Source organism: Pseudonocardia alaniniphila (assembly GCF_022524485.1).
Classification (GTDB): domain Bacteria; phylum Actinomycetota; class Actinomycetes; order Mycobacteriales; family Pseudonocardiaceae; genus Pseudonocardia; species Pseudonocardia alaniniphila.
This window is the reverse complement of the sequence record NZ_JAKXMK010000009.1, coordinates 230,687-288,357: the sequence shown is the minus strand read 5'-3', so window position 1 is coordinate 288,357 and position 57,671 is coordinate 230,687. Positions and strand designations below refer to the sequence as shown.

Below are 57,671 nucleotides of genomic sequence, written 5' to 3'. Positions count from 1 at the left end.
CAGATGTTCGCGATCCCCGGCACAGGGCAGTTGGTCTACACCGCGGTACTCGACCGCGACTACCCGGTCGTCGTCGCCTGCACGATCTTCTACGCGGCTCTCTTCGTCGTGACCATCATCGTGATCGACCTCCTCTACGCGCTCGTCGACCCACGGATCCGGACCGGAAGGGCGCTCTCATGAGGCTCGCGGGGCTGCGCGAATTCGCCAGGGCCCAGCCGCTCGGCGCCATCGCGCTCGCACTCATCACGGTGTTCGTGCTGGTGGCGCTGCTGGCGCCGTGGATCGCCCCGCACGACCCGCTGGAACAGTTCCGCCGCGACATGCTGGAACCCCCGTCGTCGGCGTATCTGCTCGGCACCGACGACCTGGGCCGCGACGTCCTGAGCCGGGCGATCCACGGGGCGCGCACGTCGCTGCTGGTCGGGGTGACCACCACCGGGATCAGTCTCGTGATCGGCACCGTGCTCGGCGTCGTCTCCGGCTACTTCGGCCGAGCGGTCGACGTGGTGCTCCAGCGGATCATGGACGCCGTACAGGCCGTACCCGGCATCGTGCTGCTGCTGTTCATCGCTGTCGTGCTGGGGCCGTCGGTGCGCAACACGATCATCGCGCTCACCGTGGTGATCACTCCGTCGTTCAACCGGATCGCGCGCGGCGAGACGTTGCGCGTGCGGCAGGAGCGCTACATCGAGTCGGCCCGGGCGACCGGGGCGGGAACCCTGCGGATCCTCGGCCGGCATGTGCTGCCGAACATGTTCGCCCAGGTCCTCACCCTCGCGAGCCTGATCTTCGCCGGAGTGATCATCGCGGAGTCGGCGCTGAGCTTCCTCGGGATCGGCGCACCGCCTCCGACGCCGTCGTGGGGCGGAATGCTGTCCGAAGGCGTCCGGTACGTCGAACGCGCGCCGTGGATCATCGTGGTTCCGGCCGTGTTGCTCTCGCTCGGTGTGTTCAGCTTCAACCTGCTCGGCGACGCGCTGCGCGACCACCTCGACCCGCGACTCGCCCGGCCGGTGCCCCGCGCGGCCGCCCGCTGGTGGGGCGTGCGCCGCCCGCCCGCCCGGCTCGCCCCCTCACTCGCCGCTGCGGCCGACCGCGACGAGGGCGAGCGAGGGCCTTCCTCCTGACCGACGTCCGACACCGCACGAGACGGGAGCACACGTGGAGATCTCGCTGGAGGGCAAGGTCGCCCTCGTCACCGGGGCAGGCCCCAACATCGGCAGCGGAATCGCATTGGCCCTCGCCCGCTACGGCGCGACGGTGGCCTGCAACGACATCGATCCCGCCGCGGCGAAGGCCTGTGTGGACCGGATCGAGCGCAACGGCGGCCGGGCGATCGCGGTGCCGGGCGACGTCACCGACGAGCAACAGGTGATCGGTTACGTGCAGCGGGTGATCGACGAGCTCGGACAGATCGACATCCTGGTCAACAACGCCGCTCTGCTCGGCGGCAAGGGCGTGCTCGACGAGAGCGCGGAGTTCTTCTCCCGCGCCGTGCAGGTGGCGGCGATGGGCAACTTCCTCAACACCAAGTACGTCGGGCGGCACATGGCCGAGCGCGGCATCCGCGGCTCGATCGTCGCGATCTCCTCGTCGAACGGCTGGTCCGGGTCGGCCGGGGTGATCGCCTACGCCTTCCACAAGGGCGGGGTGAACAACTTCGTCCGGGCCGCGGCGATGGACCTCGCGCCGTACGGGATCCGCGTGAACAGCTACACGCCCACCGCTCCGACCCCGGACAACCCCACTCTGATCGCCGAGCGCGGCGCAGGCGGGGTCCTCGACCGGCCCCGGACCGGCATCGGCGGCGCAACGGGCGACGAGGAGTGGCGCAGGCCCGCACGGTGGACGGGCGAGCGGCCGCCGATGGCTCCGATGGGCAGCACCGGCACTCCCACGGATATCGGCCACTGTGTGGCGTGGCTGTCCTCGGACTACGCGCGGCTCATCACCGGCTGCGACCTCGTGGTCGACGGCGGCGCGCGGGCGAAGAACTTCGCCTACTTCCCCGGTCCCGCCGCCGACCTCGCCGGGCCGGCTCCGCTGATCCCGCTCGACGTGACAGGCGAGCTGGACCGGGAGCAGACGTGAGGCGCAGCAACCTCATTGCTGCAGCGCTGGCCGCGGTGCTCCTGCTGGCCGGGTGCGGTGGCGGCTCGGGCGGCGGCACAGCACGGCCGGCCGGGGATCCCCGACCGGGCGGCACGCTGGTGATGCAGCTGCCAGCCGAGATCACCGACGGCCTCAACCCGCTGGAGGGAAGCGACCCGACGGTGATGGGGATCATCTCGGGCACCGTGTACAGCAAGCTCGTCGAGTTCGAGTCCGGGCCGGACGCGGAGGGCCTGAAGATCGTGCCCGACCTGGCCGAGTCCTGGGAGATATCTCCGGACGGGCTGACCTACACCTTCCGCCTCCGCGACGACGTGCGCTGGCAGAACATCCCGCCGGTGAACGGGCGCCCGTTCACCTCCGACGACGTGGTGGCGACCTTCCAGGCGCTCAAGCAGGCCACCCAGGTACACCAGTGGATGATCGCCCCGGTCACCGACATCAGCGCCCCGGACGCCCACACAGTGGTGTTCACCCTCGACCAGCCCTACGCGCCGCTGCTCGAGTACCTGGCCTATCACTTCAACATGATCCTTCCGCGGGAAGGCCTCGACGGGCGGTTCGACCTGGCCACGCAGGCGATCGGCACCGGCCCGTTCATCCTCGACTCGCACACTCCGGACGTCGAATGGGTCCTGCGGCGCAACCCCGACTACTACATCCCCGGAAGGCCCTACCTCGACGAGATCCGCAGGCCGATCCTCACCGACACGGCCGCCGTCACCGCGGCTCTGCGCAGCGGACGGCTCGACATCGGCACGACCAGCGACGTGAACGTGGCCGACGAACTGCGGGCGCGCGACTTCGTGATCACCGAGCAAGCAGGCGCGCCCATCAGCTTCTACCTCAACCCGACCGTCGAGCCGTTCGACGACATCCGGGTGCGGCAGGCCGTGGTGACCGCGATCGACTGGGACGGGATGGGAGAGAGCATCAGGGGGCACTACAACCTGACCTCCCTGCTCCGCCCCGACACGAGCAGCGGTGCTCTGACGCCGGACGAGGTCCGAAAGCTGCGCCCGTTCGACCCGGAACGCGCCCGCAGGCTGCTCGCCGAGGCCGGGCTGCCGAACGGGTTCGACACCACGCTCATGGTGCAGCGGGTCGACGACGAGGACGTCCGTGAGGCGCAGTGGATGCAGGCCGACCTCGACGACGTCGGCATCCGCGCCGAGATCCAGATCGTCGACCCCGGCACCGGGATCGAGCGCCGTCGCTCCCACGACTTCGCCATGACGAAGGCCCTGCGCGGGGTGCACCTGCCCGACCAGGTGTGGCGCGACTTCGCGCCGGACTCCATCGAGAACTATGCGCTCGTGGCCGACCCGGCGCTCGACGAGTTGGTCGCCCACACCCGCACCGAGCTCGATCCCGCCAAGCGCGACGACCTCTACCGACAGCTCCAGGAACGAATGGAGACCCAGATCGTGCAGGCGCTCTACCCGATCCAGAAGTTCGACTACGCAATCAGGAACCCGCGGGTGCAGGACCTGTGGCCGAGCCCGATCTACCAGGGCAAGCGGCTGGCCGACGTGTGGCTCAGCGAGTAGCCGATATCGGCGACCGCTCGGCGGTTCTCACAGTGCGGGGAGGGGTGGCTCCGCACCGAAGTACAGCCCGCCCGCCCATTCCCACACTCGCGTCTGACCCAGAATGTGCTGGACCAGGGTGTTCAGATCGCGCAGCTGGCGTTCCAACGGGCAGCTCTTCTGAATCGCCGCGGTGCCGACCGTGTCCACCAGCAGCTGCACCGCAGAACGGCATGTCGTCACCGTGTGCACGAAGCAGCCGGCGAGCTGAGCTCGCAGCTCGAAGGACGGTTCGTCGCCTGCTTCGAGCGTGGCCCACAAGGTGGCGGCGGTGTCGTACGCGTAGCTGCGAGCCGCGCCGACCATGGCTCGGGCCCGGGCAATCCCGGCACGGACGCGGGGTTCGTCCCTGGCCGGGATCATCTCGGGCATCGACACCTTGCCCGCGAGGATGCCGGTGGCCACGTCGCAGGCTTCGAGGGCGACACCCAACGGCACGCCCACGATGTTGACCACGAACATCCCGCGCCAGGCGTAGAGGGTGCCGGACCGATGGTTCTGGCCGTATACCCAGGTGTTCTCGACGGGCACGAACGCGTCGGTGATCGTGTAGTCGTGGCTGCCGCTTCCGGCCAGGCCACCCGGATTCCAGGTGTCCAGCACCTGCCATTGCGCAGCCGGCAGCATCGCGATCCGCTGTTCCGGCACGCCGTCGGCCGAGGTTCGAGGTGACCCCTTCTCGGTGACGCGAGCACCGCCCAGGATGACGTCGGCATGCGTCGAGCCGCTGCCGAACGACCATCGGCCCGACAGCCGGTAGCCGCCGTCGCACACCTCGAGAGTGCCTGCCGGAACGACCCAGCCTGCCGTGACGGCATCCAGCTCGGGGTAGAGCGACCGGGCGGTGGCATCGTCGAGGAAGCCGCTGTAGTAGCCGCTGTCGGAGCCGATCATCGCGCACCAGCCGACCGACGCATCCGCTCGCGACAGCGTCTCGATGATCTCGATCTGGGTGCAGATGTCCAGCTCGGGCCCACCCCACGCCTCAGGCATCGTCATCCGGAACACCCCGGTGGACCGAAGTGCGTCGACGACCGGTGCAGTCAGGCGGCGAGCGGCTTCCACCTCGGACGCGGACTCCCGCAGCAATGGCCCGATCTCGCCGGCTTTCGCACGGATGGCGGCACCGTCCAACGCCGCTCGGCTGTCAGCTTTTGTCACTGCGCCATCCCCGATTGTGTCGAGTCGTTTACTGTCGCTGGCAGGCCGGGCCGAATGCGAGGAATGCGCGATTTCTGTGGTTGACCCGAGCCGATCGGACGGGAGTCAACGATCGACCTCCGGTGTCCATCTGCCCAAGGTAGCACTCTCGATACCACCTCGATGGCGCACAAGAAGCGAGCGGAATGCGAACAATGGTCGGTCTACCGCTTGATCCATACGGCCTCGAACCAGGTGCCCGCCGTCATGTAGCGGTAGACGCCGTTGACCGCGGCTCGGGTGATGTTGGACGAATAGTTCCGGCTGTACCACCCGACGGCGAGGTCGCGGGCGGACAACAGCTCCACCTGCTGGTAGTCCTTCGTGCGCTGCGCCTCGTCGGTCGTGAGCATCGCGTCGTCGAGCAGCTGGTCCACCTCGGGGTTCGAGTACTTGCCGTAGTTGCCGCTACCGCCGCTGCGCAGCAGGTTGGCGACCGCCGGGTAGGGCGTGTCGATCGAGCCGAGGTACGTCGTGAGCTGGAAGTTGCCGCTCTGCATGACGGCCGAGGAGAACTGCGCAAGATCGTAGAGCTGGATGTCCACCTTCACGCCTATCGCCGCCATCTGCGCCTGGACGAACTCGGCGAACGAGGTGCGGCTGTTGGAGGTCTTGAACGTGAAGTCGGGATTCCCCCCGTCGGCCCGGTAGGCCTCGACGAGCTGCTTGGCCTTCTCCAGGTCGTACGCCGGCCAGGCATCCGAGGCCGCCTGCGTGTGGTACTGGCTGCCGGTATCGAAAAGACTGTCCGCAGGGATCATCTGATTGCCGTACTGGCTGGCCGAGAGCGCCCTCAGATCGATGGCCCGGATGATGGCCTCGCGCATCCGGCGATCGTCGAACGGCGCCCTGACGTGGTTGAACTGGAGGCGCTCCCCACCGGAACCCGGCCCGTAGTACACCTTGAGGTCCGGATCCGCGAGTGCGCGGCTCAGCTCCTGGTAGTAGCCGCCGTAGATGAAGTCGACATCGCCGTTCTTCATCGACGCGAACCTGGTCTCCGTGTCGGGGAGCGGCCGGAACTCGATGCCGTCGAGATACGGCAGCCCGTCCTGCCAGTAGTTCTCGTTGCGGGTGAACGTGATGCGGGAGTCCCTGACCCAGTCGACGAGCGTGAACGGACCGACGCCGACCGGATGGGTGCCGATCGCGTCGCCGTACTTCTGCAGGGCGGCGGGAGACACGATCATCCCGAGCGTTCCGGCCGAGTAGCTCAGCGCGAATACGGTCGGGAACTCGCCCATCGGCGCTCCGAGGACGAATTCGACGGTCAGCGGATCGATCACCCGCATCGAACTGATCCGCTCGGCGAACCGGTGCGCGGGCGACGCCACGGTGTCGATGTGCCGCTGCACGTTGAGCACCACGGCGTCGGCATCGAGATCGGTGCCGTCCTGGAACTTCACGCCGGGACGCAGTCCCATCCGCCAGGTGAGGCCGTTGTCGGGGCTCTCCATGGACTTCGCGACGAAGGGCTCGGTCCTGCCGTCCGGTGTCAGCCTCAGCAACGAGTCGTAGACCACGGACGCGGCCTGGTTGGCGTTCTGGACCACGGGGTCGAAACTGACCGCATCACGGTCCATCCCGACCCGCAGCGTCCCGCCGCGCTGCGGGTCGCCCTCGGCCGCGCGGTCGCCACCGTAGGGGCTCACCGCTCTGAGTGTCCGGACACCGGAAGCGTTGCCCTGGGCCTGCATCGCACCGCAGGAGGCCGTCAGCGCGGCCAGGCCGATGGCCGTCATGAACGCGACCAGCGCGCGCCGGTACCGCCGTGGAATTCGAATCACTGAGTGCTCCTCCGGATCGACGCCCGCCCTCACCGGTATTTCTCGCGGCGGATCGTTCCTCGCCGGCGCCGGCCTCGAACGGTGTCGTGGCCGGCGCCGGTGGGGGCGAGATTCTGCAGTTCAGGCCGGTTCGCTCAGCGATCCAGCCACGTCGTCGCGTAGAACATGTCGCGCGAGACGTATCGGACGACCCCCTTGACGTCCGGTTTCGCGATCGTCGACAGGTATCCGCGGCTGTACCAGCCCACGATCAGATCCTGGTTGGCCAGCAGTTCGATCTGTTGGTAGAGCCGCGTTCGCTCTGCCTTGTCGCTGGTGCTCAGCGCCTGGTTCAGCAGCTTGTCCATCTCAGGGTTGGAGTACCGGCCGTAGTTGCCGGGGCCGTCGGAACTGAACAGCCGCATCGTCGACGGATACGGCGACTCCCAGGGCCCGCCCACCCAGCTGGTCAGCTGGAAGTCGTTGCTCTGGACGACCGCCGAGGAGAACTGGGCCAGGTCGTAGAACTTCAGATCGACGGTGATGCCGATCGCCGCCATCTGGGCCTGGATGAACTCGCCGAACGCGACCCGGTTGGGAGCGTTCGACGTCTTGAACGTGAAATTGGGGTTGCCGCCCGACGCGCGGTACTCCTCGACGAGCGCCTTCGCCTTCTCCAGGTCGAACGCGGGCCACGCGTCCGAGGCAGCTTGGCTGTGGTACTCGCTGCTCTCGCCGAACACGCTCTTCGCCGGCTGCAACTGGTTGTCGTACTGGCTCACGCTCAGCGCGTTGACGTTGATCGCCCGAACGATCGCCTCGCGCATCCGGCGGTCGTCGAACGGAGCTCGGGCGAAGTTGAAGTACACCCACTCGGCCCCGTTGGCCGAGCCGTAGTAGGTCGTGAGATTCGGGTCGGCCATTCCGCGCGAGAGCTCGGTGATGTAGCCGCCGAAGATCAGGTCGACGTCACCGTTGACGATCGACGCCCACCGCGACTCGGTGTCCGGCAGCGGGCGGAACTCCATCCCGTCGAGATACGGCATGCCCTGTTGCCAGTAGTTCGGGTTGCGCGCCATCACCAGCCTGCTGTCACGCACCCAGCTGACGAACGTGAAGGGGCCCGCCCCCACCGGGTTGTTGCCGATCTGGTCCCCGTACTTCTCGAGCGCTGCGGGCGAGACCACGAAGGCGAGGCTGCCGGTACCGAACGGCTGCGCGAACCCGCTGGCGAAATCGCCCGTCGGCTCGGTGAGGTCGAACTCCACCGTCGTGGCGTCGACGGCCCGCATGGCCTTGATCCGCTCGGTGAGCTGATGGCCGGGCGAGGACACCTTGTCGATGTGGCGCTGCGTGTTGATGATCACCGCGTTCGCGTCGAACGGGGTGCCGTCGGAGAAGGTGACGCCGGGGGTGAGCGTCATCGTCCAGGTGAGCCCGTTGTCGGGCGACTCCATCGACTTGGCGAGGTAGGGCTCGATCGTGCCTTCCGGGCCGAGCTTCAAGAGATAGTCGTAGATGGCGGACGCCGCCTGGTTCGCGTTCTGGACGGTCGGATCGAAGCTGACGATCTCCCGGTCCATTCCCAGAAGTAGTGTGCCGCCCCTCTTCGGGGTGCCCTCCGTGGCCGGATCACCACCGTACGGGTTGACCGTCCGGACCGAGGAACCCGTGGTCGGCGGCCCACTTTCCGCCGTGCCGCAAGAAACCATCAGTGCGCCGAACATGACCGTCGCGAGAACGGCGACGATTCTCGAGGTGAAATTCTGCAACCGCATCGTACTCAACTCCCCATTGAGTTCGAGCGACCGGTCGCCGTGCCGTCCGTTCCGAGAATTCGGACGCGAGCAGACACGGCGACGGCCGCCCGGGACCGCGGCCCGGACCTGCCCACAGCCCGGGGAACGGGTGCGCGCAGGCCGGGCCCGGCCGAGTGATCATCGGTGGACGCGGGGCGTCCGTGCATTGCAGATTGCTGCCGGGACCCGCACTGGTCCCGACGTGACGAATGCGATCAGGAGCCCGCGACAGGATGGCGGTCGGCCGCCCAGTCGGTGTCCATCTCCTTCACCAGAGGGTCGTCGTTGGAGCCGAGAATCCGCCAGTCCTCGCCCGGCTCGAGAATCTTCTCCGCCGAACGGACCTCGCGGTAGTCGTGGTCGCCGGAGGTGGCCGGCGCCTCGCCGCCCTCCTGCAGTCCCTTCGCAGCGGCGATCAGCAGCCGGCGCATCCGGATGATCGCCTTGTCGGAGGTGCCCAGGCGCTCCTGGGTGCGGTCGTAGATCGCGCCCATCGACTCGGTGACCATGAGGTCCTGGCTGGCGAACTCGGCGACGCCGGAGTACGTGAGGTTGCGCTGCTCGTCGCGGTCGATGCCGTAGTCGTTCTCGGCGGTGTACTCACGCGGCACGATGCCGTTGCCGCTGACCTCCGCGCGGGCCAGCTTGAACGGGGCCACTGCGAACAGGTTCGCCCCGCCCACGCCGCGGGAGTTGTCGATCACGCGGGTGGTGAAGCTGTAGCGCCAGCAGTTCTCGTCGTCGATCGGCACGAACATGCCCAGCCGAACGCCGAACGGAACGGTCGCGACAGCGGTGTGGTAGGGGTAGCAGAACGCCGTCATCCGGACGTGGGTGAACCCGTTGGGGGTGGTGCGGATGCCAGCGTACTTGAAGCCGTACCAGGTGTCCTCGACCTCGAGGCGCGGCGCCCGGTCATGGCGCCAGAACTTCCAGGACATCGCATTGGACGGGTAACCGGGCTTGTCGCTGCCGTCGTCGGGGATCTGGTCGACGCCGTTGAACTGGTGCAGCCAGGAGACGTGCGAGGTGTCGATGTTGCCCTCCATCGCCTGCACCCAGTTGCACGTGGTGTGCATCTTCGAGGCCGCGACGTGCTCCGGAGCGAGGCTCTCGGTGCCGAAATCCCGGAACGGAGTGATCTTGTCCGGTGGGCCCATGTAGGTCCACACGATTCCGCCCGACTCGTGCGTCGGATAGGACTTGAGCGTCACCTTGTCCTTGAACACGCTGTTCGGCGGCTCGCTGGGCATGTCGACACACGCGCCGTCGGCATCGAACTTCCACCCGTGGTACGGGCAGCGCAGCCCGCACTCCTCATTGCGTCCGAAGTAGAGCGACGCGCCACGGTGCGGGCAGTTCTCCCCCACCAGGCCGACCCGGCCGTTGGTGTCGCGGAACGCCACGAGGTTCTCGCCCAGCAGCCGGACCCGTACCGGGTCACCGTCGGGTGTGGGCGCCTCGCTGACGAGGAGCGCCGGCGTCCAGTAGCGGCGCAGCAGATCGCCCATCGGGGTTCCGGGCCCCACCCTGGTCAACAGCTCATTGTCCTCGGTCGACAGCATTGTCCTCCTCTTTCCGGCTTCTCAGGCTGCTCGATCGAACCGCAGCAACGAGGTTGCGACCCGGTCTCGATGGAGCTCGTCGCAGCCGTCGGGGGAAATATCGATACAGCAGCAACGCACCGGTCCCGGTCGTTGCTCATCCCCCGGCATCACGAATCAGTCACCCCGACATCGTCGTGTTTTCGGTCCCGCCCCATGCCTACGAGGCAATACGCACCCGGGACCCTCGCGGTCGACCCCTCTCGCCGCGAGACCCATTCGTGCGCCGCCCAGGCCACCCGAATGTGTGATCAGCACCATAACTCTCGGCGCCCGGAGTGGCAACCAGATTGTTAACAATCTCGTCAGCGAGATGATCAACTGGATGGGATCATCAGCCGGGACGACCGGACGCCGGGGCCACCGCAAGCCTGGTCAAGATCCGTGGCTCCGTGTGACGAGGCGCAGCAGTGGTCGACACGGCTCAGCGGATGGGCCGTCGGGGCCGCCGGACCGCCGGCGATCTCACCCGGGGCGGGTGGTGAAGATCGCCGCGAGATCCGGCTACACGCCCTCCCCGGGGCGTCCGCGCACATCTCGCGCCGATCTTGCCGCCGGAGGCCGGCGCCGCGGGTGATCAGCCGATCCGCTCGATCGCCCTACGCCGGTTCCCGTCGATCGTCACCGGGACCGCACCGATCGTCAGGGAGCCGGTGTCTGCGCGAGGGTCGGAGCCTCCGGCTGCGCCGCCGCCTTGCGGAAGTGGGGAATCACCTCGCCGGCGAAGATCTCGGTGTTGCGCCGGGTGAGCTCGGGGGACATGTCTCCGATGGCCAGCAGGACCATCATCTGGCCGAATCCGAGTTCCTCGCGGAACTCCTCGATGCGGTTGCGGACGGACTCGGGTCCGCCCACGATGACGAGCCCCTGCTCCACGAGTTCCTCGAAGCTCGTGTCGCCGTAGGAGCCCGTGCGCGACCTCAGCAGGCCACGAAGGGCCTGCGGGGACATGTACCCGGGCGGGAAGACCAGCGGGCTGCTCTGCCGGAGCCCGCGCTTGAACAGCCATTCGACGTGCTGCTTCGCCTCCCGGTGAGCGGAGGCATCGTTCTCGCCCACGAACACCGGGATGGCCAAGGCGATGTTCTCGGGGTCGGGCTCGTAGCCGAGATCGGCGGCAGCCTTGCGGTAGCCGTCGAACCACGTCTTGACCACGCTTGTCGGGGCGTAGACGGAGACGTACATGTACCGGTTCTCGGCGACCCAGCGCATCGTCTCCGGGCTCCCCGCACCCGGAACCGCGATCGGCGGGTGCGGGGACTGCAGGGGCCGCGGCCACACGTTCACATAGCGGTACTCGTAGTGCTCGCCGATCCACTCGAAGGGGCCCTCCGTGGTCCACGCCTTCTTGATCAGGTCGTGTGCCTCGTTGAACCGCGACCGGGACTCGGCCGGGCTGACGCTGTGCGCGAAGTGCTCCCACCCGATGCCGCGAACGAACCCGGACACCAGCCGGCCGTTGGTGAGGTGGTCGAGCATCGCGATCTCCTCGGCCACCCGAAGGGGGTTTCCCCGGATCGGGAGTGCGTTGCCGAGCACCAAGATCCTCGATCGGCTCGTTCTGCGCGAAAGGGCTGCTGCCATGATGTTCGGGGAGGGCATCATGCCGTAGGCGGACTGGTGGTGCTCGTTCACCACGACGCCGTCATAGCCGAGTTGGTCGGCGTACTCCAACTCGTCGAGGTAACGGTGGTAGAGCTCCACACCCTTTGCCGGATCGAAGTGCCCGTTGGAGAACGTCAGTGACGGCGACGGGTACTTCTCGACATCGTCGAAGTCGTCCGGTAGGTAGGGATAGGGCATGAGGTGGAAGAAGTTGAATTTCATGTCACAATCCTTGAAATTGGATATCAGTCGGCAATGAAGGTGGTCACGGCCGCGGCGATCTCTGCCGGCCGTTCACCGTGGAGCGCGTGCCCACAGTCGGGGATCACCACCAGCTCGGCGTCCGGGATCGCAGCCGCGTAGCGCTCGCAGTGCAGGCGCGGAACGATCCTGTCCTCCGCGGCGGCGATGATCCGGGTCGGTGCGCTCACGCGCTTCAGACGGCGTTCCAGCTTCGGATTGTTGAGAAACGGCCTCCAGCCGAACCGGGCGAGCGCGCCGAGGTCGCGGTAGCTCTGCATGACCTGCTCGACCGTCGGCTCGGCCGCAAGGGCGCCGGCGACGAGTACCGGATCATGGAAGAGCGCCGGCACGAGTTGTTCTGGCGTCATGATGAACAGATCGGCGACCGGCGCTTGCGGAACGCGCAGACCAACTGGCCCCAGGAGCACCAGTCGACGGACACGCTCGGGCGAATGCACGGCGAGCTCTGCCGCGAGCCACCCGCCGAAGGACGCACCGACCAGGTCGACCTGGTCGAGGCCGAGGAGATCGAGCAGGTCGAGGTAGTGGTAGACGAGGTCGTCGACCGTCGTGAGCTCGGCGAGATCATCCGACGCACCGAACCCGGGATGATCCGGAGCGATGACGTCCGCGCGCTCGCTGAGGTGTTGGTGGAAGGGCGCCCACTCCCCTGCTCCGCCCGCAGCGTGCAGGAACAGAGTCGGCCGGCCCTCGCCTGCTCGGAAGAGACTGATCGAGCCGCTGCCCATCGTCACGCGTTGGGCCGCGACCGCGGCGGGCTGGAGGGCTCTGGACATGCATCCTCCTGGTGGGGATGAACTGTGTGCCCACGCCGCCACGGCGGAAGCTCCCGCCGTGCTGGTCGTCGGTTCCCGGCACTTCGCAGGCTATGGAGGCCGCGTGGTCGTCGGCGATCCCATTCCCGCGCGAGTTGTAGCCAGTTCTTGCAGCGAGCGCGCCTGACGGCCCCTTGACTTCCCCCCACCCGCCAGCCATGCTGGGAATAAGCGGACAATCGTCCGCCAGGCGGTTCCATAGCGGACCAGTTCCGGAGTCGATGATGACAACGGCGCAATTCCCCGACGAAACCGACTATCAGATCGGCACTGCCCAGGGTTTCTGCTCCTCCAACCCGGGCGAGGTTGAAATTCGCACCGAGGAACTTCTCCGGTGCGATCACCAGATGACCGTGCTCGCCGGGCAGGCACCCTTTCGCGCCCGCGTGGCGTATTCGGCCCTGGACGGCTTCAGCCTGATGGCCACGAGCTACGGCCCGCCGATCGAGATCGTCTGTGTTCCGCCGATCCCCTGGGTGACGATCAGCTTCCACTCCGGCGGCGAGTCGGTCTTCACCCACGGCGACGGGCGCAGCACCCGGGTAGGCGGCTCCCGCGCCGCGATCCTCACCTACGAGCACGGCGTGCGGATGAGCAGGCCCGCCGGTGTCCGCGCCCTGATGGTCGCGGTGCCGAAGGCGCGAGTGGAGCGATACCTCGAGCGGGTTCTGCAGCGCCCGCTGGACGAGCCGTTGCGCTTCGAGTCGTCCGTGGACCTCGACGGAGACGGGCGGGGCATCGCCGGCGCCGTCGCAACCGCCCGCCGGGTGCTCGCGAGGTACGCACCCGACGTGCCGCCGCCGATCGTGGCCGCTGAGCTCGAACACAGCATCCTGTCGTCGCTGCTGTTCGGGCAGCAGCACAACTACACGGACGCGATGCTCCGCCCGTCGCCGCTGCCGTCGTCGCGGGTGGTCGAACGGGTTCTCGAACTGGTCCACTCCGCGTGGGAGACGCCGCTCACGGTGGCCGACCTGGCCGATGTCGCGGGAGTGAGCGAACGCTCGCTGTACACGGCGTTCCAGCAGCAGCTCGGAGCCTCACCGATGGCGTACGTCCGACGCCACCGGCTGGAGCGCACGCATGACGAACTGCTCGATGCGGCACCGAACGGGCGGACGACCGTCACCGGTGTCGCACTGCGCAATGGATTCACTCACGCGGGCCGCTTCGCCGCCGCCTACCGACGCCGATTCGGGGAGTCTCCGTCGGAGACGCTTCGACGCTGACCTGTCTCACATTGTGCGTTCCGATGCGACGGACGGATGTCCGACGACCGGACGGCTGTGCGCCCGACCTCGACGAGGAGTTGCGATGTTGCGGTGGCCATCGGCTCTGCGGTGGTGTGGTGCCCTGCTGGCCGTGGCCGCACTCGTGCTCACCGCCTGCGGCGCGCCGCAGGCGGACGAGGCCACCCGCCCCACCATCACGTCCATCAACCCCTACGGCGGTGACCCGGCCACCGAGGGCACCCCGAAGAGGGGCGGCACCGCCCGCATCGGCATGGACCGCGAGGCGGTCAGCTTCGACACGACGGTCCAGAACACCAACTCCGCCGCCTTCGCCGTCTACGACACCCTGCTGAAGGTCAACCCGCAGGGTGTCGCCGAGCCGTACATGGCCACGTCCATGGACACCCCGGACGGCGGTCTCACGTGGCGGCTCGGGCTGCGCGAGGGCGTGATGTTCACCGACGGTACCCCGCTCGACGCCGAGGCCGTGCGCATCAACATCCAGCGCCACATCGACAAGGTCACCTCGCCCGCGCACGCCCTGGCCGTCCGCATCGCGGCGATGCGTGTCCTCGACCCGCTCACCCTGGAGATCGCGCTCACCGAACCCTTCGGGGTGTTCCCGCTGATGTTCGCCCAGCCCATCAGCACCGGGTCCCTCGGTGTGATCATCTCCCCCGCCGCGTTGCAGAAGTACGGGGCGGACATCGGCTCCCATCCCGTCGGTGCCGGACCGTTCATGTTCGTCGAGTGGATCCGCGACTCGCGCATCGTGCTCGAGCGCAACCCGAACTACTGGCAGAAGGGCCTGCCGTATCTCGACAAGCTCGAGTTCCGTCCGCTGTCCGACACGGAGAGCCGCTACGCCTCCATCCAGAACGGCGACGTCGACATCATCTACGGCGCGTTCAACGAGGAGCTCGTGCGCGCTGTGCAGGACGAGAACCTGACCGTCTACTACGGCGAGCAGAACGGCGGCGAGCTCCTCTACTTCAACTTCGACCGCCCGCCGTTCGACGACAGGCGCATGCGCGAGGCCGTGGTCCGCGCGATCGATCTCCAAGCGCTCTCCGCAGTCCACTACGGCAACCAGATCGTCCCGGCCGACAGCCTGTTCACCGCGGCCAGCCCCTACCACGACGACGCGGCGTCGACGCTGTGGCCGACGCACGACCCCGCGCGTGCGAAACAGCTCGTCGACGAGTACCGGGCGTCCGGGGGCAACCCCGACTTCGTCCTGAAGACGGTCAACACCTGGCTCGACTTCGCCGCGTTCATCCAGGCGCAGATGGCCGCCGTCGGGATCGCCGTGAAGGTCGAGGTCTACGACCTGGCGCAGTACGCCTCGCAGGTGGTGCAGAGCGGGGACTTCGATCTGTCGACCACGGTCGGGTCGTTCGACAACCCGTACCCGGGCGCGGTGCGGCTGCTGAGCTCCACCGGCAACCAGAACTACGGAAGGTACAACAACCCGAGGGTCGACGACCTGCTCGACCAGGCCGCCGGCACCGTCGACGAGACGCAGCGGCAGGCCGACTACCGCGAGGTCGAGAAGATCGTCAACGAGGACCTGGTGTTCTGCTGGCTCAGCCGCGGCTTCGTCTCGACGATCACCCGCAACGACGTGAAGGGCGTCGTCCGCTACCTGTTCCGCGACATGTACTTCGCCACGCTGTGGCTCGACCGGTGACCGCGGTCGGCCCGGGCGGGCGCCGACACGGGAGTTCGACGATGACCCACACACTTGTGCCCGCCACGGAAGCGGACGGCCGGACCGCCGCGCTGCTGGCCGCCGTCCGCCTGCAGCGTCCGGCCTTCGAGGGAGCGGCCCTGCGCGCCGAGGAGGAGCGCACGCTCCCCGAGGACATCGTCACGATGATGCGCGACCTCGGCCTGTTCTGGCTCAAGACCCCGACCGAGCTCGGGGGGAGCGAACTCGACCCGATCTCGTTCTGCGACGTCCTGGAGGAGATCGCCTACTACGATGCCTCGGCGGGCTGGGCGGCGATGATCGGGAACGGCACCACCGGCTGCATCGCGGCCTGGCTGGCCGACGAGGGGATCGCCGAGATCTTCACCGACGACCCGCTGCCGATCATGGCGGGCCAGTTCACGCCGCGCGGGTCGGCGATAGCGGACGGCGACGGCTTCCGCGTGTCCGGCCGCTGGAGCTTCTCCAGCGGCATCCTCCACTCGTCGTGGCTGGTCGGTGGCTGCCGCATCGACGGCACCGACGAGCTCGTGCTCGCCGTGGTGCCCAAGAGCGAGGCCACGGTGCACGACACCTGGCACGTCGCCGGCCTGCAGGGCACGGGAAGCCACGACTTCTCGCTCACCGACGTCCACGTCCCGGCGGCGCGCATCTGCCGCTGGTTCGGAGCTGCACCGAAGCGGGGCGGGTTGCTCTTCCGGCAGCCGCAGCTGCTCTTCCTCGCCAACGAGCTGAGCCCCGTCGCGGTCGGCATCGCCCGCCGCGCGGTCGACGACATGTACGAGATGGCCGCGGCCACCGCGCGCGGGCCCCGCGGGTCGGTTCTCGCCGATCGCCTCGCGTTCCAGAAGGACATCAGCGTGGCGGAGAGCCGGGTCCGCGCGATGCAGCTGCTCTACCGCGACGCCGTGGCACAGGGCTGGGAGATCGCGCGCACCGGCGCGGACGCCTCGGACGTGCTGGTCTCGCGGCTGCGGGCCCAGCACACGCTCATCGTCGAGGAGTGTCTGGATGTGGTCTCGCGGATCTTCCGGTACGGGGGCGGGCGCGCCCTCTCGCTGAAGAACCCGATGCAGCGCCACCTGCGCAACCTGACCGCCGCGATGCAGCACGTCTACATCTCCGACGAGAACTACGAGGTCGCCGGCCGGGCCCGGATCGCCGAGGTCGCGGCGGGGCGCCCGTGAGCACGGCGAGCTGCGACACCAGCGCCGTCCCGTTCGGTGGCGATCACGGGGACCTCGACTTCTCCCCCATGTTCACGCCGATCACGGTCCGCGGAATGACGCTGGCCAACCGCTTCGTCCTGCCCGCGATGCAACGCAAGTGGTGCGCGAACGGTGAGCCGATGCCCCAGCTCATCGAGTACTACCGGCGCCGGGTCCTCGGCGGCAGCGCGCTCGTGATCACCGAGGCGTGTGCCGTCGACCACCCGACGGCCACGCAGGTGCCGCATTACGGGTGGATCTCCGAGGCCACCCGCGACGCCTGGGCCGACGGCGTGCGGCGGGTCCGCTCGGCGGGCGGGCACATGTTCGTCCAGCTCTTCCACGAGGGTGCGTGCCGCTCGGAGGGCGGGGACGGACCGCTGTCCGCGTACCCGACGCTCAGCCCGTCCGGGCTGGAGCACCCGGACGTGCCGAGGGGGCGCGCCGCGACGGGCCGGGAGCTCAAGGAGATCAAGGACGCGTTCGTGCGCGGCGCCCGCATCACGAAGGAGGTCGGCGCGTCCGGGGTCGAGGTGCACGCCTGCCACGGCTACCTGCTCGACCAGTTCCTCTGGGCAGGCACCAACCGGCGCACCGATGGATACGGCGGACCGGACATCCGCGACCGCGTGCGGTTCCCCGCCGAGATCGTCGCGGCGATCCGTGACGCCGTCGGGCCCGACTTCCCGATCTCCCTGCGGTTCTCGCAGTGGAAGGAGATCGACTACGGCGCGCGCATCGCCGAGACGCCCGGTGAGCTGGAGCTGATGCTCGCGATCCTGCGCGACGCCGGCGTGGACATGTTCCACGCCTCGGCCCGCCGGTTCTGGATCCCCGAATGGCCCGGCTCCGGGCTCGGCATCGCGGGCTGGACGAAGAAGCTCACCGACGCCGTGGTGATCGGGGTCGGCAGCGTGGGCTACGACCTCGACGTCATGGAGAGCCTGCGCACGCAGAAGGAGGCGAACTCCACCGGGCGGGCGGGGCTCGCCGAACTGCTGCGCCGCTTCACCGGAGGCGAGTTCGACCTCATGTCCGTCGGACGCGGGCAGATCGCCGACGCCGAGTGGGTGCACAAGGTCCGCGAGGGCCGGTTCTCCGACATCCGCCCGTTCGTCCGTGCCGACGTCCGGTCTCAGGCCGAGCCCTGACCAGCCCTTCGGCGCCCCGTTGACGCAACCCATGAGTTGCTATAATGTCGCAACCGTTCAGTTGCTACTCGCTGGAGGTTGCCATGGGTTTTCCCGATCGCATCGAGCGGACCGTGGAGGTCGCGCACCCGCCGGCCACGGTGTGGGCCGCGCTCACCACGGCCGAGGGGCTGGGCACCTGGTTCGGCAACGAGGCGACGATCGACCTGCGCCCGGGTGGATCGGCCCGGATGACATGGACCGACGGTCACGCCGCCGACATGCGGGTCGAACGGGTCGAGGAGCCAGCGGTGTTCGGCTTCACCTGGCACATCTTCGGCCTGCCCGATGAGGATCCGCGCCGCACGTACGTCGAGTTCACGCTCGAACCGGTCGGTACGGGCACACGGCTGACCGTGGTCGAGTCCGGCTTCGCCCAGCTGCCGGAAGACACCTTCCGCACGGCCTTCGACGGCAACACCAAGGGCTGGGCGAGCGAGCTGGGCGAACTGGTCGACTACCTCGATGCCGCCTGACGTCGAGGCGATCGCCGAGCAGGTCTTCATCGCCCTGGCCGACCCGAGCCGGCGCGCCATCCTGGCCGCTCTGGCGTCGGGAGGTCCGGCCACGGCCACGGACCTGGCCGATCGCCTCCCGATCACGCGACAGGCGATCGCCAAACACCTGGCCCTGCTCACCGAGGTCGGCCTGGTGACGGCCGAACCGGGCGAGCGACGCCGGGTGCGCTACCGGCTGCGCTCCGCGCCGATGCAGGTGGCACAGCAGTTCCTGGCCGCGCTGGCCCGCGACTGGGACGGCCCGCTCGACGCGTTGAAGGACCACCTCGACCGGTCCACGCCCGGGCCCGCTCCACGAGAACCGAGGTGAATCGTGAGTGACCATGCATTCACGGCGGTACAAAACGGTAATACCGGTCAGCGCACGAGCGCGCCCATGATCCGAAAGGTGGACTCGCGATGAAGACGCCCCCGATCGTCACGCCTCAGGAGTGGGAGGCGGCGCGCGAGCGGTTGCTCGTGAAGGAGAAGGAGATCACCCGCGCCCGCGACGCGCTGGCCGCGGAGCGCAGGCGGATGCCGTGGCTGGCGGTGGAGAAGCGCTACGAGTTCATCGGACCCGAGGGCAGGGCAAGCCTGCTCGACCTGTTCGAGGGCCGTCGCCAGCTGATCGTCTACCGCGCATTCTTCGAGCCCGGGGTGCACGGCTGGCCCGACCATGCGTGCGACGGCTGTTCTCTCGTGGCCGATCAGGTCGCTCACGTCGCCCACCTGAACGCCCGTGACACCACGCTCGCCTTCGCCTCGCGAGCGCCACAGCCGGACATCGCGCGCGTGAAGGCGCGGATGGGCTGGTCGATGCCCTGGTACACGATGACCGACGAGTTCGACGTCGACTTCGGCGTGGACGAATGGCACGGCACCAACGCGTTCATCCGCGATGGCGACAGCGTGTTCCGCACCTACTTCATCAACAACCGCGGCGACGAGGCCATGGGCGGAACCTGGAGCTATCTCGACATCACCGCACTCGGACGCCAGGAGGAGTGGGAGGACTCACCCGAGGGCTATCCCCAGACTCCGCCGTACGAGTGGTGGAACTGGCACGACGCCTACGGCGATGCCGAACTGTCGCAGGAGCGGCTGGCCGAGGTCGCCGCGGCCGGCACCGTCACCGACCGCCCCTCGGGAGGCCGAGGGACGGCCGGCTGCTGCTGACCGGGTGGAGCTACAAGGACATCAGGGCGTCGAGGACTTCCAGGTGCCCGCCCAGAAGAGCTCGCTGGACAGGTAGCGGGAGACACCCTTCACGTCCGGCTGCGCGATCGCAGCCTTCGCCGCGCGGGAGAGCCACAACACGGGCAGGTCGGCGTTGATGAGCTCCTGCGCCTTCTGGTAGGCGGCGACCTGCACCGCCGGATCGGTCGAGCTCTTGGCCTCGTCGAGCGCGGCGTCGACCTGCGGGTTGGAGTACTTGCCGTAGTTGTTGATGCCGCCGGTATAGAACTGGTTGAACATGAACGGGAACGGGTTCTCGTAGGGCCCGCTGATCCAGGTCGCGGTGCCGAACTGAGTGCCCTGGACGACCGGTCCGATGAACGTCGAGATGTCGTCGAACTGCAGGGTGACGTTCACCCCGATCGCCGCCCACTGCGCCTGCAGGAACTGGGCCATCTGGTGGTCGTCCGGCGAGTTGCCGGTGTTGAAGGTGAAGTCCGGGTTCCCACCGGTGGCCTTGTAGTCGGCGATCAACTGCTTGGCCTTCTCGACATCGAACTTCGGGTAGCTGTCGGCCGCCTTCTGGCTGTAGTACTGGTCGCCCTCGGCGAATGCCGTCGACGCGAGCTGGCCTGCGTTGTCGTACTGGGTGGCGTTGAGGGCCTTCGGGTCGATCGCCCGGATGAGGGCCTCCCGGACGCGGCGGTCGTCGAGCGGCGCCTTGGTCAGGTTGAAGTAGAGGAACTGACCGTCGCCGCCTGCGCCGTAGTACGTCACGAGATCCTTGTTCGCCGACGACCGCGAGACCTCGCTGAAGAAGCCACCGATGTCGAGGTCGATGTCCCCGTTGACCACCGACACGTAACGGCTGTCGGTGTCGGGCAGCGGCCGGAACTCGATCCCGTCGAGGTAGGGCTTGCCCTTGTCCCAGTAGTTGTCGAACCGCTTCACCGTGATCTTGTTGTTCGGGATCCAGTCCACGAAGGAGAAGGGACCGGCGCCGACGGGATGGCGCCCGTAGTCCTCGCCCCACTTCTGCACGGCGGCGGGCGACGCGATCGTGCCGAGGTTGCCCGAGGAGAACGGCAGCGCGAACGAGACGGGGAAGGAGCCGGTCGGGCGCTTCAGCGTGAACGTGACCGTCAGGTTGTCGGTGGCGGTCATCGTGTCGATGGGCTCGGTGTAGAGGTGCCCGAGGGCGGTCGGGATGTCGCGCTGCCTCGCGACGTTGAAGAGCACCGCATCGGCGTCGAGCGGCGTGCCGTCCTGGAAGGTCACCCCCGGACGGAGCTTCAGCACCCACGTGGTGCCCTCGTCCGGCGTGGTCATCGACTCGGCCAGCAATGGTTGTGGCACGCCCTTGCTGTCCATCTTGAGCAGCGAGTCGTAGATCGCCGACGCCATGAGGTTGGACCCGATCGTCGGGTCGAAGGACCTCGCCTCGGTGTACATCCCGACGATCAGCGTGCCGCCCCGCTGTGGTGTGCCCTCCGTGGCCGGGTCTCCGCCGAACGGCTTCGACGTGTCGAGCCCGGCCGCGCTGGTCACCTGGGTACCGAGATCGGACCCGCACGCCGTGGCGACCAGCGCCAGCGCGAGCAGGAGGCCCAGCGCCGCCAGGCTCCGGCGAGGCTTCGTCCGCACACTCCGATGTGTGTTCATCGACCCACTTCACCCTACGTAATTCGCCCACCAGCTTTGCCGGACGAATCTGTGATACATGGAATTCAGGACAAAAGGGCTCTCACAGTGCCGAGTCCATTACCAGCCGCCGGATAGACGTCATGGCCCCTGCACCCGCGCTGATGCCGCGGACGGCCCAGCCAAGCACGACGTGCGACCCCAAGCTGGCCACCACGTGCATCGGAACTTGTCATTGCGCGCAGTGCCGGTGTGATCGTCTCCAGGGTGACATGTGAGGCTAGCCTAACCTCCGCTAAGGTCCTCGTGATCACGCCACAACCGGAGAAATCGCCGTGAGAGGGACAGCACCGTGAACTCGAGAGTCCTGCGAGCCGCAGCGGCCGTGCTGGCGCTGGTTGCGCTGACAGCCGCTTGCGGAGGCGCCCCGGCTCAACCAGCCGCACCGAGCGCGCCGGCCGCACCCGGCGGGTCCGCCACCGACACGTTCCCCGTCGCCGTGACCGGCAAGATGGGCACAGCGGTGATCCCCGCCGCGCCGCAGAGGGTCGTCACCGTCGGCCTGCGCGACCAGGACTTCGTCCTTGCGCTCGGGGTCCAGCCCGTCGGAGTCGCCGAGTGGTATCCCGAGGTCGCCGGCGGAATCGGGCCGTGGGCGAAGGAGGCGGTGGGCACCTCGGCACCGAAGGTCGTCGCCTCGATCGACTCGGTGAACATCGAGGCCGTCGCCGCGTTGCAGCCGGACCTGATCGTGTCCATCTACGCCACCTCCGACCCGTCGGTGTACGACAAGCTGTCGAAGATCTCGCCGACCGTCACCGCGCCTGCGGACACCGAGGACTACGCCCTGTCCTGGGAGCAACAGCTCACCCAGACCGGTGCCGCGTTGGGGCAGTCGGCCAAGGCCGCCGCGCTGGCGACGGACCTGGGCGGCAAGATCGCGGCGGCCAAGGCTGCGCACCCCGAGTTCTCGGGCCAGAGCGTCATCTACGGCGGTCTCGGCGGTGAGCCGGGCGCGTACACCTCCACCGATCAGCGCGGCCGGTTCATGACGTCGCTCGGGTTCACGATCCCGGCGGCGATCGACGGCCTCGCCACACCGGAGGAGGCGTACTTCGTCGGGATCAGCAAGGAGAACTACCGGATGTTCGACACCGACGTCGCGGTGATCGTCGGGAGCACGGCCGACCCGGCGGAGGCTGTCGCGGCCGAACCGCTCTACGGCGACCTCGCCAACGTGAAGGAGGGGCGGGCGGTCTTCCTCAATGAGCTGAACGGCGTCTGGGCCGCCGCGCTCGCCTACGACAGCCCGCTCAGCCTGCCCTACACCCTGGACAACTTCGTGCCCGCGCTCGCCGCAGCCGCGGACAAGAACCCGGCCACCGTCGTTCCCACGGAGCCGCTGCTCACCGCTGCCGGCTGACCGCCGTCCGCGACCTGAGGGAGAGCCCGACCCGGACACCGGGTCGGGCTCTTCCTTGTCAGCGGTCAGCCCGCTGCGCGCACCAGCGCGCTGAGCGCTCCGGACCAGGTGCGTGCCAGATCCTCGACGGCCTCCTCGTCGAGCACCCCCGCAGGCCACGACCAGTGCACGACGAGCTGCGGGCCGCCGGGCAGGTCCTGCGCCATCGCGGTGACGCTCAGGGCGTGCCCGAGCGGCATGCCGTCGTCCATCGACACCTCCGCCGCCTCCTCCTCGCCCGAGACGGCCGCCCACTCCTCCTCCGACCCGGATCGGGTGTATCCGAACCGGCCCAGGTAGTTGAACTCGATCTGCGGTGCCGGCAGGCCCGCCAGCACCGGCGCCGTGGCCGGGTCGAGGTGACGCAGCAGCCCGTAGCCGATACCTCCGTCGGGCACCGTGGCTCGATGCTCACGGACGCGATCCACGGCGCGCGCCGCGGCCGACGGGTCGCCGGCGGCGGTGTCGAGATCGATGTCGCCGGTGTCGGGACACAGCGGGTGGACGCTCGTGAACCAGCCGACGGTCCGGGACAGCTCCGCACCGTCGAGGAGCTCCTCCGCACGGCCGTGGCCCTCGACGTCGACGAGGACGGCGTTGCCCGCGGCACCGCCGTGGCGGCGTCGCCAGTCGCCGACGGCCAGCGCGAGTGCGGCGAGCAGAACGTCGTCGACGCCGGCGCCGTACGCCGCGGGCGCCGGCCCGAGCAGGGGCTCGGTCACCTCCCTGGGGAGCACCACCCGCAGGTCCTGCTGGGTCCCGACCGTGTCGACGGTGCGGTCGAGCGGCCGGTGCAACGGCAGCGGCGAGCTGTCTCGCAGCATCGACGTCCACACCGGCAGCTCGGCGGCCCGCCCGGCCGCTGATGCCGTGAGCGCGGTGGCCCAGCGCCGGAACGAGGTGCCCGCGTCCGGCAGTGTGGCCGGGCCGCCCGCTCGCAGCCCGCTCCAGGCCGCTGCCAGGTCCAGCGGCAGGATCCGCCACGAGACACCGTCGACCACGAGGTGGTGCAGGCACAGCAGCAGCCGGCCGGGATCACCACGTCCCGCGTCGAACCAGACGACCTGCACCATCACCCCGCCGTCCGGGTCGAGCCGGTCCCTGGCTCGCTCCGTCTCGGCCGTGATCACCGCAGCGCGGGCGTCGAGGTCGAGGCCCGCGACGTCGACGCGGTGCACCCACTGCGCGGCGTCCACATCGGCAGGCGCCGGGACGTGCAACGACCAGTGGTTCCCCTCCGCGGAGCGCACGAGGCGGGCACGGAGCAGGTCGTGGTGCTCGGCGAGTGCCCGGATCATCGCGACGAGCGCTCCCCTGTCGAGCTCGAACGGGGTGCTGAGCAGCGCCACCTGGTGGTAGCGGGCGAAGGGCCCGCCGAGCTCACGCAACTCGTGCATGACCGGGGTGAGCGGGACCGTTCCCGAGCCGTCGTCCGTCACGGGGGAGGGGGACGGAAGCTCCTCGAGGGCGCTCGCGACCTCCGCCAGAGCGGCGACAGTGCGGTGTGTGAACACCTGCCGCGGCGTGACCCGCAGCCCTGCGGCACGCGCGCGCCCGACCAGTGCCATCGCGAGAATGCTGTCGCCGCCGAAGGCGAAGAAGTCGTCGTCGACACCGATCCGTGGCAGCTCCAGCACCTCGGCGACGGCCCGGCACAGCGCCGTCTCCGAAGCGGTGCGTGGTTCCCGGTCCGACACCTGCGCGGCCAGGTCGGGCGCGCGCAGCGAGGCGCGGTCGAGCTTGCCGTTGGCGAGCAGCGGCAAGCGGTCGAGCACCACGACCGCGGCCGGCACCATGTGCTCCGGCAGGGACGAGGCAACGTACGAGCGCAGCTCGCCCGGTTCGAGCGGCCCGGTGGCCTCCGCGGCCGCCTCGACGTGCGCGACGAGCGTGCCGCGGCTGCCCGCCGGCACCGTCACGACCGCGCGTCCGACGCCGGGGTGGCGTTCCAGCGCGGCCTCGACCTCGCCGGGCTCCACCCGGTGGCCCCGGATCTTGACCTGGTCGTCGGCACGCCCGCCGTAGGCCAGGATGCCCGCCTCGTCGAAGCGGGCGAGGTCGCCGGTGCGGTACATGCGCTCGCCCGGGTACCACGGGTCGGCGACGAACCGCTCGGCCGTGGCGCCTGGCCGGCCGAGATAACCACGGGCGAGCCCTGCGCCGGCGAGGTAGAGCTCTCCCGCGACCCCCGGTGGCACCGGGCACAGACCGGCGTCGAGGACGTAGGCGCGGGTGTTCGCCACCGGGCGCCCGATCACCGGTCGCTGCGCATCCGCGACGCTCGCCACCAGCGCGTCCACCGTGGACTCGGTGGGTCCGTAGAAGTTGAACGCCGCGGTGCCGTGCAGGCCCCGCAGCCGTTCCCACAGCGTCTCGCCGACGGCCTCGCCGCCGAACCCGACGACGGCGAGCGGGCAGCGTTGCCCGTCGAACAGTCCCAGGTCGGCGAGCTGCGCGAGGTGCGACGGGCTGAGCTCGACGAAGTCGACAGCGCGCAGCAGCTCCACGAACTGGTGGGGATCGGCGCGGACCTCCTCGGTCACGACGTGCACGCAGTGGCCGTCCAGCAGCCACAGCTGCGGCTGCCACGAGGCGTCGAACGCGAACGACCAGGCGTGCGCCACCCGCAGATGGCGGCGTCCGGTGCTCTCCCGCGCCGGGAGGTGCACCTGGGCGCGGTGGCTCGCGAACAGGTTGACCAGCCCGCGGTGCGGCACGACCACGCCCTTCGGCCGCCCCGTCGAGCCCGAGGTGTGGATCACGTAGGCAGGGTGCTCCGGCAGCAGGGGCGCAGTCCGGTCGGCGTCGGAGAGGGGGGCACCCGACCAGCCGCCGAGATCGAGGACGTCCAGGTCCAACCGCGGCGGCCCGCCCTCGGGCAGATCGACTCCGGAGTCCGCCAGGACCAGCAGGGGCGCGGCATCGGCGAGGACATCGCGCAGGCGTTGCATCGGGTACGCCGGGTCGAGCGGCACGTAGGCCGCGCCCGCGGTGTGCACCGCGAGGATGGCGGCGATCGCCTCCGCGGTGCGGGGCAGCGCTACGGCCACGAGCTGCTCGGGGCCGGCGCCGTGCGCAACGAGCAGCCGAGCGAGGCGGTTCACGCGATCGGCCAGCTGCGCGAACGACCATGCGATGCCGGTCGAGGCGAGCGCGGGTGCGTCGGGTGTGGCCGCCGCCTGCGCCGCGAACAGCGAGGCGACGGTGGCCGGTTCCACGTCCCGTGCGGTGTCGTTCCAGGTCACGAGCACCCGGTGCTGCTCGGCCTCGTCGAGGACGCCGACGCTGCCGACCGGGCGATCGGGATCGTCGGCCAGAGCCGTGAGCAGCGCGAGCATGCCGCTGCCCAGCCGCGCGGCCGTCACGTCGTCGAACAGGTCGGGCCGGTACTCCACGGTGAGCCGGATCTGCTCGGCCACGATGCTCTCGCCGAGCGCCTCCACCTCCCAGGTCAGCGGGTAGTGGGTGGCGTCGACGCTGTCGCGCTCACGAACGCGCACACCGTCCGATGCACCCAGCTCGGGATCGCCGCCGGGATAGCTCTCGAACACCACGAGCGTGTCGAACAGCTCACCGATCCCGGCCTGCCGGGTGATCTCGGTCAGGCCCAGGTGCTGGTGCTCCAGCAGCGCCGCTGCATCGTCCTGGATGCGGGCGAGCAGAGCGCCGAACGCTTCTGCCGGACGGATGCGGGTGCGCACCGGAACCGTGTTGATGAACAGCCCGACCATGGTCTCCACGCCGTCGAGCTCGGGCGGGCGCTCGGCGACGGTGGCACCGAACACCACGTCGTCGCGGCCCGTCAGGCGACCGAGCAGCACCGCCCACGCACCCTGCACCAGCGTGTTCAGCGTGAGACCGCGCGCGCGGGCCAGCTCCACGAGACGCGCGGTGAGCTCCCTCGTCGTGTGCACGGTGTGCCGGCGTGGGGTCATCGGGTCGCGGGCCGGGGCGGCGGGCGCGAGCCTCGTCGGCTCCGTGATCCCGGCCAGCTGCGCTGCCCAGGCACCCTGCGCTGCACCACGGTCGCGGGCGGCGAGCCAGCCGAGGTAGTCACGGTAGGACGCGGGGACAGGCACCGCGGCGGGATTCCCGTCGTGGTCGTAGAGAGCGGCGAGGTCGGCGAGCAGGGGCGCGGTCGACCAACCGTCGAGCAGCAGGTGATGGTGCGAGATCAGCAACCGGTGCTGCTGGTCGCCGGTGCGCACCAGCACCGCGCGCAGCAACGGCGCGTCGGCCGGGTCGAAGCGGCGGCGTTCGTGCGCGCACTCCTGCTCCCAGACCTCATCGAGGTCGGGCCGATCCCGCAGGTCCAGCTCACGCCACGGCACGGGGCCGGCGCGGTGGACGAGCGCGACGGGACGACCGGAGCGCAGATACCGGAAGGACGCCCGCAGCTGCGGGTGCCGCACCAGCAACGCGTCGATGCAGCGGCGCAGGCGATCGGTGTCGATCGGCCCGTCGATGTCGAGGGAGAACTGGACGGTGTAGACGTCCGTGCTCGTACCCAGCTCCATGGCGGCGTGGAACAGCAACCCTGCCTGCAGCGGGGCGAGCGGGAGCACGTCGACCAGGTCGGGCGCCACAGCGGACACCTCGGCGGCCTCGTCGCCGGTGAGCTCGACGAGGGTGAGACCGGACGAGCCGTCGGCAGGCACGATGTCCGGCCGCACCCCGGCCACGGCGGCCAGCCCCGCCGCGCTGCGGTGCCGGAACACGTCGCGGGCGGTGATCACCAGCCCGGCGGCACGGGCCCGCCCGACGAGCTGCATACCGACGATGCTGTCGCCGCCGAGCGCGAAGAAGTCATCGTCCACGCCGACCCGTTCCAGACCGAGCACGTCCGCCAGCACGGCGCAGAGCACCTCCTCGCGGGGGGTGCGCGGGCGGCCCGCGGAGACGGCGGCGGCCAGGTCCGGCGCCGGGAGCGCGGCGCGGGCGAGCTTGCCGGCGGTGGTGCGCGGCAGCGCGTCCAGCACGACGACGGCGACCGGCACCATGTGGGCAGGAAGCAGGCGGGCGGCGTGCCGGCGCACCTGCTCCGGGTCGACCGGGCCGGTACCGGCGGCCACGACGTAGCCGACGAGCCGTCGCACACCGGGGACGTCCTCGCGAACCACGGCGGCCGCGGACGCCACACCCGGGTGCCCCGCCAGCGCCGTCTCGACCTCGCCGAGCTCGATACGGAAGCCGCGCAGCTTCACCTGGTCGTCGACCCGGCCGAGGATGCGCAGCACTCCGTCGCGGGTCCACGTGGCCCGGTCGCCGGTGCGGTACATCCGCTCCCCCGGTGTCCAGGGATCGGCGACGAACCGCTCCGCGGTGAGGCCGGGGCGGCGGAGGTAACCGCGCGACACTCCCGTGCCTGCCACGTACAGCTCGCCGACGACACCGGGCGGCACGGGAGCGAGCGCATCGTCGAGGACCAGGCTGCGCACTCCGGCCAGCCGGTACGGCAGGCGGCCGCCGTCGACGTCGCCGTGCCAGCCGTACGCGTCCACTGTGGTCTCGGTGGGCCCGTACAGGTCGTGCACGGTGACGCCGGTGGCGCACAACCGCCGCCACAGCACGTCGTCGATCGCCTCGCCGCCGACGACGACCACGGAGGGCCGATGGGCGCCGGTGGTCAGGAGCCCGTGGGCGAACAGCTCACGCAGGTAGGCCGGGGTCAGGTCGAGGACGTCGATCCGCTGCTCGCTCACCCGCTGCACGAACGCCACCGGCTCCGTGTGGTCGTCGACGACGTGCAGCTCGTGGCCCGCCAGGAGCCACAGCATCGGGTCCCAGGACGCATCGAAGGTGAACGAGGCCGCGTGCAGCACCCGCAGCCGCTCGCCGCTTCGGTCCATGAGCGTCGAGCGGTGCCCGTCGAGCAGCGCGGCCAGGGCGCCGTGGGTGCCGGTGACGCCCTTGGGGCGGCCGGTGGAGCCGGAGGTGTGGATCACGTACGCGGCCTGTGCCGGATGCGGTGCGGGCAGATCGACAGGCGCGGGGTCGGGCAGGTCGTCGACGTGCACGCGTTGCAGGTCGGGCACACCCTCGGCGGCGCTCGTGGTCAGCACCAGCGTGGGCGCGGCCTCGCTCAGCACCAGCGCGGTGCGCTCGGGTGGGGCGGTCTCGTCGAGCGGCAGGTACGCCGCGCCCGAGCGGAGGACACCCAGAACAGCGGGCACCATCCACGCGCGGGGCAGCGCGAGCGCCACGATCTGCTCAGGTCCGGCGCCGTGGCCGCGCAGCACCCGCGCGAGCCGGGCGCTGAACGCGTCGAGCTCGGCGAAGCTCCAGTTCCGCTCGCCGGTGACCAACGCGGTGGCATCGGGGCGTGCCGCCACCGTGTCGGCGAACACCTGCACGATCGGCGGCGCGTCTACAGGGGATCCGGTGGCCCACTCGTGCAGGAGCCGGTCGCGCTCGCCCGCGTCCAGGATGTCGATGTCGTGGATGGGCCGGTCGGGGGCCGCCACGACCGCGGCCAACATCCGCTGCAGCCGCTGCGCGAGCGCCTCGGCCGTGGCGCGGTCGAACATGTCGGCCCGGTACTCGACCGCGCCGCTCAGGCCGTCGTCCTCCTCCACGAGGTCGAACGAGAGGTCGAACTTCGCCGTGCGCTGCTCCACGACTTCGGGCCGGTCGCTCAGCCCGGCGAGCCCGAGGCGTGATGCGGCGCCCGCGGCGGGCAGGTACACGACCATCACCTGGAACAGCGGGTGCCGCGCCAGCGAGCGTGGCGGATTGAGGTGCTCCACCACCTGCTCGAACGGCACGTCCTGATGGGAGAACGCGGCCAGGTCGGTCTCGCGGACCCTGGCGAGCAACGTGCGGAACGTGGGGTTGCCGGAGGTGTCGGTGCGCAGCACGAGGGTGTTGAGGAAGAACCCGACGAGGTCGTCGAGCTCGTCCTCGGAACGGCCGGCGATGGGGCTGCCCAACGGGATGTCGGTGCCCGCGCCCAACCGCGTCAGCAACGCGGCGACGGCGGCCTGCACCAGCATGAACATGCTGACGTCGGCGGAGCGGGCCAGCTCCCGCAGACCCGCCTCGATACCGGCGTCCAGGGTGAAGGTCACCAGACCGCCGCGGTGGTCGCTCTCGGCGGGCCGGGCACGGTCGGCGGGCAGGACGAGCTCGTCGGGAAGGTCGACCAGGGCCGCACGCCAGTACGTGAGCTGGCGAGCGGCGAGGCTTGCCGGGTCGGTGCGGTCGCCGAGCAGCGTGCGCTGCCAGTGGGCGAAGTCCGCGTACTGGACGGGGAGCGCTGCCTGCTCCGGGGCGTGCCCGGCAAGCCGCGACGCGTAGGCGGAGCGCAGGTCCTGGAGCAGCGGCCGCGCCGACCACTCGTCGGCGGCGATGTGGTTCACCACCAGCAGCAGGACGTGCTCGTTCTCGCGCAGCCGGTACAGCGTGGCGCGCAGCGGGATCTCGGCGTCGAGGGCGAATGCGTGCTCGGCGGCAGCGGCCAGCCGGGCGGGGAGGCCGTCCTCGTCGACCGGTTCGACCACCAGCGGCACCGGAGCCGGCTCGAGAACGACCTGGGTCGCCGCGCCGTCGTGCTCGGCGATCACGGTGCGGAGCGCCTCGTGCCGGGTGACGAGGTCGGTGAGCGCCTCTCGCAGGGCTCCGACGTCGAGCCCTCCGGTGAGCCGCCACGCCGTGGGGATGTTGTAGGTGGGGCTCGGGCCCTCGACCTGGAACAACGCCCACATGCGCTGCTGGGCGAACGACAGTGGGAGCGGCGCGGTCCGGGACGCACGGATGAGCCGGGGCCGTGGAGATTCGGTGTCCGCCCCGGTGTCGATCACAGCTGCCAGGCCCTCGACCGTCGGGTGGTCGAACACCGCACGCAACGGGAGCGCCGCGCCCAGCTGCGTGCGCGCACGCGCGATCAGGCGCATCGCGAGCAACGAGTGGCCGCCCAGGCCGAAGAAGCTGTCGTGGACGCCGACCCGCTCCACGCCGAGCACGTCGACGACGATCGCCGCCAGGACCCGCTCGGTCGGGGTGCGCGGTTCCCCGCCCGCCGACGGCCGGGCCGTCGGGGGCGCGGGCAGTGCGCGGCGGTCGAGCTTGCCGCTCGGGCTCAGCGGCAGCGCGTCCAGTTCGAGGATCGCTCCCGGCACCATGTGTTCGGGCAACCTGGCCGCGAGGAACTGCCGCAGGTGCTCCGGGTCCGTCGTGGCGCCGTGGGACGGCACCACGTAGCCGACGAGACGCTGATCGCCGGGCCGGTCCTCGCGCAGCACCACCGCGGCCTGGGCCACCGAGTCGGCGGCGAGCAGCCCGGCCTCGATCTCGCCGAGTTCGACGCGGAACCCGCGCAGCTTCACCTGGTCGTCGGCCCGACCCCGGTACTCCAGAACCGGCCCGACCCAGCGGGCCAGGTCACCGGTGCGGTACAGCCGCTCACCCGGCGACCAGGGATCCGCCACGAACCGCTCGGCGGTGAGCCCCGGGCGTCCGAGGTAGCCGTGGGCGAGCTGGCTTCCCGCGAGATAGAGCTCTCCCACGACGCCGTCCGGCACGGGCGAAAGCCGCGCGTCGAGCACCAGCGTGCGCGTGTTCCACACCGGTGCTCCGATGGGGACGGTCGCGCCGGGGGCGGCCCCGTCGCTCTGGTGCCAGGTGACGTCCACCGACGCCTCCGTGGGCCCGTAGAGGTTGTCCAGCCGGACTCCCGGCAGAAGGGTGTGGAACCGGGTCGCCAGCTCGGCGGGCAGCGCCTCTCCGCTGCAGATCACGCGGCGCAGGCCGGTGCAGTCGCCCGCGGCAGGGTCGGCGAGGAACTCCGCGAGCATCGACGGGACGAAGTGGACGGTGGTGATCCGCTCGCGGCGGATGGTCTCCGTCAGGTAGGCCGGGTCCCGATGGCCGTCGGGACGGGCGAGCACCAGCGTCGCCCCGGCGAGCAGGGGCCAGAAGAACTCCCACACCGAGACGTCGAAGCTCGACGGGGTCTTCTGCAGCACCCGGTCGTCGGCACCGATGCCGTAGGTGTCCTGCATCCAGGCCAGCCTGTTGACGATCCCCGACTGCGGCACGACCACGCCCTTGGGCCGCCCGCTCGAGCCCGACGTGTAGATGACATAGGCCGGGCTCCCGGCCCCGTGGCCGGAGGGGCGCTCGTGCGCGCGCAGGCGCCCGGACGGGTGGCTCTCCAGCTCGGCGGCGAAGGCCGCGGTGTCGATCCGCAGTGCGCCGGGCACGTCGGAGGCGGCGAGGACCACCGCAGGCCGGGCGTCGTCGAGCATGAACCGGAGGCGCTCGGGCGGGTAAGTGGTGTCGAGCGGCAGGTACGCGGCGCCCGCCTGGTGCACGGCGTGCAGCGCGACGACCAGCTCGGCGGATCGCGGCAACGCCACGCCGACCACCGAGCCCGGTCCGACGCCGCGATCGCGCAGCAGCCGGGCCCAGCGGCCGACCAGGGCGTCCAGCTCGGCGTAGGTCAGCGCTGTGCCGTCGGCCAGCACGGCGACGGCGTCCGGGGTGCGGTCCACCTGCTCGACGAACAGCTGCGGCAGCGTGCGGTCGGGCACCGGATGAGCGGTGCCGGGATCGAGCACCGTGGCCCGCTCGGCGGGCGTGAGCATCTCGATGGTGCCGATCGGGCGGTCCGGGTCGGCCGCCACCTGCTCCAGCAGCCCGACGAGCCGCGCGAGCAGCAGCTCGGCGCCGGTGCCGTCGACGCGGTCGAGCGCGTGGTCGAGCAGCACGGTGACCGCGCCGTCCGCGTGGTCGACGACCGTGACGTGCAGATCGAACTTCGCGTGGGTGGTGGGCAGCGCGAACCACCGGGCGGGCAGCCCGAGCCGCGTGCCACCGTGGTCGGCGAGGCGGTGGTAGCCGCTCATCACCTGGAAGAGCGGGTTGCGACCGGCCTCCCGCGGCGGGTTCAGCGCCTCCACCACGAGGTCGAACGGGACGTCCTGGTGGTCGAACGCCGCGAGGTCGGTCTCCCGGGTGCGCGCCAGCAGCTCGGTGAAGGTGGGATCGCCCGCGAGGTCGCTGCGCAGCACCACCGTGTTGACGAAGAAGCCGACGAGGTCGTCGAGAGCAGCGTCGGCGCGTCCGGCGACGGGCACCCCGAGCGGGATGTCGTCACCGCCGCCGAGCCGGTGCAGCCAGGCGGCCGTCGCTGCGTGGGTGAGCATCGACATGCTGGTGCCGGTGCGCGTGCACAGCGAGCGGAGCGCGTCGGCGGTGCCGGCAGGCAGCTCGGCACGCACCTGCGCCCCGGAACCGTCCCGCATGCGGGGCCGCGGGCGGGGTAGCGGGAGCGCGATCTCGTCGGGCATCCCGTGCAGGGCCCGCGCCCAGAACGCGAGCTGGGCGGCCGCGGTGCTCGTCTCGTCATCGGGATCGCCGAGGAGGAGCTGCTGCCACACGGTGTGGTCGGCGTACTGCACGGCAAGCGGCAGCCAGCCGGGCGGCGAGCCGGCCGCACGAGCCGCATAGGCGGTGTCGAGGTCGGCCAGCAGTGGGCGGTCGGACCATTCGTCGGTGGCGATGTGGTGCAGCACGAGGACCAGCACGTGCTCGACCGCCATGGCGGTGATGTCTTCGGACTGCGGAAGCTCGACGACCGTGACGCGCAGCGGTAGGTCCGCACCGAGGTCGAACGGGCGCCCGGTCAGGTCGGCGACCAGCTCCGGGAGCTGCGCTTCCGCCGCGGCCACGACAGCGACCTCGGGCTGCGGGTCGTCGAGGATCCGCTGGTACGGCGTGCCGTCACGGTCCTCCACGACGGTGCGCAGCGACTCGTGGCGGGTCACGACGTCGATCACGGCAGCCCGCAGGGCCGCGATGTCGAGGTCGCCCGTGAGCCGCACGACGAGCGGATAGTTGTAGGCCGTGTTGCGGCCCGCGTCGAGGCGGTCGAGCAGCCACAGCCTGGCCTGTGCGGGAGCCAGCGGGACGAGTGCGGGCCGCGCGCCTGCCCGCAGCGGCGGCCGCGCGGGCGCCGACACGACGGCACGCAGGGCCAGGAGCGCGGGCGTGCGCGCTTCGAACAGGTCCCGGATCGCCAGCTCCGCCCCGAGCGCGGTGCGGGCCCGGCTGATCAGGCGGGTGGCGAGCAGCGAGTGCCCACCGAGGTCGAAGAAGTCGTCCTCCACGCCGACACCCGGCAGCCCGAGCACCTCGCTATACAACGTGCGGAGGGTCGCCTCCGTCTCGTTCTCCGGGGGCCTGCTCGTGGAGCGCCGGACCGTCGGCTCCGGGTCGGGCAGCGCGGCGACGTCGAGCTTGCCGTTGGCGGTGAGCGGAAGATCGGCCACCGGGACCAGCGCCGAGGGCACCATGTAGTCGGGCAGCCGCTGCGCCAATGCAGCACGGACGTCGGCCACCAGCGCCCCGGCTCGACGGGCCGAGGCGGGGTCGTTGGCAAGGGGTGCGTCGGTCTCGCCTGCCACGTACGTCCCGACCGGTGTTCCCGGTCCACGGAAGAACACGGCGTCCACGGCGCCGACACCCGACCACGTGACCGCCACCCGGTAGCCCAGCTCCGCGGCCAGCGCGTGCACGTCCTCCTGCTCGACGGCCTCCGCCGCGGTGCTGACCAGCCTGGTCCGGGCCCGGGCCACGGTCTCTCCGTCGGCCAGCGCACGCAGGGCGGCGCGCTCTCCGGCCACGCGGACGTCGGGGATCCGCGCGACGCGCAGCAGCTCGGGCCGGTGGCTGCGCAGGTGATCGGCGAGACCGTCGAGATCGCCGATCTGGAGTCCCCACAGCAGTGTCGGCGCGTCGGCCACCGGCCGTGCGTCGGTCGGCTCGCGGTGCAGCACCGCGTCGTAGCGGTGGCGGGTCAGCTCGTTGTGCGCGCGGCCCCGCCGGGTGCGGATCGAGACCGCCGTGCCCGGCACCTGTGCCGCAAGATCGTCGAAGAACTCCGGCGCGAGCAGCAGTTCCTTCTCCATCGCGACCGCGCGTTCGACGGTGCGCGTCACGGCTCCGGCATCCTCGGATCCGTCGCGGCCCAGCTCGATGGCCGTCCGCAACGTCGGCAGCAGGCCGAGGTGGCGCACGTCGCCGACGAACACCGCCCCGCCGGGCACCACCAGCTCCAGCGCACCGCGGACCACGCGGGCCAGATAGTCGGCACTGGGGAAGTACTGGACGACCGAGTTGATCACGACGGTGTCGAAGAACCCCTCCGGCAGGCCCCTCAGGTCGTGCGCCGGGCGGGCCAGCAGTTCGACGCCGGCGAACCGATCGGGATCGGCCGCGACGTCCGCGCGCAGCTTCGCGATCACCGGCGCCGCCAGGTCGGTGGCCCAGTAGGATTCGCAGTCCGGCGCTAGCCTGCCCATCAGCAGACCGGTGCCGACACCGATCTCCAGAACGCACCGCGGTGCCAGCTCGCGAATCCGCTCGACGGTCGCCTCGCGCCACTCCCCCATCTCCGCGACCGGGATCGGGTCACCGTCGTAGCTGGAGTCCCAGCCGGCGAACTCCCTGTCGCCGTAGTCGTCGCCGCCGACCACGGTGGGGATCTCGGTGTACTCGTCGGAGTAGACCTCCTCCCACTCCGCGACCTGCTCGGCCTCGACCGCCGCGCGCACCGTGTCGTCCAGCGGCGCGGGTACGACGTAGCCCACCAGCTTCTTCGTCCCGGCGCCCGCAGCGGCATCGGCCACCGCGACCACGGCGCAGCGGGCCACCCCCGGGTGCTCGTCGAGCGCGGCAGCGACCTCGCCCAGCTCCACCCGGTAGCCGCGGATCTTGACCTGGTCGTCGGTGCGGCCGAGGAAGTCGATGATCCCGTCGGGACGGCGGCGCACCAGGTCGCCCGTGCGGTACATGCGCTCCCCGGGGCTCCAGGGGTCGGCCACGAACCGCTCCGCGGTGAGCGCCGTACGGTTCAGGTAACCGCGGGCGAGCCCGATGCCGGCGATGTAGAGCTCGCCGGGTACACCGTCGGGCACCGGCCGCAGCCAGGCGTCGAGCACGTGAGCACGGGTGGCCCGGATCGGGCGCCCGACGGTGGGGGTGGCGCTGTCGTCGGTGCCGCCGCCCAAGGTGTTGATCGTGTACTCGGTGGGGCCGTAGAGGTTGTAGCCGGTGGTGTCGCTCGTGTCGCGCAGCCGGTTCCACACCGCGTCGGAGACGGCCTCGCCGCCGAGCAGCACGAGCGGCGGCCGGTGCGCGCCTGCCCGGTCGTCGGCGTCGTCGAGCAGGCCCGCGTCGAACAGGTGGTGTGCGTAGGTGGGTGTCACGTTGACGACGTCGACGGCGTGGGTGTCGCAGTAGGCGACCAGGGCGGCGGCGTCACGGCGCAGCTCCTCGTCGCACACGTGCACCTCGTGGCCCTCGACGAGCCACAGCAGCTCCTCCCACGACATGTCGAAGGCGAACGACACGGTGTGGGCGATCCGCAGCCGCCTCCCGCCGGCCAGTGCGACCGCGGGGTCGAAGATCTCGGCGCGGTGGTTGAGCTGCATGTTGGTCAGGCCGCGGTAGGGCGTGACGACGCCCTTCGGCCGGCCCGTCGAACCGGACGTGAAGATCACGTAGGCGGGGTGCTCCAGACGTCCTTCCCGCGAGCGCGCGAACGCGCCCAGCTCGTCGTCGCGCAGCGGCCCGGCGGGCAACGCGGCGCGCTCCGCCAGCACCGCGGGGTCGTCGAGGACCACCGCGGGGACCCCCGCCGCCGCCAGTGCCGCGGCTGTGCGCGAGGTGGTGAGCATGCAGGTCGGGTCGGCGTCGAGGAGGATGTCGACGAGGCGCTCGGTGGGGTGGTCGAGCTCCAGCGGCAGGTAGGCGGCCCCCGTGCGGAGCACCGCGAAGAGCGCCACCACCATCTCCGTGGAGCGAGGCAGCGCCAGCGCGACGAGCCGCTCCGGGCCGGCCCCACGGGCGAGCAACAGCCGCGCGGTGCGGTCGATCGCAGCGTCGAGCTCGGCGTAGGTCAGCCGCTCCCGGCCCGCCACGAGTGCGATGGCGTCGGGTGTGCGGGCGGCCTGCGCCGCGAGCAGGTCCGCGACGGTCTCGGTGGTCGGCAGCTCGGGCAGGGGCGTGCGGTCCGCCCGTTCGGTGGGCAGCAGCGCGTCGACCCGCGCGACGGGCGTGGACGGGTCGTCGAGCAGCTGCTCGAGGATCCGGGTGAACCGTGCGAGGTGGGCGTCGGCGATGTCCGGCGCGACGACGTCCGGACGGTGGGAGATCATCACCTCGAACCGCTCCCCCGGCGTGACGACCAGGTTCAGCGGGTAGTGCGTGGCGTCCACGTTGGACAGACCGGTGACGCCGAAGCGGCGCAGGGCCGTGCGCTGCGCGTCGTCGGCCCCGCGCATCACGAACAGCGTGTCGAACAGCCTGCGGTGCCCGGACTCGCGCTGGATGATCCCGAGTCCCATGCTCTCGTGCTCCGAGAGCGCCAGGCGCTCGTCCTGCACACGGCGAAGCAGGTCGAGCACCGGCTCCTCGGGACGGAACGACATGCGTGCGGGGACCGTGTTGAGGAACAGACCGATGGTGTCCTCGATGCCGGGCACCTGCGCCGGGCGGCCGGCGACGGCCGTGCCGAACACGACGTCGGTGCGGCCGACGGCGGCGGCGAGCGCGAGCCCCCACGCCGTGGAGAACACGGTGTTGGCCGTGAGGCCGTGCCGGTGCGCGAGGCCACGCAGCCGGTCGCCGGTGTCGGCGGGCAACACGGTGTCCACCACCCGGGGCGGCCGGGTGGTGGTCGTCGCGGCGGGGTCGACGAGGGTGGGTTCGGCCAGGTCCGCAAGCGCGGCACGCCACGCCGCGGCACCACGGGCGGGGTCCTGCCCGGCGAGCCAGGCGAGGTAGTCGGCATAGGAACCCGGCGCGGGCAAAGCCGCGGACTCACCCGCGTAGTGGGTGAGCAGCGCGGTCAGGAACAGCCACGCGGACCAGCCGTCCCAGAGCAGGAGGTGCCGGTTGACCACGAGCCGGTCGACGTCACCGAGGCGCACCACGAGCAGCCGGAACAGCGGTGGGCTCGCCAGGTCGAAGCGGCGGGCGCGGTCGGCCGCCATGACCTCCTCCAGGCGGGCGGCGCGCTCGGCGGGGGGCACCGTGGACAGGTCGATCTCGGTGACCGGAGGGTCGAGCCGCTCGGCGATGAACTGCACCGGCCCGGGGAGCCCGTCGCTGGTGAACCCGGCGCGGATGCTCGCGTGGGCGGCGAGCACCGCAGCGCAGGCCTCACGGAGGCGGTCGATGTCCACGCGGTGGTCGAGATCGACGGCCTCCTGCACGGTGTAGGCGTCCCCCGCGCCGGAGTCGAACCCGGCGTGGAAGAACAGGCCGTCCTGCAGCGGCGACAGCGGCCAGACCTCGGCCACCGGCACCGGGCTGATCCGGGCGACCTGCGCGAGCTCGGTATCCGACAGGCCCGCGAGCTCACCCGGGGTGGCCGTCGCCGGTTCCTCGTCGCCGAGCAGAGCAGCGATGCCTGCCGGGGTGCGGCCGGTGAAGACGTCGCGCGGCCCGACGGCCAGCCCGGCCCGACGGGCGCGGCTGGACACGCTGATCGAGGAGATGCTGTCGCCGCCGAAGCGGAAGAAGTCGTCGTCGACACCGGCCCGCTCCAGCCCGAGCACGTCGGCGAACACGGCACACAGCACGCGCTCCGCCGTGGTGGCCGGTTCCCGCGACGGGGTGCCCGACCGCGGTGCGGCCGGGGCGGGGAGTGCTGCCCGGTCGAGCTTGCCGCTCCGGGTGACCGGCAGATCGTCGAGCAGCACGAACGCCGAGGGCACCATCGGCTCGGGCAGCGCGGCGGCCAGGTGGGTGCGCAGCGCGTCGGCCTCCGGCCGGCGTCCCGCCGCCGGCACCACGTAGGCGACGAGCACGGTCGCCGCGCTGTCCCGGCGGGCGATCACCGCGGCTCGGGCCACCTCCGGATGCGCGACGAGTGCGGCCTCGATCTCACCCGGCTCGATCCGGTTGCCGCGGATCTTGACCTGGAAGTCGGAACGCCCGAGGTACTCGAGTTCCCCGTCGGGCAGCCTGCGCACCAGGTCGCCGGTGCGATACATCCGGCCGCCGACCTGCCACGGGTCGGCGACGAACCGGTCCGCGGTCAGCCCCGGCCGCGCGTGGTACCCGCGCGCCAGCTGGACGCCTGCCAGGTACAGCTCGCCGGTCACGCCGTCGGGCACCGGGCGCAGGCAGCCGTCCAGCACGTGCAGCCGGGTGTTCCACACCGGTGCTCCGATGGGGACGGACACACCGTCCTCGTCGGCACACGGGTGGAAGGTGACGTCGACGGCCGCTTCGGTCGGGCCGTAGAGGTTGTGAAGCGGGGTGCCGGTGAGCGTGTGCCAGCGCCGTGCGGCGTCTCCGGGCAGGGCCTCGCCACTGCTGAACACCCGCCGCAGGCTCGCCGACCAGCCCGGACCGGGGTCGCTGTCCAGGTCGGCGGCGAGAAATGCCGTCAGCATCGAGGGCACGAAGTGCATCGTGGTGATCCGCGCGTCACGGACGAGCCCGGCGAGGTAGGCCGGGTCACGGTGTCCGTCCGGGCGGGCGAGCACCACGGCGGCGCCCTCGCACAGCGCCCAGAAGAACTCCCACACCGACACGTCGAACGTGGCCGGCGTCTTCTGCAGCACCCGGTCGTCGGCGTCGAGGCCGTACTCGTGCTGCATCCACGCCAACCGGTTCACGATCGCGCGGTGGGTGACGACCACGCCCTTGGGCCGCCCGGTGGAGCCGGAGGTGTAGATCAGGTATGCGGCCTGGTCAGGGGTGGCGCGCCGGACGGGGGCCACCGGCCCGGCACCGTCGACGGCCACCGCGGCGACTCCTGCCAGCGGAGCACCGTCGAGAGTGACCACCGTGTCGACGCCCGCATCGTCGAGCGTCGCCGCGATGCGGTCGGCGGGATGGTCCGGATCGACCGGCAGGTAGGCCGCGCCCGCCCCCAGCACGCCGAGCAGGGCCACCATGAGCTCCGCCGAGCGCGGCACCGCCACCGCGACCACGCGGTCGGGCCCCGCACCGCGCGCGGCCAGCCTGCCCGCGAGACCCCGGGCCCGTTCGCACAGCTGCGTGTAGGTCAGCTCCGTGCGCTCGTCGACCACGGCGGTCGCGTCCGGGGTGCGGGCCGCCTGGGCCTCGATCAGGTCGAGCAGCGTGGCGGACGGCACGGCATGGCTCGTATCGGCCTGCTCCGGTGCCGCACCGAGCGGCAGTGATGCCACGCTCGAACCGAGGTCCGCCGCCATCGCCGTGAGCACCCGGCGCAGCTGGCCGGAGACGAGCTCCGCGACCGCTGCCGGCACGCGGCCCGCGTCGTACTTGAGCGTGAGGCGCAGTCGCTCTCCGGCGTCGACGATCAGCGCGACCGGGAAGTGCACGGCGTCGAGCACGTCGACGCCTTCGACATGCAGTCCGGCCGCCGCCGCCTGCGCGCGCGGGTAGTTCTCGACCACGACGAGGGTGTCGAACAGATCGGGTAGGCCCGCGGCGCGTTGCAGCTCGCCGAGGCCGATCTGCTGATGGTCGAGCAGCCCGGTCTGTGCGTCCTGCAGCCGGCGCAGGACGTCGGACAGCGGGTCGCCCGGCAGCCAGCGCAGGCGCACGGGCAGGGTGTTGATGAACAGGCCGACGGCCGACTCGATCCCGTCGACGGCGGCGTCGCGGCCCGACACGGTGCTGCCGAACAGCACGTCACGCTGACCGGTGAGCTGCCCGAGCAGCAGCCCCCACGCCCCGTGCACCACGGTGCCGAGCGTGATCCCGTGTGCCCGCCCACCCTCGACGAGCGCGGCGGTGACCTTCTCGTCCAGCACGGCGGCGAGCTGGGCGTGCGGCCCGCCGGCAGGAGCACCGGTCGGCGCGATCGCAGGCACCAGGTGTGTCGGACCGTCGAGCCCTGCCAGCTCCGCCTGCCAGGCAGCGCGCGCGGGAGCGGCGTCGCGACCGGTGAGCCACCGGAACCAGTCCCGATGCCTGTCCATCGCGGCCCGGTCGGACAGCACCCCGTCCGAGTGGGCGCCGTCCGACTGGGTGCCGTCGGTGCCCGACACCCGGCGGCCGTAGCGCTCCAGCAGGTCGCGGATCAGCACCACCACCGACCAGCCGTCGATCACGATGTGCTGGAACGTCAGCACCAGCCGCGCGGCGCCGCCGCCGAGGTGCACCACCGTCATCCGCAGCAGCGGTGGCCGCGCGAGGTCGAAGCGGCGGGCGCGGTCGGCGGCCAGCAGCTCGTCGAGGCGCTCGGCCTGGCGGTCGGCGGGCAGCCCGGACAGATCCACCTCCTGCCAGGGCAGCGTGACCCGCGCGGCCACCGCCTGAACGACCCGCCCGTCGGCGAGCTGGCCGAACCCGGCGCGTAGCTGCGGGTGCGCGTGCAGCAGGTCCTGGGCGGCGGCCCGCAGCGCGCTCGCATCGATCGTCGTCCGCCCGGCAGCGGCGAGGTGAAGGACCTCCTGGATCAGGTAGACGTCAGGGCCGTCACCGTCGAGGGAGGCATGGAAGAAGAAGCCCTCCTGCAGCGGCGAGACCGGCCAGACGTCGGCGGCGGCGGCCAGCGGGTGGGTGCTGGGCAGCTCGACGAGCGGACCGGTCGCCGGCACGGCGTCGTCACGCCCGGCGTCGTCGCGCACCTCGACGACCGGGGCCAGCTCGGCCACGGTGCGGTGGGTGAACACCTGTCGCGGTGTCACGGTCAGGCCCGCCGCACGCGCCCGCCCGACGAGCTGGATCGAGATGATGCTGTCGCCGCCGAACGCGAAGAAGTCGTCGTCCACGCCGATACCCGGCACGTCGAGCACCTCGGCGAACAGCGCGGTCAGCAGCTCCTCACGGGCCGTGCGCGGCTTGTGCCCGGTGACCTGCGCGGCCAGGTCGGGCACGGGCAGCGCGGAGCGGTCGATCTTCCCGCTCGTGAGCACCGGAAGTGCCGGCAGCGCGACGACGGCGGGCACCATGTACTCGGGCAGCCGGGCGGCGAGGTGCGCCCGCAGGTCCCTGCGCAGCGTGGCGATGTCACGGAACGGGGCCGGCACGTTCGCCGGCGGTGCGGCGGTGGCACCGGGCCGGTAGGCCGGACCCGCCGACACGCCCGGCCGATACAGCAGCGCGTCGAACCGGCCGTCGCCCGCCCCGGCCGTCCAGGTGGTGGCCACCCGGTAGCCGAGGCGCTCGCCGAGCGCGTGCACGTCCTCGGGGTCGACGCCGGCTTCCGGTGCGGGCCCACCGTCCACTGTGGCCAGCACGGCGAGGTCGGGCCGCAGCCGGGCGTTGGGCACTCCGGTGACCCGCAGTGCGGCGGGAGCATCGTTCTCCAGGGACGCCTCGAGCGCCGGGAGGCTCTGCCACGCCCGTTCGTCCGGCGCCGAGCCGACCGCCGGCTCGTCCGCTCGCAGGACGACGTCGTAGCGGTAGCGGCTCAGCTCGTCGTGCGCGATGGCGCGCTTGAGCCACAGGTCGACCGCTGCGAGCCGTGGGATCTCCGCCGACAGACCCACGAAGAAGTCGGGCTCACACAGCAGCTCACCCTCCCACGCAACGGCGGAATCGAGAGCGAGACGGTCGACCTTCCCGCTGCGGGCCTGCTCCACCCCGGCGCGGAAGGTCCGCAGCAGGCCGGCGTGCCGGACGTCGCCGACGAACACGGCACCACCGGGGGCCAGCAGCTCGACGGCGCGGCGCAGCACGCCCGTGAGGTAGTCGGCGCCGGGGAAGTACTGCACCACCGAGTTGATCACGATGGTGTCGAAGAGCCCGCCGGGAAGACCGTCGAGGTCGTCCGCCGGTCGCGCGGCCAGCTCCACCCGCCCGGCCAGCTCCGGAAACGCCGCGACGCGGCGGCCCAGTGCGTCGATCGCCTCCTCGGACAGATCCGTTCCGACGTAGTACTCGCAGGTGGGAGCCACCTCCGAGAGGATCAGGCCGCTGCCGACGCCGATCTCCAGCACCCGCCGCGGCGCCAGCTCCCGGATGCGCGCCACGGTGGCGGCGCGCCAGGCCCGCATGTCCTCGCGCGGGATCGGGGCGCCGTCGTAGGTGGAGTTCCAGCCCGCGAAGTCCTCCCGGTCCGCGCTGTAGAGCAGCTCGTGGACGTCCTTCCAGTCGTCCACCCTGGCCTGGCGTGGCCCGTCGAGCCGCGGCACGACATAGGCGACGAGCCGCCGCTCCCCCCGCTGGTCCTCCCGGACCTGCACCGACGCCTGCGCCACGGACTCGTGCGCCCGGACGACCGACTCGATCTCACCGGGCTCGATGCGGTGGCCGCGGATCTTGACCTGGTCGTCGACCCGGCCCAGGAAGTGCAGGTCGCCCTGGTCGTCGCGGCGAACGACGTCACCGGTGCGGTAGAGGCGCTCCCCCGCCGTCCAGGGATCGGCGACGAACCGCTCCGCGGTAAGCCCAGGCCGTCCGAGGTAGCCCCGTGCGAGGCCGGGCCCACCCAGGTAGAGCTCGCCCTCCTGCCCGTCGGCCACCGGGCGCAACCTCGCGTCGAGCACGTGGGCGGTGGTCATGGGGTCGGCCACGCCGATCGGCACCGACGTACCGCGCAACCGGTCGGGATGGGCCTCGCCGAGCGTGGAGTTGACCGTGGCCTCGGTCGGGCCGTACGCGTTGAACATGCGCCGGCCGCGCCCCCACCGCGCCACCAGCTCGGGGGCCACCCGCTCCGTGCCGGCCAGCAGCGTGGCAGGTGGCAACGTCAGTCCGGCGGGCATCGCCGCGAGCAGGGTGGGCGGCAGGATCATGAACGTGATGCCGTGGCGGTGCGCGTACTCGGTGAGCTCCGCGCCCGGCACGCGACGCTCGGTGGGCACGACGACCAGCCGCCCGCCCGAGAGCAGTCCCAGGCACAGGTCCCAGAACGCGACGTCGAAGCTCGGCGAGGCGAACTGCAGCACCCGGCTGTGCGGACCGATGCCGAACCGCTCCACCTGCGTCGCCAGGAGCTTGGCCACGCCGGTGTGGGACAGCACCACACCCTTGGGGCGGCCCGTCGAGCCGGAGGTGTAGATGACGTACGCGGCGTTGTGGACCGCCAGTGCGGGGAGCGGGTCCGTCTCGGGCGCGGCGGTCAGCGCCGCCACCACCTCCGGCGAGTCGAGCGCGATCTGCGGGGTCGCCGCCGGCAGGTCCGCCGCCACCTCGACCGTCGTGACCAGCACCGCGGGTGCGGCGTCGGTCAGCATGTACGCGATGCGGTCGGCCGGGTGGTCGGCGTCGACGGGCAGGTACGCGGCGCCGGACTTCAGCACCGCGACCTGCGCGACGATCATGTCGATCGATCTCGGTATCGCCAGCGCCACCACCTGCTCCGGGCCGGCGCCGTGGGCGGTGAGCAGGTGCGCCAGCCGGTTCGCCCTGGCGTCCAGCTCTGCGTAGGTGAGCTCCTCGTCCTCCAGCACGAGCGCGACGGCCTGGGGCGCGCGGCGCACCTGCTCGGCGAACAGAGCGGGCCAGGTCTGGGCGTGCGGACGTGATCCAGGCATGCGTGTACCCCGAGGAGTCGCGAGTGGGTGGTGAGGAGGTGTGCGGGACGAGCCGGAGCTCAGTCGGAACGGCCGGCGTCGGCGGGTTCGTCCATCGCCATCGCCAGGCTGCGCGGCCGCATGTCGGTCCAGTGCTCCTCGATGTGGTCGAGGCACTCCCGCCGGGCACCCGGCCCGTGTGTCACGGTCCAGCCGGCCGGGACCGGCACGAACGTGGGCCAGAGTGAGTACTGGCCCTCGTCGTTGACGAGCGCGTAGAAGGTGCCGTCCTCGTCGTCGAAGGGGTTGGTGGACATGCGTGTCTCCTCTCGATCAGGGGTGACGGGCGGCGGGGCGCTCAGGCGCGCCGGCTGGAGTCGGCCAGCCGCGGTGCAGGGGACGTCACACGGGCAGCGATCGACGCGGCGATCTCGCCGGCGCGTACGGAGACGTTCGACAGCAGGGTCGACGAGAGTCCGTGCGTGTGTTCGGTGGGCCCCTGCACGTAGACGCCCGCGGTGATCTCCGGGCCGGTCGACACCCGGTAGTCGCGGCCGATCTCCAACCCGCCGACCGCATCCCGCCGGCAGTGTTCGGCCACCTCCCCGAGCAACGCGCAGGGGTCCGACGGCCGGTAGCCGGTGGCGTAGACGACCAGGTCCGCGGTCAGCACCTCGCGGCTGCCGTCGAGCATCGACTCGACCGCCAGCTCGACGCGCCCGTCGATCTGTATGGCGTCGGCGACCCTGCTCACGTTGAGGAACCGCAAGCGCTCCCGGCCGCTGACCTTCTCGTGGTAGTGGCGCCGGTAGAGCGCCTCGATGAGTTCGGGGTCCACCACGGAGTAGTTGGTGTTGCCGTGGTAGCCCATGATGAGGTCCTTGACCTCGGCGGGCGCGCCGAAGAATGCGTCGACGGCATCCGGGTCGAACACACGGTTGGCGAAGGAGCTGTCGTCGGCCGGGCTGTAGCCGTAGCGGCTGAAGACCGCGCAGACCTCGGCGTCGGGGAACGATCGGTGCAGGTGATCCACGGCCTCGGCCGCGCTCTGCCCCGCCCCGACGACGACCACCCGCTGCGGGTGGGCGAGCGAGCCGATCCGGGTGAGCAGCTCGCTGCTGTGCCACACGCGGTCGCCGCCGTGCACCCCCGTCGGTAGGTGTGGCACGAGCCCCGTGGCGAGCACGATGTTGTGGGTGCGCAGCACGGTGCCGCGCGAGGTGTGGACGTCGAGCAGATCCGGGTTGTCGGCCACCAGCTCGATGCGCTCGACCGATGTGCCGTAGTCGACCCGGTCGGCGAACGAGGCCGCCGCCCATTCCAGGTAGTCGTGGAACTCCAGACGGGTCGGGAACGAGCTGCCGTAGTTGATGAAATCGACGAGCCGGCCACGATCCTGCAGGTAGGACAGGAAACTGAAGCCGCTCACCGGATTGCGCAGCGTGACCAGATCCTTGAGGAACGAGATCTGCATCGTCGCGTCCTCGAGCAACATCCCGCGATGCCAGCCGAAACCCTCCTGGCGCTCGACGAACCTGGTCGTCAGGCCGGATTCCTGCTCGTCGAGCGCGATCGCCAACCCGAGGTTCGACGGCCCGAACCCGACCCCGACGAGATCGTGAACTGCACTCGGGGGCGGTACCTCTTGCGGCATCGTCGTCCTCTCTTCGGCGGTACCAAAGTGACCCATTTGTACTCTTACGTGAGGCTAGCCTAAGTTCAAGAGGTGATGTCCGTGATCTTCCCCGGCTCCCCCTCCAGCCCCCTCGACACCCGCCCCGAGTCGTAGCCCCCGCGGCGGCACGGTGAGTATGGCTAGGCAAACCTTACAAAGTCGAGAAGAAGGATCCGATGCCTCGATCTCGCTCCGGCAGCCGTGCTGTGCTGACCGGTTCCGTCGGCGCGTTCCGGCGACACGTCAGCGCCGCAGCGCTGTTCCTCTGCGGCCACCAGGCAGGCGAGGCCCTGGTCCCGGTGCTGGTCGGCGTGATCATCGACGAAGCGATCACCACCGGTGACCCTGGGGCGCTCGCCTTCTGGCTACTGGTGCTGGGGCTCGACTTCGCGATGCTGTCGTTCAGCTACCGGTGGGGGGCGCGCCAGGCCTGGCTGGGGGATGTCCGCGCTGATCAACGCCTGCGGCTGATGGTCACCGCCCGCGTGCTCGACCCGCGCGGCGGCGCCGAGGTGGGCAGGCTTCCCGGCGCTCTCGCGGCGATCGCCACGTCCGACACCAAGCGCGTCGGCATGGTCAACTTCGCGCTCCCGCTGGGGATCGCCAGCACGGCGGCGCTGGTGGTGGCCACGGTCTCGCTGCTGCGGATCTCGGTGCCACTAGGGCTGCTCGTCCTTCTCGGCACGCCGCTGCTGCTCGTGCTGGTGAGACTGCTCGGGCGACCGCTCGAGCGACGCAGCGGACCGGAGCAGGAACGCGCCGCGCACGCCTCGGGCGTGGCCGCCGACCTCGTCACGGGGGTACGGGTGTTGAAGGGCATCGGCGCCGAGCCTGCGGCGGTGCGCCGCTACACCGGCACGAGCCGCGACGCGCTCACCGCCACGCTGCGGGCCACCAACGCACAGGCCTGGTACGAGGGCGCGGTGCTGGCCGCGAACGGGCTGTTCCTCGCGCTCATCGCGCTGGTCGGGGGCCGGTTGGCCACCGCGGGCGAGATCAGCATCGGCGGGCTCGTCGCGGCCGTGGGGCTGGCGCAGTTCCTCGTCGAACCGCTGCAGATCTTCGGCTGGGTCAACGGGAAGTTCGCGCAGGCCCGCGCGTCCGCCACCCGCATCGCGGAGGTGCTCGCCACGGCTCCCGCCGTGCGCGACGGATCGAGGACCCTGCCCGCGCACGTCCCCGGCGCGCTGGCGGTCCGTGATCTTCACCACGGCAGCCTGAACGGCGTCGAGTTCGACGTCTCACCGGGTGAGCTGCTGGGCGTGGTGGCGTCGGACCCTGCCGCCGCCGTCGACCTGCTCGCCTGTCTCGGGCGCGAGGTCGACGCGAAGGGCGACGTCGAGCTCGACGGCGTGCCACTGGCCGACTACCCGCCCGACACCGCGAGAGCGACGGTCCTCGTGGCCATGCACGACGCCCAGCTCTTCGCCGGCTCCGTGGCCGAGAACGTGCGGGCCGATGCGCCGCCCGACCGGGACCTCGCCCCGGCGATGGCGGCGGCGCAGGCCGACCAGGTGGCCGACGCGCTACCGGCGGGCATCGACACCCCCGTCACCGAGCAGGGCCGCTCGCTCTCGGGCGGACAGCGCCAGCGCCTCGCGCTCGCGAGAGCACTGGCGGTGGACGCTCCGGTGCTCGTGCTGCACGACCCCACCACGGCGGTGGACCCGGTCACCGAAGCCCGGATCGCCTCCGGTCTGCGCGAGGTGCGCCGGGGTCGTACGACGGTCGTGCTCACCACCAGCCCGGCGCTGCTCGCCGTGACCGACCGGGTCGTGGTGCTCGACGACGGGGTGGTCACCGGCGCCGGTACCCACACCGAACTGCTGGCCCGCGACGACTACCGCGCGCTGGTGCTGGCGTGAGTGCACCAACCGACCCCACGGCGCGAGACCTCCTGCCCACCGCCACCACCAGCCGGATTCGCGCCACTCTCGGAGAGCTGCTGCGGCCGCGGTGGGCCGTCGCGGCGGCCGCGGCAGCGGCGCTGGTCGCCGGCGCTGCGGTGAGCCTGGTCGCCGCGCCACTGCTGGGCCGCATCGTCGACCTGGTCGCCGCCCGCAACCCACCGGACACGCTCTACGGTCCGGTGCTTCTGCTCGTCGTCGTCGCGGTGGCCCAGGGTCTGCTGGCGGTTCTGGGCATCGCCCTGGTCGCGCGGGTCGGCGAGAGCATGCTGGCGCAGCTGCGCGAACGGTTCGTGGAACGCGCGATCGGGCTGCCCCTGGAACGGATCGAGGCGGCCGGCTCGGGCGACCTGACGTCTCGCGTCACGTCCGACGTCGCGCAGGTCGGCGAGGCCGTGCGGGAGGCCGTTCCGGAGTTCGCCCGGTCAGCGCTGATCATCGCCCTCACGCTGGTCGGGCTGGCGGTCCTGGACTGGCGCTTCATGGTGGCGGCGCTGTGCGCCGTGCCGGTCCAGGTCCTGACCGCGCGCTGGTATCTGCGCCGCTCCACATCGCTCTACGCGCAGGAGCGGGTCGCCGGCGGAGCACAACAGCAGCAGCTCCTCGACACGATCAGCGGGGCCCCCACCGTCCGCGCGTTCCGGCTGCGCGGTGAGCACGCCGACCGGGTGCGCTCGCGCTCGGAGGACGTGGTGCAGATTGCGCTGCGGGTCGTCCGTCTCCAGACCGGGTTCTTCGGGCGGCTCAACCTGGCCGAGTTCATCGGCGTGGCCGCGGTGCTGACCACCGGGTTCCTGCTGGTCCGCGGCAACGTCGTGTCCATCGGCACGGCGAGCGCCGCAGCGCTCTACTTCATCAACCTCTTCGGCCCCGTCAACCAGGTCCTGTTCCTGCTCGACACCGTGCAGTCGGCCGCGGCGAGCCTGGCCCGGATCATCGGGGTCGCCGACCTGCCCGGCGAACAGCAGCCCAGCCGGCCCGTCCACCCGGCCGATGGGCGCGTGCACACCACCGCGCTCGGCCACGCCTATGTCGACGGCCACGACGTGCTCGATGCCGTCGACCTCGACATCGCACCCGGGCGGAGGGTGGCCCTGGTGGGGGCGAGCGGCGCGGGCAAGACCACGCTGGCCAAGCTGGTGGCCGGGGTGCACGCCCCCACGCGCGGTGTCGTCCGGATCGGCGGGGCGGCGCTGCGCGAGCAGGGGCCCGCCATCGTCCGGCAGACGGTCGCCCTGATCACCCAGGAGGTGCACGTCTTCGCCGGACCACTCGCCGATGACCTGAAGCTGGCCAAGCCCGATGCGACCACCGACGAACTACACGACGCACTCGCCGCCGTCGACGCGCTCGGGTGGGCGAAGGCGCTGCCCGATGGTCTCGACACGGTGGTCGGTGCCGGTGGCCACACCCTGACCGTCGTGCAGGCTCAGCAACTGGCGCTCGCGCGGCTGGTGCTCGCCGACCGGCCCGTCGCGATTCTCGACGAGGCCACGGCCGAAGCCGGCAGCGCGGGCGCCCGGGTGCTGGAGGTCGCGGCACGACGTGCGACCGCCGGGCGGACCGGGTTGCTCGTGGCCCACCGGCTCACCCAGGCAGCCACGGCCGACACCGTCGTCGTGCTCGACTCCGGTCGGGTCGTCGAACACGGCACGCATGACGAGCTGGTCGCCGCAGGCGGGCGTTACGCACAGCTGTGGGCGGCCTGGTCGGGCAGTCGCTGATCGTCATCGCTCGACGGCTGCGTGGAGCGGGTCGGCGAGCAGGCCGGCCATCGTAGTGCTGTAGGTGGCGCTGAGGTGGTTGTCGTCCATGTAGACCAGGACGTTCCCGATCACGGCCGGGCAGCGCTCGGGGTCGCAGACGGCGTCGGCGGTGTCGATGAACGTGACGTTCGACGGGACGTCCGGCAGCAGGGTCCACGGTGGAGCCGGGGTGTAGACGTCGGCGCGGGCGATCCCGCAGGAGTCGAGGTCGTCGGGCCGGGTCTGCACGCAGTCGGGAACGGAGTGGGCGAACCGGGGCGTGTCGCGCAGCGCCACCACGGCGATCCCGGCAGCGTCGAGCCTGCGCCACTGGTCCACGAACCCGGGCGGCGTCTTCTCCGTCAGCCCGGCGCGCGCGTCGCGGCTGGCGAGCGTGATGACGGTGTCGGGGTGCATGGCGAGGATCTCGTCCATCGCGGCGGCGTTCCAGGCCAGGCAGTCGGCTTCATCGGCGACCACCTCCGAGGCGGTGGAGAACGGGCAGGCCCCGCGGATGATCGCGGTGAGCTGCCAGTTGCTCTGCTGGGCGATCGGCACGAGCGCGCCGGAGAGCTGTTGGACGTGGGAGTCGCCGACGAGGACCACCCGCCGGGCGGGCGGCTCGGTCGCCGGCAGGGTGCACGTGTTCATGGGGAAGGCGGCCATGGACCTGCAGTCCCAGTGCTCGATACGCACCCAGTCGTCGTAGATCGAGACGGGCGGGGGGAGCAGCGGCGCCGGTTCCACGGCGCCGGTGCGCAGGGCCGTCGCGCCGGGGTGAGCGGCGTCGCCCGCCATCGCGTCAGGCTCCGGTGGCCGGACCCCGACGACCTGCCAGGTGACTGCCACGAGGAGCACCGCCGTGGTGCCGGCCGCGGCGATCCGGTATCCGGTTCGCCCATCGGCCTGCCGGCGCAGCACCGGTCGTTCGACGAGGTGATGGGTGAGGGCGGCGAGCCCGAGCGAGGTGAGGATCACGGCGGCACCGCCGCCCGGACCGACCGTCTGCTCGCCGGTGACTGCCAGGTACGCGACGAGCAGCACCCAGTGCCAGAGGTAGAGGGAGTAGCTGATGTCGCCGAGGTAGCGGGCGGCACCGAGGGCAAGCAGCCGGTCGGCGCCTGCGCGTGAACCGGTCCGGCCGGCGACGAGCACGAGCGCGGCGCAGCCGGTGGGCCACAGCGCAGCGACGCCGGGGAACACGTCCGCGACCGGGATGGCCGCGCCACACGCCACGAGGCCGACGACGCCGAGCCACCCGGCCGCGATCCGTGCGCGCGGCGAGAGCGCGATCCGGTCGATGGTGAGGGCGAGCAGCCCGCCGAGAGCGAACTCCCAGAGCCGGGTGAGGGTGTGGAAGTACGCGAGTGGCTGGTTCGTGATCGTCAGCTCTGCCGAGTACGCGAGGGAGGCGACGAACAGGCTCGCCAGAGCGGCGGTCATCCGGGGACGCAGCCGGGCCGGGGAGCCGACGCAGCTGACCGCGACGACCGCGACCAGGAGCGGCCACAGGAGGAAGACCTGGCCCTGGATGGACAGCGACCAGAAGTGCTGCACCACGCTGGTCATGTTGGTGCGGGCGGCATAGTCGACCGAGTCGGCTGCCAACTGCCAGTTCTCCATGAACAGCGCCGCGGCGGCGATCTCCCGGATCGTCTGCGCCCAGCGCCCTTGCGGTAGCACGGCGATGCTCAGCACTACCGTCGCCACGAGCACGACGGATGCCGCCGGGATCAGTCGGCGCAGCGTCCGGCTCCACTGCAGCCTGACGTCGAGCACACCCCGTTCCGCGGCCCGCACCAGCCCTCCGGTGAGCAGGAACCCCGTGAGCAGGAAGAAGACGTCGACGCCGCCGGACACCCTGTCGATCCACACGTGGTAGATCACGACGAGGCCAACGGCTAGCGCGCGCAGTCCCTGCAGCTCGGGCCGGTAGGCCGCGCCCACCGGTGCCTGTGCACGTGGGCCCGATGGCCCGGGCGCCGTCACAGCACGGCTCCCGTGCTGCGGCGCCGCGCGACCGGACGCCGAGGTGCCGGCCGTCGGCTCCCGCGCTGCAACTCGATCGCGAGGGGAGCCGCCACGCTGATCGTCGACGCCGTGCCGACGACGATGCCCACGAGCAGCGCGAGGGCGAAGTCGACGAGCGTGTCGCCGCCGAGCACGAGCAGCGCCGCGAGGATCACCAGGGTGGACACACCGGTGTTGACGGTGCGGGGAAGCGTCGCCAGCACCGCCGCCCCGACGAGCCTGCGTAGGGCCGGGCCGTGTTCGGTCGTCCAGCCCTCGCGGACGCGGTCGAACACGACCACCGAGTCGTTCACGGTGTAGCCGATCACGGTGAGCAGCGCCGCCAGGAACACCCCGTCCACCGGCCTGCCCCACCACGCGAACACCCCGACGACCACGGTCACGTTGGCCATCAGCGCGACGACCGCACCCACGCTGAACACCCAGCGGAAGCGGACGGCCAGGTAGATCAGCTGCGCGGCGAGCGCCACCCCGAGCGCGATGAGGGCGCCCCGGCGGAGTTCCTCGCCGAGGCTCGGGCCGATCCGCTCGTCGCGCAGCAACTCGGCACCACCCGCCGCATCCGCCAGCGCTCCGCGCACGGCGGCGACGTCCTCGTCCGTCAGATCACCGCTGCGGACCGACAGCCCGCCCGACCCGGTGGCCTGCACGGCGAGGGTGGGGAACCCGGCGTCGGCGACGGCCTCGCGCGCAGCCTCGGGCGCCAACGGCCGGGCCGTCGAGAACTCGACCGCACGGCCCCCGGTGAACTCGACGCCGAACTCCAGCCCGCGGGCCACGACCCCGGCGAGCGCGAGCAGGACGACGATCCCCGAGCAGACCAGCAACCGCCGGTGCCGGCGCAGCAGGTCGGGGTCACGGCGCCCGAGCCAGGTGCGCACGGGTCCGAGCGAGGCGAGCCCCGACCACGCGGGCCGCTGCCGTATCCACCGCCGGCGCACGAGCCAGATCGTCAGCATCCGGGACAGCACGAGCGCGGAGAACAGCGAGACGAGCACGCCGAGCGTCAGGGTCACCCCGAACCCGCGCACCGGCCCGGATGCGAGGCCGAAGAGCAGGCCGCCGGCGAGCAGCGTCGTGACGGCCGAGTCGGCCACGGCGGGCAACGCGCTGCGGTAGCCGATCTCGGCGGCCCGGTCCAGCCGCCGTACGCGCTGGTACTCCTCGCGGGCCCGTTCCGCCACCAGCACGTTCGCGTCGACGGCCATCCCGATCGCGAGCACGAAGCCCGCGAGCCCCGGCAACGTCAGGGTCGCGCCCAACGCGGTGAGGCCCGCATAGCTGATCACCACGTACGCGGCCAGCGCGAGCACGGCGGCCAGTCCGACGAGCCGATAGACCGTCATCAGGAACACGCCGGTCAGCGCCACCCCGATCGCCGCGGCCACCGCGCTGGCCTCGATCGCGGCCGCGCCGAGCGTCGGACCCACCGTCCGCTGTTCGATGATCTCGACCGGCACCGGCAGCGCTCCCCCGGAGATGAGCACGGCGAGATCGCCGGCCTGTTCCCGGCTGAACGACCCCGTGATCTGCGTCGAGCCGCCGGGGATCCCGGCTCCACAGGCGATCGACGGATCGAGCTGCGGGGAGGAGATCACGCGATCGTCGAGCACGATCGCGATACGACGGGCCGGATCACCCGACGGCGCGCACGCCGCCTGTGCGGTGAGCTGCTGCCAGCGCTGCCGTCCCTCCCCCGCGAACGCGACCTCCACCACCGATCCGATGACGCCGGGTGTTCCGGTGGAGGCACGGGCCCCGGAGACGTCCTCACCTGCCAGGGCGGGCGGGCCGAGGGCCAGCGCCGTTCCGTCCTCGTCCGGCAGGATCCGGGCGGTGCCGGGACTCGCCGCGCCGAGCACGGGATGGATCGTCAGCTGCGCGGTGCGGCCCAGGACGTCAGCCGCCTCCGCAGGGTCCTGCACGCCGGGCAGCTCGACGACGATGCGCCGCTCCCCCGAGCGCGACAGTGAAGGCTCGGCGACGCCGAGGCCGTCGACGCGATCACGGAGCACGCCGAGCACACGGTCGGTGGCCGCGGCGTCGGCCACGGTTCCGGGCGCGTCGCGGGTCTCCAGCACGATCTGCGTGCCGCCGCGCAGATCGAGGCCAAGGGTCGGGCGGAGGGTCACGGCCGACCAGATGGACGGGACGAGCACGGCGAGCGCCACCAGGGCGCGCACCACTACGGATCGGGGCACACGGGTCCTCGGAACAGGGCCACCGCGCAGAGGCGTGCGGCCAGGGGATCAGAACGTCGGCTGATCCCCGGCCGGCGGCGCCCGCCCCGGTATCGCGGTGGACTCGCCCGTCCGCTGGGAGATCGTGCCGCGCACGGGAGCGTGGGAACACGCCGCCGGCGCGACGGGCACAGGCGAAACGGGTTCGACCGCCGGGTGACTGCCGATCGCGGTGCACGCGATCGGGACGCGACCGATACGCACCGTGGCGTCGCCGGGCGGCGTCTGGTCGACACCCCAGCCGAGTGCGGCGGGCGCGGGCGGCGCCGGCGCACTTGGCTCTTCCGAGTGCGCGGTGGGCAGGGCCGCGGCCGTGAGGACGAGCGCTGCGAGCAGCGCCAGCAATGAACCGAGAAGGCGACGGACGAGCGCGGCCTGCTGCCCCACGCGCCCACCTCCCGACATCCGCCCCCAGACCAGGCGAAACCGAAACCCTACCCGGCCCGCGGCCCCGGGCTACTGCCGCGCGCTTCTCCCACCGGGACGCGCGACCTCGGAACCGTCGCGGGCGGCTACGCGGCCGGCCGCCCCGGTGGCCTCCCCCGCGCCGTCGCCGAACGCCCGCGAGACGGCCGTCAAGGCGGCGGTGACCTCGGTGGGGACCATCCAGAACGTGGAGCCCGGCCCCTGAGCGAGCTGCGGAAGCACTTGCAGGTACTGGTACGCGAGCAGGTTCGGGTCGGGATTGTTGCGGTGCACGGCCTGGAACACCTCGTCGATCTCGCGGGCGCGACCCTCCGCCTTGAGGATCGCCGCCGCGCGTTCGCCCTCCGCGCGGAGGATGGCGCCCTGCTTGTCGCCTTCGGCGGTCAGGATCGTCGCGCGTTTGTTCCGTTCGGCGCGCATCTGCTTCTCCATCGCGTCCGTGATGCTGACCGGGGGGTCGATCGCCTTGATCTCGACCCGGTTGACGCGCAGGCCCCACTTCCCGGTGGCGTCGTCGAGCACGGTGCGCAGCTGGGAGTTGATGCTGTCGCGGGAGGTGAGCGCGCGCTCCAGGTCCATCGACCCCACGACGTTGCGCAGGGTGGTGACGGTGAGGTGCTCGACGGCCCGCAGATGGTCGGCGATCTCGTAGGCGGCCGACCGGGGGTCGGTCACCTGGAAGTAGAGCACGGTGTCGATCTCCACCACGAGGTTGTCCTCGGTGATCACCGGTTGCGGGGCGAACGACACGACCTGCTCGCGCAGGTCGATGGGCGGGTGCACCCGGTCGACGTAGGGGATGACGATGCTCAGGCCGGGCTGCAGCGTCCGGTGGTAACGCCCCAGCCGCTCGACGTTGCGGGCACGCGCCTGCGGCACGATGCGCACCGCCCGCACGACGGTCACGACCACGAGCAGGGCGACGAGCAGCCCGGCGGCGAGCAGCGGCGGAAGGCCCATGGTCACTCCCGCGCATGCACGACGGCCGTCGCGCCATCGATCCGGATGACGTCCACGGCCCGCCCCACGGGGATCGTGCCGGTCTCGTCGAGGGCGCGGGCCGTCCAGTCCTCGCCGCCGATGCGGACGGTTCCGGCCCGCCCCGTCACGGCGTCCACGACGTAGCCGGTGCGACCGGGGAGCGCGTCCACCCCGAAGCGGACCTCGTCGACGCGGGGACCGTGCCGGGCGGCCGCCCGGCGGAGGACGACGATCCCGGCCGTGGCGGCCACCGCGAAGACGATCACCTGCAGGGGCACCGGCAGCCCGGCGGCCGCCACCACCGCCGTGACGAGCGATGCGCCGGCGAGCAGCCCGGAGACCGCGGTCAGGGTGAAGGCCTCGGCAACACCCAGCACCACGGCGCCGGTGAGCCAGAGGATCCACGGATCCATCCGTTATTCCTCCTCGGTCGCGATCCCGCTGTCCGCTCGTCGCCCGGCCCGAGAGCGGGAACTGAGCGGGTGGGCGTGGGTCAGGAGGCGCCGGATCGCCCGCGGGTCGTCGTCGAGATCGACACCCGTCGGCGGAACGGACGGCCCATCGAAGCCGCTCGTCGCCCAGTCCAGGACCTCGGCGGAGGTGGGCACGAGGTCCAACGCGGATGGCCGGGAGCCGGCGAAGTGGCTCAGGGCGGCGCTCGCAACGCGGTGAGACGAGGACCACCCGTGCGACGGGCACCAGCGCAGTGTCCGGCCGGCGAGCTCCGGCCGGCCCGGGCAATGCAGGAACGTCAGGCGGATCTCGAGCGGGTCGGGCCTGCCGCGCTCGGCCAACAGCCGTCCGAGGTCTGCCACCAGCTCGTCGGCCAGGCGCAGATCGCGCCGCCCCGCCTCCACCATGACCTCCAGCCGATACCCGTGCACGGCCGCGGACGCATCCGGACCGAGCGCGGCGACCAGCGCGTGGGTGTCCATGTGCAGCCCTCTCGTGGTCACGTCCTCCCGGGCAGGAGTGCTCCCGTCAGCCTGGCGCGGCGGGATGCGGGTGGCCATCGGGTCCGACACCCATCTCCGCGTCCTGTGGCATGCAGCGGGACCGGGTCACGGTTCGACGAGGCCTGCGCGGATGGCGTAACGGGTGAGGTCGAGCCGATCGCGCATACCGAGTTTCTGCAGGATGTTGGCACGGTGCCGGTCGACGGTCTTGCTGCTGATCACGAGCGTCTCGGCGATCTCCTTGGACGAGTGCCCTTCCGCGATGAGCTTGACGATCTCCTCCTCGCGCGGGGTGAGGATGGTGTCGGGGAGGCGGTCGCCCTGCCGGCTGCGCTGCAGGTAGTCGCGGATGAGCGCGGTGATCGCTCCGGGGTAGAGGAAGGGCTCGCCGCGCATCGCCGCACGGCAGGCCTCGAGCAGGTCGCGATCGGCCACCGACTTGAGCACGTAGCCGGATGCGCCCGCCTTGAGGGATTCGAAGAAGTACTGCTCGTTGTCGTACATCGACAGCATCAGGATCCGGATGCCCGGGGCCCGGCGTGAGATCTCCCTGGCGGCCTGGATGCCGGTCATCCGCGGCATCGCGATGTCGAGGATCGCGAGGTCGGGGCCATCAGCCGAGGCGGCACCGGCCGAGGCGGCGACGATCTGCACGGCCTCCGCACCGTCGGACGCCTCCGCCACGACCATGAGGTCGGGTTCGGCGTCGAGGATCAGCCGCAACCCCCGTCGGACCAGCGCATGATCGTCGGCGAGCAGGATCCGGGTCTTCGAGGAGTTCACGGGTTCCGCCTCTGCTGGGTGACGGTGGGCACGACGAGTCGCACGTCGGTGCCGCCGCCGTTCGGTGTGGTGATGGTCAGGTCGGCGCCGATGAGCAGGGCACGCTCGCGCATCCCGCGGATTCCGGCGCCCTCGTGGAGCACGCCGCCGCGCCCGTCGTCGGTGACGCGGAGGGTGACCGCCTCCGGGGTGGCGTGCACGGCAAGCTCCACGTGGGTCGCATGGGCGTGGCGGGCGACGTTCGTGAGGCTCTCCTGGGTGATCCGGAAGAGGACGAGCTCGACCTCGCTGCTCAGCACGGGCAGCTCCACGTCCGCCACCCGCTTCACGGATATGCCGCTGACCTGCGTGAACTCGGTGACGAGCGCGGTGAGCGCGCTGGCCAGACCGAGGTCCTCCAGCACGTCGGGCCGCAGCCGCCGCGCAACCTGCCTGACCTCGTCGAGGCTCGCGCGGACAGCCTCCTGCACCGCGTGAAGCTCCTCGGCGAGATCCGCCGGGGCGCGGTCGACCGCGCGCTTCAGGCTCAGGAGCGCCGCGGTGAGGCTCTGTCCGATCTCGTCGTGCAGCTCACGCGCGATGCGCCGCCGTTCGCCCTCCTGCGCCGCGAGCGCATCCGCACTGCTCGTATCGCGCTCGG

General features: G+C 71.3%; 31 protein-coding genes and 1 pseudogene (2 of these 32 running past the window's edge). 14 read left to right on the top strand and 18 right to left on the bottom strand.

What is annotated here, in order from left to right:
• The 4 genes in view from MMF94_RS12415 to MMF94_RS12400 are tightly spaced (at most 34 nt apart) and all read left to right on the top strand, a layout consistent with a single transcriptional unit that may run on beyond the window.
• Positions 1 to 183 carry the final stretch of an ABC transporter permease gene (locus MMF94_RS12415; RefSeq protein WP_241036518.1) on the top strand. The gene continues 777 nt to the left of window position 1, outside the view, so only the last 183 of its 960 coding nucleotides appear in the window; the start codon falls outside the window, past its left edge; its stop codon occupies positions 181 to 183.
• A complete protein-coding gene (locus tag MMF94_RS12410; RefSeq protein WP_241036517.1) occupies positions 180 to 1,130 on the top strand; it encodes an ABC transporter permease in 951 nt (316 codons plus the stop codon). Before MMF94_RS12415 ends, MMF94_RS12410 begins: the two co-directional genes overlap by 4 nt.
• A gap of 34 nt (positions 1,131 to 1,164) precedes the next feature.
• Positions 1,165 to 2,094, top strand: coding sequence for an SDR family NAD(P)-dependent oxidoreductase (locus MMF94_RS12405; RefSeq protein WP_241036516.1), 930 nt, complete (start codon positions 1,165 to 1,167; stop codon positions 2,092 to 2,094).
• Complete coding sequence (locus MMF94_RS12400) at positions 2,091 to 3,665, top strand: ABC transporter substrate-binding protein (protein WP_241036515.1); 1,575 nt, start codon at positions 2,091 to 2,093, stop codon at positions 3,663 to 3,665. Before MMF94_RS12405 ends, MMF94_RS12400 begins: the two co-directional genes overlap by 4 nt.
• Before the next feature lie 27 nt (positions 3,666 to 3,692).
• On the opposite strand, the gene MMF94_RS12395 is transcribed toward MMF94_RS12400, so the two are convergent.
• From MMF94_RS12395 to MMF94_RS12370, 6 genes are all read right to left on the bottom strand, one after another.
• Complete coding sequence (locus MMF94_RS12395) at positions 3,693 to 4,865, bottom strand: acyl-CoA dehydrogenase family protein (RefSeq protein WP_241036514.1); 1,173 nt, start codon at positions 4,863 to 4,865, stop codon at positions 3,693 to 3,695.
• Between the two features lie 203 nt (positions 4,866 to 5,068).
• A complete protein-coding gene (locus MMF94_RS12390; protein WP_241036513.1) occupies positions 5,069 to 6,691 on the bottom strand; it encodes an ABC transporter substrate-binding protein in 1,623 nt (540 codons plus the stop codon).
• 134 nt (positions 6,692 to 6,825) lie between these two features.
• Positions 6,826 to 8,448, bottom strand: coding sequence for an ABC transporter substrate-binding protein (locus MMF94_RS12385; RefSeq protein WP_241036512.1), 1,623 nt, complete (start codon positions 8,446 to 8,448; stop codon positions 6,826 to 6,828).
• A 236-nt stretch (positions 8,449 to 8,684) separates the two neighbouring features.
• Positions 8,685 to 10,034, bottom strand: a complete 1,350-nt coding sequence (locus tag MMF94_RS12380) for a Rieske 2Fe-2S domain-containing protein (RefSeq protein WP_241036511.1) — start codon at positions 10,032 to 10,034, stop codon at positions 8,685 to 8,687.
• A gap of 681 nt (positions 10,035 to 10,715) precedes the next feature.
• A complete protein-coding gene (locus tag MMF94_RS12375) occupies positions 10,716 to 11,900 on the bottom strand; it encodes an LLM class flavin-dependent oxidoreductase (RefSeq protein WP_241036510.1) in 1,185 nt (394 codons plus the stop codon).
• Between the two features lie 23 nt (positions 11,901 to 11,923).
• Positions 11,924 to 12,718: an alpha/beta fold hydrolase gene (locus MMF94_RS12370; protein ID WP_241036509.1), complete on the bottom strand. Its 795-nt coding sequence runs from the start codon at positions 12,716 to 12,718 to the stop codon at positions 11,924 to 11,926.
• Positions 12,719 to 13,104: 386 nt separating this feature from the next.
• Between MMF94_RS12370 and MMF94_RS12365 the strand changes: the two genes are divergently transcribed.
• From MMF94_RS12365 to MMF94_RS12335, 7 genes are all read left to right on the top strand, one after another.
• Positions 13,105 to 13,986, top strand: coding sequence for an AraC family transcriptional regulator (locus MMF94_RS12365; protein ID WP_241036508.1), 882 nt, complete (start codon positions 13,105 to 13,107; stop codon positions 13,984 to 13,986).
• A gap of 85 nt (positions 13,987 to 14,071) precedes the next feature.
• Positions 14,072 to 15,679, top strand: a complete 1,608-nt coding sequence (locus MMF94_RS12360) for an ABC transporter substrate-binding protein (RefSeq protein WP_241036507.1) — start codon at positions 14,072 to 14,074, stop codon at positions 15,677 to 15,679.
• Positions 15,680 to 15,720: 41 nt separating this feature from the next.
• A complete protein-coding gene (locus MMF94_RS12355; RefSeq protein WP_241036506.1) occupies positions 15,721 to 16,887 on the top strand; it encodes an acyl-CoA dehydrogenase family protein in 1,167 nt (388 codons plus the stop codon).
• Entirely contained in the window at positions 16,884 to 18,059 is a 1,176-nt protein-coding gene (locus MMF94_RS12350; protein WP_241036505.1) for an oxidoreductase, read from the top strand. The genes MMF94_RS12355 and MMF94_RS12350 overlap by 4 nt, the downstream gene beginning before the upstream one ends.
• A gap of 83 nt (positions 18,060 to 18,142) precedes the next feature.
• On the top strand, positions 18,143 to 18,574 hold the full coding sequence (locus MMF94_RS12345; protein ID WP_241036504.1) for an SRPBCC domain-containing protein: 432 nt from the start codon (positions 18,143 to 18,145) through the stop codon (positions 18,572 to 18,574).
• Positions 18,564 to 18,926: an ArsR/SmtB family transcription factor gene (locus MMF94_RS12340; RefSeq protein ID WP_241036503.1), complete on the top strand. Its 363-nt coding sequence runs from the start codon at positions 18,564 to 18,566 to the stop codon at positions 18,924 to 18,926. The genes MMF94_RS12345 and MMF94_RS12340 overlap by 11 nt, the downstream gene beginning before the upstream one ends.
• An 89-nt stretch (positions 18,927 to 19,015) precedes the next feature.
• Positions 19,016 to 19,774, top strand: a complete 759-nt coding sequence (locus tag MMF94_RS12335; protein ID WP_241036502.1) for a DUF899 domain-containing protein — start codon at positions 19,016 to 19,018, stop codon at positions 19,772 to 19,774.
• A gap of 21 nt (positions 19,775 to 19,795) precedes the next feature.
• Here the strand turns inward: MMF94_RS12335 and MMF94_RS12330 are convergent, their stop codons facing one another.
• Positions 19,796 to 21,418, bottom strand: a complete 1,623-nt coding sequence (locus MMF94_RS12330) for an ABC transporter substrate-binding protein (RefSeq protein WP_241036501.1) — start codon at positions 21,416 to 21,418, stop codon at positions 19,796 to 19,798.
• A 349-nt stretch (positions 21,419 to 21,767) separates the two neighbouring features.
• Between MMF94_RS12330 and MMF94_RS12325 the strand changes: the two genes are divergently transcribed.
• Positions 21,768 to 22,838 carry an ABC transporter substrate-binding protein gene (locus MMF94_RS12325; protein ID WP_241036500.1) on the top strand — a complete coding sequence of 357 codons (1,071 nt, stop codon included), beginning with the start codon at positions 21,768 to 21,770 and terminating at the stop codon, positions 22,836 to 22,838.
• A gap of 65 nt (positions 22,839 to 22,903) precedes the next feature.
• Here MMF94_RS12325 and MMF94_RS12320 read toward each other — a convergent pair whose 3' ends face one another.
• The 3 genes from MMF94_RS12320 to MMF94_RS12310 are packed head-to-tail and all read right to left on the bottom strand — an operon-like array spanning position 22,904 to position 45,941.
• Positions 22,904 to 44,308: a non-ribosomal peptide synthase/polyketide synthase gene (locus tag MMF94_RS12320; protein WP_241036499.1), complete on the bottom strand. Its 21,405-nt coding sequence runs from the start codon at positions 44,306 to 44,308 to the stop codon at positions 22,904 to 22,906.
• A 59-nt stretch (positions 44,309 to 44,367) separates the two neighbouring features.
• Entirely contained in the window at positions 44,368 to 44,604 is a 237-nt protein-coding gene (locus tag MMF94_RS12315; RefSeq protein ID WP_241036498.1) for an MbtH family protein, read from the bottom strand.
• A gap of 41 nt (positions 44,605 to 44,645) precedes the next feature.
• A complete protein-coding gene (locus MMF94_RS12310) occupies positions 44,646 to 45,941 on the bottom strand; it encodes a lysine N(6)-hydroxylase/L-ornithine N(5)-oxygenase family protein (RefSeq protein WP_241036497.1) in 1,296 nt (431 codons plus the stop codon).
• Between the two features lie 197 nt (positions 45,942 to 46,138).
• On the opposite strand from MMF94_RS12310, the gene MMF94_RS12305 reads away from it, so the two are divergent.
• Both MMF94_RS12305 and MMF94_RS12300 read left to right on the top strand, forming a co-directional pair.
• Positions 46,139 to 47,827, top strand: coding sequence for an ABC transporter ATP-binding protein (locus tag MMF94_RS12305; RefSeq protein WP_241036496.1), 1,689 nt, complete (start codon positions 46,139 to 46,141; stop codon positions 47,825 to 47,827).
• Complete coding sequence (locus MMF94_RS12300) at positions 47,824 to 49,593, top strand: ABC transporter ATP-binding protein (protein WP_241036495.1); 1,770 nt, start codon at positions 47,824 to 47,826, stop codon at positions 49,591 to 49,593. The genes MMF94_RS12305 and MMF94_RS12300 overlap by 4 nt, the downstream gene beginning before the upstream one ends.
• A gap of 3 nt (positions 49,594 to 49,596) precedes the next feature.
• Here the strand turns inward: MMF94_RS12300 and MMF94_RS12295 are convergent, their stop codons facing one another.
• The 8 genes and pseudogenes from MMF94_RS12295 to MMF94_RS12260 form a co-directional block, all read right to left on the bottom strand.
• Positions 49,597 to 51,603, bottom strand: a complete 2,007-nt coding sequence (locus tag MMF94_RS12295; protein ID WP_241036494.1) for an acyltransferase family protein — start codon at positions 51,601 to 51,603, stop codon at positions 49,597 to 49,599.
• Positions 51,600 to 53,846 carry a protein translocase subunit SecD gene (secD, locus tag MMF94_RS12290; protein ID WP_241036493.1) on the bottom strand — a complete coding sequence of 749 codons (2,247 nt, stop codon included), beginning with the start codon at positions 53,844 to 53,846 and terminating at the stop codon, positions 51,600 to 51,602. Before secD ends, MMF94_RS12295 begins: the two co-directional genes overlap by 4 nt.
• 48 nt (positions 53,847 to 53,894) lie before the next feature.
• Positions 53,895 to 54,272 (bottom strand): hypothetical protein, encoded by a 378-nt coding sequence (locus MMF94_RS12285; RefSeq protein WP_241036492.1) that lies wholly within the window; start codon positions 54,270 to 54,272, stop codon positions 53,895 to 53,897.
• Positions 54,273 to 54,437: 165 nt separating this feature from the next.
• A pseudogene (locus MMF94_RS12280) lies at positions 54,438 to 55,271 on the bottom strand (SPFH domain-containing protein); the annotation flags it as partial.
• Between the two features lie 2 nt (positions 55,272 to 55,273).
• Complete coding sequence (locus MMF94_RS12275) at positions 55,274 to 55,705, bottom strand: NfeD family protein (protein ID WP_241036491.1); 432 nt, start codon at positions 55,703 to 55,705, stop codon at positions 55,274 to 55,276.
• Positions 55,706 to 55,708: 3 nt separating this feature from the next.
• The gene (locus MMF94_RS12270; RefSeq protein WP_241036490.1) at positions 55,709 to 56,317 is read right to left on the bottom strand and encodes a hypothetical protein; all 609 of its coding nucleotides are present in this window, start codon (positions 56,315 to 56,317) and stop codon (positions 55,709 to 55,711) included.
• A 36-nt stretch (positions 56,318 to 56,353) separates the two neighbouring features.
• Entirely contained in the window at positions 56,354 to 57,031 is a 678-nt protein-coding gene (locus MMF94_RS12265) for a response regulator (RefSeq protein ID WP_241036489.1), read from the bottom strand.
• Positions 57,028 to 57,671, bottom strand: the 3' portion of a protein-coding gene (locus MMF94_RS12260) for a sensor histidine kinase (protein WP_241036488.1). 370 nt of this gene lie beyond the right edge of the window; 644 of the gene's 1,014 nt are visible here — the last part of the coding sequence; its start codon lies beyond the right edge, outside the window; it ends in the stop codon at positions 57,028 to 57,030. Before MMF94_RS12260 ends, MMF94_RS12265 begins: the two co-directional genes overlap by 4 nt.

Excerpts from the sequence above, each read along its gene's own strand:
- MMF94_RS12410 (WP_241036517.1), top strand. The coding sequence starts at position 180 with ATGAGGCTCGCGGGGCTGCGCGAATTCGCCAGGGCCCAGCCGCTCGGC.
- MMF94_RS12385 (WP_241036512.1), bottom strand. The coding sequence starts at position 8,448 with ATGCGGTTGCAGAATTTCACCTCGAGAATCGTCGCCGTTCTCGCGACG.
- MMF94_RS12380 (WP_241036511.1), bottom strand. The coding sequence starts at position 10,034 with ATGCTGTCGACCGAGGACAATGAGCTGTTGACCAGGGTGGGGCCCGGA.
- MMF94_RS12375 (WP_241036510.1), bottom strand. The coding sequence starts at position 11,900 with ATGAAATTCAACTTCTTCCACCTCATGCCCTATCCCTACCTACCGGAC.
- MMF94_RS12370 (WP_241036509.1), bottom strand. The coding sequence starts at position 12,718 with ATGTCCAGAGCCCTCCAGCCCGCCGCGGTCGCGGCCCAACGCGTGACG.
- MMF94_RS12365 (WP_241036508.1), top strand. The coding sequence starts at position 13,105 with ATGACCGTGCTCGCCGGGCAGGCACCCTTTCGCGCCCGCGTGGCGTAT.
- MMF94_RS12360 (WP_241036507.1), top strand. The coding sequence starts at position 14,072 with ATGTTGCGGTGGCCATCGGCTCTGCGGTGGTGTGGTGCCCTGCTGGCC.
- MMF94_RS12355 (WP_241036506.1), top strand. The coding sequence starts at position 15,721 with ATGACCCACACACTTGTGCCCGCCACGGAAGCGGACGGCCGGACCGCC.
- MMF94_RS12345 (WP_241036504.1), top strand. The coding sequence starts at position 18,143 with ATGGGTTTTCCCGATCGCATCGAGCGGACCGTGGAGGTCGCGCACCCG.
- MMF94_RS12340 (WP_241036503.1), top strand. The coding sequence starts at position 18,564 with ATGCCGCCTGACGTCGAGGCGATCGCCGAGCAGGTCTTCATCGCCCTG.
- MMF94_RS12335 (WP_241036502.1), top strand. The coding sequence starts at position 19,016 with ATGAAGACGCCCCCGATCGTCACGCCTCAGGAGTGGGAGGCGGCGCGC.
- MMF94_RS12320 (WP_241036499.1), bottom strand. The coding sequence starts at position 44,308 with ATGCCTGGATCACGTCCGCACGCCCAGACCTGGCCCGCTCTGTTCGCC.
- MMF94_RS12315 (WP_241036498.1), bottom strand. The coding sequence starts at position 44,604 with ATGTCCACCAACCCCTTCGACGACGAGGACGGCACCTTCTACGCGCTC.
- MMF94_RS12310 (WP_241036497.1), bottom strand. The coding sequence starts at position 45,941 with ATGCCGCAAGAGGTACCGCCCCCGAGTGCAGTTCACGATCTCGTCGGG.
- MMF94_RS12305 (WP_241036496.1), top strand. The coding sequence starts at position 46,139 with ATGCCTCGATCTCGCTCCGGCAGCCGTGCTGTGCTGACCGGTTCCGTC.
- MMF94_RS12275 (WP_241036491.1), bottom strand. The coding sequence starts at position 55,705 with ATGGATCCGTGGATCCTCTGGCTCACCGGCGCCGTGGTGCTGGGTGTT.